The organism is Streptomyces caeni (genome assembly GCF_042678285.1).
Taxonomy (GTDB): domain Bacteria; phylum Actinomycetota; class Actinomycetes; order Streptomycetales; family Streptomycetaceae; genus Streptomyces; species Streptomyces caeni.
In genome coordinates this window covers 1-47,654 of sequence record NZ_JBHUDX010000079.1, presented here as the reverse complement: position 1 = coordinate 47,654, position 47,654 = coordinate 1, and the positions used below count along the sequence as shown (strand labels likewise).

Annotated in this window: 36 protein-coding genes and 6 pseudogenes; 26 read left to right on the top strand and 16 right to left on the bottom strand. The window is 72.2% G+C overall.

What is annotated here, in order from left to right; all coding sequences use genetic code 11:
* A pseudogene (locus ACFSL4_RS25900) lies at positions 1-382 on the top strand (arylsulfatase); the annotation flags it as partial.
* Between the two features lie 520 nt (positions 383-902).
* On the opposite strand, the gene gndA reads toward ACFSL4_RS25900, so the two are convergent.
* Positions 903-2,342, bottom strand: coding sequence for an NADP-dependent phosphogluconate dehydrogenase (gene gndA, locus ACFSL4_RS25895; RefSeq protein ID WP_381087596.1), 1,440 nt, complete (start codon positions 2,340-2,342; stop codon positions 903-905).
* Between the two features lie 338 nt (positions 2,343-2,680).
* Here gndA and ACFSL4_RS25890 point away from each other — a divergent pair, with 338 nt between their 5' ends.
* Entirely contained in the window at positions 2,681-3,847 is a 1,167-nt protein-coding gene (locus tag ACFSL4_RS25890; RefSeq protein ID WP_381087593.1) for a transglycosylase family protein, read from the top strand.
* Between the two features lie 22 nt (positions 3,848-3,869).
* On the opposite strand, the gene ACFSL4_RS25885 is transcribed toward ACFSL4_RS25890, so the two are convergent.
* Positions 3,870-4,994, bottom strand: coding sequence for a DMT family transporter (locus ACFSL4_RS25885; RefSeq protein WP_381087590.1), 1,125 nt, complete (start codon positions 4,992-4,994; stop codon positions 3,870-3,872).
* 229 nt (positions 4,995-5,223) lie between these two features.
* Here ACFSL4_RS25885 and ACFSL4_RS25880 point away from each other — a divergent pair, with 229 nt between their 5' ends.
* The 11 genes and pseudogenes from ACFSL4_RS25880 to ACFSL4_RS25825 all read left to right on the top strand — a co-directional run bounded on the left by ACFSL4_RS25880 (position 5,224) and on the right by ACFSL4_RS25825 (position 17,756).
* Entirely contained in the window at positions 5,224-6,036 is an 813-nt protein-coding gene (locus tag ACFSL4_RS25880; protein ID WP_381087587.1) for a (2Fe-2S)-binding protein, read from the top strand.
* Between the two features lie 142 nt (positions 6,037-6,178).
* A complete protein-coding gene (locus ACFSL4_RS25875) occupies positions 6,179-6,757 on the top strand; it encodes an IS607 family transposase (RefSeq protein WP_381087584.1) in 579 nt (192 codons plus the stop codon).
* On the top strand, positions 6,750-8,396 hold the full coding sequence (locus ACFSL4_RS25870) for an IS200/IS605 family accessory protein TnpB-related protein (RefSeq protein ID WP_381087581.1): 1,647 nt from the start codon (positions 6,750-6,752) through the stop codon (positions 8,394-8,396). Before ACFSL4_RS25875 ends, ACFSL4_RS25870 begins: the two co-directional genes overlap by 8 nt.
* Before the next feature lie 12 nt (positions 8,397-8,408).
* On the top strand, positions 8,409-9,398 hold the full coding sequence (glgA, locus tag ACFSL4_RS25865; RefSeq protein ID WP_381087578.1) for a glycogen synthase: 990 nt from the start codon (positions 8,409-8,411) through the stop codon (positions 9,396-9,398).
* Positions 9,399-9,731: pseudogene (locus ACFSL4_RS25860) on the top strand (glycoside hydrolase family 2); the annotation flags it as partial.
* A 54-nt stretch (positions 9,732-9,785) separates the two neighbouring features.
* Positions 9,786-12,116 carry a GH92 family glycosyl hydrolase gene (locus ACFSL4_RS25855; protein WP_381087575.1) on the top strand — a complete coding sequence of 777 codons (2,331 nt, stop codon included), beginning with the start codon at positions 9,786-9,788 and terminating at the stop codon, positions 12,114-12,116.
* A gap of 146 nt (positions 12,117-12,262) precedes the next feature.
* Entirely contained in the window at positions 12,263-13,624 is a 1,362-nt protein-coding gene (locus ACFSL4_RS25850; protein ID WP_381087572.1) for a wax ester/triacylglycerol synthase family O-acyltransferase, read from the top strand.
* Between the two features lie 349 nt (positions 13,625-13,973).
* On the top strand, positions 13,974-15,464 hold the full coding sequence (locus ACFSL4_RS25845) for an SDR family NAD(P)-dependent oxidoreductase (protein ID WP_381087569.1): 1,491 nt from the start codon (positions 13,974-13,976) through the stop codon (positions 15,462-15,464).
* 104 nt (positions 15,465-15,568) lie between these two features.
* Positions 15,569-15,802, top strand: coding sequence for a hypothetical protein (locus ACFSL4_RS25840; RefSeq protein WP_381087566.1), 234 nt, complete (start codon positions 15,569-15,571; stop codon positions 15,800-15,802).
* A 209-nt stretch (positions 15,803-16,011) separates the two neighbouring features.
* Positions 16,012-16,985 (top strand): annotated as a pseudogene (gene ku, locus ACFSL4_RS37710) (non-homologous end joining protein Ku).
* A 66-nt stretch (positions 16,986-17,051) separates the two neighbouring features.
* Complete coding sequence (locus ACFSL4_RS25825; RefSeq protein WP_381087557.1) at positions 17,052-17,756, top strand: nucleotidyltransferase domain-containing protein; 705 nt, start codon at positions 17,052-17,054, stop codon at positions 17,754-17,756.
* A 231-nt stretch (positions 17,757-17,987) separates the two neighbouring features.
* Here ACFSL4_RS25825 and ACFSL4_RS25820 read toward each other — a convergent pair whose 3' ends face one another.
* Positions 17,988-18,542, bottom strand: a complete 555-nt coding sequence (locus ACFSL4_RS25820; protein ID WP_381087554.1) for an HD domain-containing protein — start codon at positions 18,540-18,542, stop codon at positions 17,988-17,990.
* A 487-nt stretch (positions 18,543-19,029) separates the two neighbouring features.
* On the opposite strand from ACFSL4_RS25820, the gene ACFSL4_RS25815 reads away from it, so the two are divergent.
* The 3 genes and pseudogenes from ACFSL4_RS25815 (at position 19,030) to ACFSL4_RS25805 (ending at position 21,058) form a co-directional block, all read left to right on the top strand.
* On the top strand, positions 19,030-19,206 hold the full coding sequence (locus ACFSL4_RS25815; RefSeq protein WP_381087552.1) for a hypothetical protein: 177 nt from the start codon (positions 19,030-19,032) through the stop codon (positions 19,204-19,206).
* Between the two features lie 73 nt (positions 19,207-19,279).
* Complete coding sequence (locus ACFSL4_RS25810) at positions 19,280-19,762, top strand: GNAT family N-acetyltransferase (protein ID WP_381087549.1); 483 nt, start codon at positions 19,280-19,282, stop codon at positions 19,760-19,762.
* Positions 19,763-20,640: 878 nt separating this feature from the next.
* Positions 20,641-21,058 (top strand): annotated as a pseudogene (locus ACFSL4_RS25805) (CBS domain-containing protein).
* A 14-nt stretch (positions 21,059-21,072) separates the two neighbouring features.
* Here the strand turns inward: ACFSL4_RS25805 and ACFSL4_RS25800 are convergent.
* Complete coding sequence (locus ACFSL4_RS25800) at positions 21,073-22,416, bottom strand: amidase (RefSeq protein WP_381087546.1); 1,344 nt, start codon at positions 22,414-22,416, stop codon at positions 21,073-21,075.
* 209 nt (positions 22,417-22,625) lie between these two features.
* Here ACFSL4_RS25800 and ACFSL4_RS25795 point away from each other — a divergent pair.
* Both ACFSL4_RS25795 and ACFSL4_RS25790 read left to right on the top strand, forming a co-directional pair.
* Positions 22,626-22,808, top strand: a pseudogene (locus ACFSL4_RS25795) (hypothetical protein); the annotation flags it as partial.
* A 66-nt stretch (positions 22,809-22,874) separates the two neighbouring features.
* A complete protein-coding gene (locus ACFSL4_RS25790; protein WP_381087543.1) occupies positions 22,875-25,895 on the top strand; it encodes an alpha-mannosidase in 3,021 nt (1,006 codons plus the stop codon).
* A 41-nt stretch (positions 25,896-25,936) separates the two neighbouring features.
* Here ACFSL4_RS25790 and ACFSL4_RS25785 read toward each other — a convergent pair whose 3' ends face one another.
* Complete coding sequence (locus ACFSL4_RS25785; protein WP_381087540.1) at positions 25,937-27,361, bottom strand: lipase maturation factor family protein; 1,425 nt, start codon at positions 27,359-27,361, stop codon at positions 25,937-25,939.
* A 141-nt stretch (positions 27,362-27,502) separates the two neighbouring features.
* Here ACFSL4_RS25785 and ACFSL4_RS25780 point away from each other — a divergent pair, with 141 nt between their 5' ends.
* Both ACFSL4_RS25780 and ACFSL4_RS25775 read left to right on the top strand, forming a co-directional pair.
* Positions 27,503-29,587: a SpoIIE family protein phosphatase gene (locus tag ACFSL4_RS25780; protein ID WP_381087538.1), complete on the top strand. Its 2,085-nt coding sequence runs from the start codon at positions 27,503-27,505 to the stop codon at positions 29,585-29,587.
* Between the two features lie 49 nt (positions 29,588-29,636).
* Positions 29,637-30,497: an Fpg/Nei family DNA glycosylase gene (locus ACFSL4_RS25775; protein ID WP_381087535.1), complete on the top strand. Its 861-nt coding sequence runs from the start codon at positions 29,637-29,639 to the stop codon at positions 30,495-30,497.
* 32 nt (positions 30,498-30,529) lie between these two features.
* On the opposite strand, the gene ACFSL4_RS25770 is transcribed toward ACFSL4_RS25775, so the two are convergent.
* The 4 genes from ACFSL4_RS25770 to ACFSL4_RS25755 all read right to left on the bottom strand — a co-directional run bounded on the left by ACFSL4_RS25770 (position 30,530) and on the right by ACFSL4_RS25755 (position 33,367).
* Positions 30,530-31,186 (bottom strand): zf-HC2 domain-containing protein, encoded by a 657-nt coding sequence (locus tag ACFSL4_RS25770; RefSeq protein ID WP_381087532.1) that lies wholly within the window; start codon positions 31,184-31,186, stop codon positions 30,530-30,532.
* A gap of 139 nt (positions 31,187-31,325) precedes the next feature.
* Positions 31,326-31,841, bottom strand: a complete 516-nt coding sequence (locus tag ACFSL4_RS25765; RefSeq protein ID WP_381087529.1) for a hypothetical protein — start codon at positions 31,839-31,841, stop codon at positions 31,326-31,328.
* 134 nt (positions 31,842-31,975) lie between these two features.
* Positions 31,976-32,524, bottom strand: a complete 549-nt coding sequence (locus ACFSL4_RS25760) for a sigma-70 family RNA polymerase sigma factor (protein WP_381087526.1) — start codon at positions 32,522-32,524, stop codon at positions 31,976-31,978.
* Between the two features lie 381 nt (positions 32,525-32,905).
* Positions 32,906-33,367 (bottom strand): universal stress protein, encoded by a 462-nt coding sequence (locus ACFSL4_RS25755; protein ID WP_381087523.1) that lies wholly within the window; start codon positions 33,365-33,367, stop codon positions 32,906-32,908.
* Positions 33,368-33,570: 203 nt separating this feature from the next.
* Between ACFSL4_RS25755 and ACFSL4_RS25750 the strand changes: the two genes are divergently transcribed.
* The gene (locus ACFSL4_RS25750; RefSeq protein WP_381087520.1) at positions 33,571-34,413 is read left to right on the top strand and encodes a polysaccharide deacetylase family protein; all 843 of its coding nucleotides are present in this window, start codon (positions 33,571-33,573) and stop codon (positions 34,411-34,413) included.
* 20 nt (positions 34,414-34,433) lie between these two features.
* On the opposite strand, the gene ACFSL4_RS25745 is transcribed toward ACFSL4_RS25750, so the two are convergent.
* The 4 genes from ACFSL4_RS25745 to ACFSL4_RS25730 all read right to left on the bottom strand — a co-directional run bounded on the left by ACFSL4_RS25745 (position 34,434) and on the right by ACFSL4_RS25730 (position 37,279).
* Positions 34,434-35,099 (bottom strand): class F sortase, encoded by a 666-nt coding sequence (locus tag ACFSL4_RS25745; RefSeq protein ID WP_381087517.1) that lies wholly within the window; start codon positions 35,097-35,099, stop codon positions 34,434-34,436.
* Positions 35,100-35,232: 133 nt separating this feature from the next.
* On the bottom strand, positions 35,233-35,715 hold the full coding sequence (locus ACFSL4_RS25740; protein WP_381087514.1) for a hypothetical protein: 483 nt from the start codon (positions 35,713-35,715) through the stop codon (positions 35,233-35,235).
* A gap of 167 nt (positions 35,716-35,882) precedes the next feature.
* Positions 35,883-36,647, bottom strand: coding sequence for a bestrophin-like domain (locus ACFSL4_RS25735; protein WP_381087512.1), 765 nt, complete (start codon positions 36,645-36,647; stop codon positions 35,883-35,885).
* A gap of 23 nt (positions 36,648-36,670) precedes the next feature.
* Positions 36,671-37,279 (bottom strand): hypothetical protein, encoded by a 609-nt coding sequence (locus ACFSL4_RS25730; RefSeq protein ID WP_381087509.1) that lies wholly within the window; start codon positions 37,277-37,279, stop codon positions 36,671-36,673.
* A 298-nt stretch (positions 37,280-37,577) separates the two neighbouring features.
* Between ACFSL4_RS25730 and ACFSL4_RS25725 the strand changes: the two genes are divergently transcribed.
* From ACFSL4_RS25725 to ACFSL4_RS25715, 3 genes are all read left to right on the top strand, one after another.
* A complete protein-coding gene (locus ACFSL4_RS25725; protein ID WP_381087506.1) occupies positions 37,578-38,519 on the top strand; it encodes an SCO0930 family lipoprotein in 942 nt (313 codons plus the stop codon).
* Between the two features lie 335 nt (positions 38,520-38,854).
* Positions 38,855-39,667, top strand: coding sequence for an SAM-dependent methyltransferase (locus ACFSL4_RS25720; RefSeq protein ID WP_381087503.1), 813 nt, complete (start codon positions 38,855-38,857; stop codon positions 39,665-39,667).
* Positions 39,664-41,811, top strand: a complete 2,148-nt coding sequence (locus ACFSL4_RS25715) for a putative bifunctional diguanylate cyclase/phosphodiesterase (protein WP_381087502.1) — start codon at positions 39,664-39,666, stop codon at positions 41,809-41,811. The genes ACFSL4_RS25720 and ACFSL4_RS25715 overlap by 4 nt, the downstream gene beginning before the upstream one ends.
* Before the next feature lie 640 nt (positions 41,812-42,451).
* Here ACFSL4_RS25715 and ACFSL4_RS25710 read toward each other — a convergent pair.
* Together ACFSL4_RS25710 and ACFSL4_RS25705 are read right to left on the bottom strand one after the other, a co-directional pair.
* On the bottom strand, positions 42,452-43,180 hold the full coding sequence (locus tag ACFSL4_RS25710; RefSeq protein WP_381087499.1) for a response regulator: 729 nt from the start codon (positions 43,178-43,180) through the stop codon (positions 42,452-42,454).
* Positions 43,177-44,019: a sensor histidine kinase gene (locus tag ACFSL4_RS25705; RefSeq protein ID WP_381087496.1), complete on the bottom strand. Its 843-nt coding sequence runs from the start codon at positions 44,017-44,019 to the stop codon at positions 43,177-43,179. Before ACFSL4_RS25705 ends, ACFSL4_RS25710 begins: the two co-directional genes overlap by 4 nt.
* 117 nt (positions 44,020-44,136) lie before the next feature.
* On the opposite strand from ACFSL4_RS25705, the gene ACFSL4_RS25700 reads away from it, so the two are divergent.
* Both ACFSL4_RS25700 and ACFSL4_RS25695 read left to right on the top strand, forming a co-directional pair.
* Positions 44,137-44,862: an ABC transporter ATP-binding protein gene (locus ACFSL4_RS25700; RefSeq protein WP_381087493.1), complete on the top strand. Its 726-nt coding sequence runs from the start codon at positions 44,137-44,139 to the stop codon at positions 44,860-44,862.
* Positions 44,859-47,174, top strand: a complete 2,316-nt coding sequence (locus ACFSL4_RS25695) for an ABC transporter permease (protein ID WP_381087490.1) — start codon at positions 44,859-44,861, stop codon at positions 47,172-47,174. The genes ACFSL4_RS25700 and ACFSL4_RS25695 overlap by 4 nt, the downstream gene beginning before the upstream one ends.
* Positions 47,175-47,488: 314 nt before the next feature.
* Here the strand turns inward: ACFSL4_RS25695 and ACFSL4_RS25690 are convergent.
* Positions 47,489-47,654 (bottom strand): annotated as a pseudogene (locus ACFSL4_RS25690) (IS110 family transposase); the annotation flags it as partial.

Below are 47,654 nucleotides of genomic sequence, written 5' to 3'. Positions count from 1 at the left end.
CGTGGTGCTCGCCACCGTGGAGAGCACCCTGGGGCCGACGGCGGCGCTGATCCGGGAGGAGGCCGCCGGACGCCCGGCCGAGGTGCGCACCCTGCTGGTGGAGGGCGCGTGGGACCGGTTCCGGGCGGGGGACACGGAGGGCTGCGTCCGCGCGGTGGCCGACGTCGCCGACACCGTCACGGACGCCGATGCGATCGTGCCCGCCCAGGCGTCGATGGCGCCGGCGCAGCAGCTGACCACCGCCACCGTGCCGGTGCTGTCGAGCCCCCGGCCGGGACTGGCGGCGGCAGCCGCGGAAGTGGTGGCTCGCGGTGCCGCCCGCGGCGGTGGCCGTAGGAGGGCCGTGGCCCACCCGGTCCCGCCCCGTCCCGCGACGGGGTGAGTTTCCGTGGGCGGTCCGGGTACCCGGGGGAGGAGTCCAGGGCCGACGCAGCAACTGGCTGGAGGACACGATGACGCGTCCGCTCCCCGATCCCACGCAGCCGGGGCAGCCCCCCGGACCGGGACCGACTCCGGGCCCGGAGCCGGTCCCCGAACCGGGCCCCGCACCGCGACCGGAACCCGTGCCCCCGGCTCCGGGACCCACACCTCCCGGTCCGGCTCCCGTCCCCGGTCCGGGCCCTGATCACCCGGAGCCCGGTCCGGAACCGGTGCCGAACCCGGAGCCGCGGCCGACTCCGGAGCCGCCCCCCTCCCCGATCCCCGAACCGCCGGGCCCCGAGCCCGTTCCCGAACCCGAACCGGGACCGCCCCTGAAGTGAGGGCCGCTCACGCGGGCGGTGAAGGCGGCCCTTCCGGCCACCGGTACACGGCGACCGGGCCCGCGGCCGCAGCCCCGGACACGGGCGGCGCGGCGGGACCCCGCACGGGAAGGCCGCCGCGCCTGCGCCGTCGCGCGCTCCCTACGCCTCGACCTCCGACCGGTCCCCGCCCCACAGCGTGTGGAACGAGCCCTCGCGGTCCGTCCGCCGGTAGGTGTGCGCCCCGAAGAAGTCGCGCTGCCCCTGAGTGAGCGCAGCGGGCAGCCGGTCGGCGCGCAGGGCGTCGTAGTAGGCGAGCGCCGCGGCGAAACCGGGCGCCGGGACGCCCTGGCGGGTCGCCGCGACGAGCACCTCGCGCCAGTCGTCCTGGGCCGCCGCGATCTCCTGCGCGAACGTCTCGTCCGCCAGCAGGCTCGGCAGGTCCGCGCGGGCGTCGTACGCGGCGCGGATGCGGTCCAGGAACGCGGCGCGGATGATGCAGCCGCCGCGCCAGATGGAGGCCACCTTCCCGAGGTCGATGTCCCAGCCGTACTCCTCGCTGCCCGCCGCGATCTCGTGGAAGCCCTGGGTGTAGGACACGATCTTCGACGCGTACAGCGCCTGCTCCACGCGGTCCGCGAAGGCTGCCGCCTCGGCCTCGCCCAACGGCGACGCCTTCGGCCCGGCCAGTTCCCGCGAGGCCGCGCGCAGGGCCGCGTGCCCGGACAGCGAGCGGGCGAACACCGCCTCCGCGATGCCCGACACCGGCACCCCCAGGTCGAGCGCGATCTGGACGGTCCAGCGGCCCGTTCCCTTCTGCTCCGCCCGGTCCTGGACCACGTCCACGAACGGCTTGCCCGTCGCCGCGTCCACGTGGGAGAGCACCTCCGCCGTGATCTCGATCAGATACGAGTCCAGGCGGCCGGTGTTCCAGGTGCGGAAGATCTCCGCGATCTGCGCCGGGGAGTAGCCCGCGACGTCGCGCAGCAACTGGTACGCCTCGCCGATGAGCTGCATGTCGGCGTACTCGATGCCGTTGTGGACCATCTTCACGAAGTGCCCGGCGCCGTCGGGGCCCACGTGCGTCACACACGGCGCCCCGTCCTCGGCCTTGGCGGAGATCTTCTCCAGCATCGGTCCGAGGGACGCGTACGACTCGGCCGAGCCGCCCGGCATGATGCTCGGCCCGTGCAGCGCGCCCTCCTCGCCGCCGGAGATGCCCGTGCCGACGAAGTGGATGCCCTGCTCCCGCAGTTCCCTCTCCCGGCGGCGGGTGTCCGCGAAGTGGGCGTTGCCCCCGTCGATGATCATGTCGCCGGGCTCCAGGAGCGGGGCGAACTCCTGGATCACCGCGTCGGTCGGCCCGCCCGCCTTCACCATGATGATCAGACGCCGGGGGCGCTCCAGCGCCGCCACGAACTCCTCCGCGGTCTCGGTCGCCACGAAGTCGCCCTCGTGCCCGAAGTCCTTCACGAGGTCGTGCGTCCGTGCCACGGTGCGGTTGTGCAGGGCGACCGTGTAGCCGTTGCGCGCGAAGTTGCGGGCGAGATTGCGGCCCATGACCGCGAGACCGGTGACGCCGATCTGGGCTGAAGTGCTCATGGCGGTTGGCTCCTGAAGTCCTGGAATCGGCGGTGCCGGTTCGTCCTGACGACATCATCAACGGGGCTGGTGACGGTGGTGACCGTCAGTATCGCCCGGTGACCATCCTTACGTGCCGGTACACCCGCCGCACACCCGGACCTCCCGGCGCGGGGCACACACATCCGGTCGCGCCCGCGCAGGCCGTCCCGCGGCGTCCCCGCGAACGCCTTCCGGTCGCGCCAACAGGGGGCGGTTCCCGGCCGGTTGACGCGCCGGAGCGGCCGGTTGCCGCCTTGTCATGGCCTGTTCGCGACGGTTACTTTTGCCGCTCCTGACGCATTGTCGAGGGGGTTTCCATGGCCGTACGCGGCCGGCACCGCCGGTATCAGCCGACAAGGATCAACCGCGCCTCGCTCACCGTCACGGCGGGCGGCGCCGGCATGGCCATCCCGCTCCTCGGCACCGGCGTCGCGCACGCGGCCGACATCGGCACGTGGAACAAGGTCGCCGCCTGCGAGTCGAGTGGCGACTGGAGCATCAACACGGGCAACGGCTACTACGGGGGACTGCAGTTCACCCAGTCCACCTGGGAGGCGTACGGCGGCACGGCCTACGCCCGCCGCGCGGATCTGGCCACCAGGGACCAGCAGATCGCCGTGGCCGAGAAGGTCCTCCAGGGGCAGGGCCCCCACGCCTGGCCGGTCTGCTCCGAGCATGCCGGTCTCACCCGCTCCACCGGTGCCACCCCCGGCAACGCCCGGACGTCCGGGGCCTCCCCGCAGACCGCCAAGCGCTCGGTGCGTGATGTGAAACCGCAGACCACGCCCCAGTCGCAGGCGGGCGCCGCCGAGATGTACACCGTGGTGCGCGGCGACACCCTCACCGGCATCGCCGCCTCCCACCACGTCGAGGGCGGCTGGCAGCGGCTGTACGAGACCAACCGCACGACGGTCGGTACGGACCCGGACCTGATCCTGCCCGGCCAGCGGCTGCACCTGCGGGCCAAGGCCCCGGCCCGCCCGGAGCCGCACCCCGCACGGGGCCACGAGCCGCACAAGACCTCCACCCCGGCCAAGTCGCCCGCCCGGAAGTCCGCTTCGGGCCACGTGGCCGCCAAGCACTCCCTGGTCGCACCGGTGGCCGCCGCGATGGGTACGCCGTACCACGCCGAGGGTTCCTCCTGGTCGAAGGGCTACCACACCGGTGTCGACTTCCCCGTGCCCACCGGTACCTCCGTCAAGGCGGTGGCGGGCGGGCACGTCGTCAGCGCCGGCTGGGGCGGCTCGTTCGGCTACCAGGTCGTCATACGGCACGGTGACGGCCGCTACACGCAGTACGCCCATCTGTCGGCGATCTCCGTCAGGGACGGGCAGAGCGTGGTGGCCGGCCAGCGTATCGGGCGCTCCGGTTCCACGGGCAACAGCACGGGCCCGCATCTGCACTTCGAGGTGCGGACGGGGCCCGGATTCGGCAGCGACATCGATCCCGTCGCCTATCTGAGGGCGGGCGGCGTCAGGCTCTGACGCACGTCATGGGAGCCGGCGGTCAGGAACCGACACGGGTGCGGTGCCGGTCCAGCACGTGCACCGGCGCCAGCGGACCGCCGTAGAAGGGGCCGTACGAGAACGAGGACTCCCGGTGGACGTCCGGCTCCCAGTCCTCGTACGCACCCTGACGGACCGGTGCGGGTACGAGCACGTTCTCCCCGGCCGGCGCGATCACCGGCCGGGGCACCGAGGACAGCAGCTCCTGGACGGCGGGCTCCGGCCCGGTGACGGCCTCCTCCACGGTTTCGGAAGCGGTCTCGGAAACGGTCTCGGCGGCCACCGCGGTACGCCCCTCGTCACCGATCCGCTCGGTGGTCAGCAGGATCAGACCGCCCGCGGCGACGACACCGCACCCCAGGGCGAGGACGGTGCCCGTGGTGCCGTAACGGAACGTCTCGCCGAACATGGTGATGCCCACGGCGGCCGCGAGCACCGGGTTCACGACCGTCAGAGTGGCGAGCGGCGCCGCCAGGCCGGCGCCCCGGTAGGACGCCTGCGACAGCAGCATGCCGGCCGTCGCGAAGACGCCTATCACCGCCAGGCTCGGCAGGTCCCGGAGGGAGACACCGTCCGTCCAGTCGACCGCGACCGTCTTTGTGAACACCGAAGACATGCCGAACGCGACACCGGACGCCACCGCCAGCAGCACGCTGCGCACGGCAGGATGCCGGTGCGCGGCGCGGCCCGCGACCATCAGCGCCACGATCCCGCCGGCCGTGACGACCGCCACCAGCAGCCGCTGGGCGCCGCTCAGGGACCGGGCGTCGGCGGCGCCGACCAGGGACAGCAGTCCCGCCAGGCCCACGGTCGCCATGACGGCGCCGCGCCAGGCCGTCGCCCCGGCCCGGCGGCCCACGAACAGCGCCGCCATCGGCAGCGCGAACACGATGGTCAGCGCGCCCAGCGGCTGCACCAGACTCAGCGGACCGTAGGCGAGGGCCACCACGTGCAGCAGCCCGCCGAGACCGTTCAGCCCCACGGCCGCCCACCAGCCCAACCGGCGCAGCGGCGCGTACGCCCGGCACGGCGAGGACACGGCGACCTGCTCCTGCACGATCGCCCCGCCCGCGTAGGCGACGGCGGAGACGAACGACAGCAGCACGGACAACGCGAGGGCGCTCATGAGCGGCTCCTCTGCGGGCGGCCGGGATGCGGGCCCCGGCGCGGCGAACGGTCGGCTTCCATAGTCAACACGATGCCGCGAACGGCTGTTCCCCGTCGTCGTCCCTGAGCACCCATTGGGTCATACTGCCGATGGAGTACACCTGTGGTCCCCTCCTCCCCAAGAGGGGTGACAGGGCACGTATCCCCCCTGGTCGATGCCCCTAGGGGCCCTGGTACTACTGGCCTTCATGGACATGGACCCCGGCCTCGGCCCCGACGCCGACCGCCTTCCCGATCTCGCCGCGCTCGGCGAGATCGGTGGCTTCTTCGTCCTGCGCACCGGTCCGCCGCCGCGGGGCCCCCTGCCGGCCCTGGCGCAGGCGTATGCGCCCGGGCCACCCGGATCCCCCGGGCCGCCCGGATCCCCCGGGCCGCCCGGATCCCCCGGGCCGTCCCGGCCGTTCGACGGCGCCTTGGATGCCCACGCGGACCCGCTGACCTTCCGTGTCCGCAAGGTCGCGCGGAGCCTCCAGGTGCCGGAAGTACGCGTCGCCGCCTCCATCGCCCACCAGGGCCTGGTGGCCCGGCTCTGGTCCGTCGCCCTGGGCTGCGCCGCCCTCCACGGGTGGGTGCCCGATCTGGACCCCCGCCTGCTGCACTGGGACCCGGACGCCGCCGCGCCGGACGACCTGTGGCTGAGCGGCGTCCGCGCGCTGCCCGCCGAGTCCCTCGACACGGTGGTGCGCGAGGGGCACCTCGTCCCGCTGGCGGCCGCCCTGACCTCCCGCTACCGTCTCTCCGCGGGCCTGCTGCGGGGCAATGCCGGCTCCGCGCTCGCGGGCAGCGTGCGCATGCTCGCCCGGTGGGCGCGGGGGAGCGGCCGCACCGACGTGGAGGAGCGGGCGCCGGCCCTGGCCGCCGGGCCGTTCGCCCACCCCGGCCTGTCCCGCACCCTGGATCCCGCCACCGGACGCCGCCGCAGCTGCTGCCTCTACTACCGGCTGCCCGGGGGCGGCCTGTGCGGCGACTGCTGCTTCGACAGGCCGCCCGGTCGCCGCTGACCACGGGTGGTCTTCCCCAACCGCCCTATCTGGGTGACCATGTGGGAATCGGCCAGGCGCTGCGACAGGGGGTCAGAAACTGCTCTCGCGTAAGTGTCTATGAGTGTCCTTTAGGTGTCACGAGTGTTGTACGATCTTGCGCATGAACCTGACGGAATGGGCACGCGCGCAGGGGATCGCCCCGCGTACCGCGTATCGCTGGTTCCGTGAGGGCGCATTGCCGGTACCTGCGGAACGCGTGGGACCGCGCACGATCCTGGTGAACATCGACGCGAACACCTCACCCTCCGTGACCGGTGGTGTAGGTCTGTATGCCCGCGTCTCCTCACACGATCAGAAGCCGGACCTGGAGCGGCAGACCGCTCGCCTGTCGGCATGGGCGGCGAAGGCCGGGCAGAAGGTCGTGCGGATCGAATCCGAGATCGCCTCGGGCATGAACGGCTGCCGCGCGAAGGCGAGGCGGCTGCTGGCCGACCCGGCGGTGACCACGGTCGTGGTCGAGCACAAAGACCGCCTCGGCCGGATGAACGTGGAGCTGATCGAGGCCGCCCTGTCCGCGACCGGTCGCCGACTCGTCGTCCTCGATGACGGCGAAGTCGAAGACGACCTGGTCCGGGACATGGTGGAGGTGCTGACGTCGTTCTGCGCCCGCCTGTACGGCCGTCGGTCGGCGAGGAACCGGGCGAGGAAGGCTCTCGAAGCGGCGGCTGCCGATGAGTGAGCCGAAGAAGAAGCAGCTCCGCACCATCGACGCGCCGTTCGTCGCGCTCGGGCCGTCCGGGGTGGCGATACGCGACCGCCTCAAGCACCTCACCGACGTGGACGACAAGGTGTTGCGGCTGGTCGGTGAACACCTCGGACGCCTCGCCTCGCTGGACCTCAAGAACCGCTGCGCTGACGGCCTGGACCACAACAGCGACACGTGGGCCGCCCGGAAGCAGGGCCTGACGGCCGGCTCCTCGTCCCGGTGGGCCGGTTCGATCACGAAGGCCACTCACGATCAGTGGGCGCTGTCCCGCCGCTGTCAGCTCGCCCACATCCAAGGGCTTGAGGCCGGTGTGCGGACGCTGACGCACCGCCTCTCCCAGCCGATCGGGGAGAAGGGCACCAAGCGGGCACCCGGCGGATACCGCAGTCGGGGCGAGTGGTTCCGGAAGTCCCGCCGTCTGACGACCCTGGAACACCGCCTGGATGTGGCCCGCGCTGAGCGTGAGGCCGGTGTCGTGCACGTCGCGCGCGGCGGCCGGCGCCTCCTCAGCAACCGTCACAACCTCGAAGCCGCCCAGCTCACCGCCGGGCAGTGGCGTGAGCGGTGGGAAGCCGAACGGTGGTTCCTCGCCGCCGACGGCGAGTCCGGCAAACGCTTCGGCAACGAGACCATCCGCGTCACGCCGGATGGCGAGGTCAGCATCAAGCTGCCCGCCCCGCTCGCCCACCTGGCCAACAGCAAGCACGGCCGGTACGTCCTCGCCACCCGCGTGCAGTTCCAGCACCGGGGAGCCGAGTGGCGCGACCGGATCGAAGACAACCGGGCCGTGGCCTACCGTATCCACCTGGACGTGGAGCGGGGCCGCTGGTACCTGACAGCGTCGTGGACACGGCCCGCTGTCCGGACGGTCCCGCTTCAGACGGCGCGGTCCGAGGGCATGGTGGGCGTGGACACCAACGCCGACCACTTCGCCGCCTACCGGCTCGACCGGCACGGCAACCCGGTCGGCGACCCCAAACGGTTCTTCTACGACCTGTCCGGCAGCGCAGACCACCGTGACGCCCAGGTCCGGCACGCCATCAGCCGGTTGCTGCACTGGGCCGACCGGTGCGGCGCCAAAGCCATCGGCCTGGAGAACCTGGACTTCGCCGCCGAGAAGACCCGCGAGAAGCACGGCAGACGTAAGCACTTCCGGCAGCTCATCTCCGGCATCCCCACCGGCAAGCTCAAGGCCCGGCTCGTGTCCATGGCGTCCGAACACGGCCTGTCGATCGTTGCCGTGGACCCGGCGTACACGTCGATGTGGGGCGATCAGCACTGGAAGAAGCCCCTCACCTCGAAAAAACGAAAGATGTCCCGTCACGATGCCGCTGGCATCGCGATCGGGCGACGCGCCCTCGGGCACCCGATCCGGCGACGGACGGCACCGCCCCCGCAGCACCAGAGCGATGCTGCGGGGCATCGGACCGCCCAGGCCGGACCAGGCCCACGAGGGCGTGAGGGAACCCGCCCGCCCGTCACGGAGCGTGCACACGATGCACGCAGCCGGACGGGGACACAGCGAACGCGGGAGACCAGCGCATCCAACACCGTTCGGGATGCGCGCAGTTCCGGGAGTTGGCAGCAAATGTCACTCCTGGAAACTGTTTAGGAACGGTTGCGGGTGCGTGTGGGACTGCTGACCCGGGAGTACCCGCCGGACGTGTACGGCGGCGCGGGCGTCCACGTCGAGTTCCTCGCCCGGGAGTTGCGTTCCCTCATCGACCTGGACGTGCACTGCTGGGGCGAGGGCGGCGCGGGCGGCGTCATGCGCCACCGGCCGTGGCCGGCCCTCGACACCGCCAACGACGCCCTGCGCACCTTCTCCGTGGACCTGTCCATCGCCGCCGCCCTCCAGGGCCGCGAACTGGTCCACTCGCACACCTGGTACGCGAACCTGGCCGGTCACCTCGGCAAGCTGCTGTACGGCATACCGCACGTGGTGACCGCCCACTCGCTGGAGCCGCTGCGCCCCTGGAAGGCCGAGCAACTCGGCGGTGGATACGCCCTCTCCGGCTGGGCCGAGCGCACCGCGATCGAGGCCGCGGACGCCGTGATCGCCGTCTCCGGTGCCATGCGCGAGGACATCCTGGGCTGTTACCCGGCCCTCGACCCGGCCAGGGTCCACGTCGTGCACAACGGCATCGACACCACCCTCTACCGGCCGGACCACGGCACGGACGTCCTCTCCCGCTACGGTGTCGACGCCGGCCGGCCCTACGTCCTGTTCGTCGGCCGCATCACCCGTCAGAAGGGCGTGCCCCAGCTGCTGCGCGCGGTACGGGACATCGACCCGGCGGCGCAGGTCGTGCTGTGCGCGGGCGCCCCGGACACCCCCGAGATCGACCGTGAGTTCCGCGAGCTCTTCGAGGAGTTGAGCAGAAGCCGGGCTGGGGTCCACTGGATCCCGAAGATGCTGCCGCGCCCGGACGTGATCCAGCTCCTGACCCACGCAGCCGTGTTCGTCTGCCCGTCGGTGTACGAACCGCTCGGCATCGTCAACCTGGAGGCCATGGCCTGCGGCACGGCCGTCGTGGCCTCGCGCACCGGCGGCATCCCGGAGGTCGTGGACGACGGCCGTACCGGCCTGCTGGTCGACGTGGACGACGACTAGGGGAGACGGGCCCTGGCCAGTGGCGAGTACGGCGGTCCGGGGCTCGCGGTGCCCGGCCACGCCTGGTCGGTGCGGCAGCCGTACGCCGGCGTCGACCCGGCCGCCTACACCGACGACTGCCTCGCGAAGCTCGACGAGGCGCGCCGGCCGGTCTGCCAGGGAGGCGACGGCGCGGTCTACACGCAGATCACCGATGTCGAGGGCGAACTCAACGGGCTGCTCACCCACGGCCGCGCGGTCCTGAAGCCGGATGCCGCGCGGCTGCGGGCCGCGCACGAGGCGCTGATCCGCGACGCGTCACGGGCCGACCCGGCGGGTTGCCCGGGAAACTGACGTCCCGCCAGCACCATGTGCACAACGATGTCGATCCTCCGGAGGTCTTCCGAGATGAGATGGACCCGGCGCCTGCGCCTGTGCGCCGCGGGCGCGGTGGCGGCCTCGGCGCTGTTCTCCCCGCCGGCCGCGCACGCCGCCGAGCAGAACGACGGCGGGCTCACCGACCTGGTCAACCCCTTCATCGGCACCCAGAACGAAGGCAACACCTATCCCGGTGCCGCCGTGCCCTTCGGCATGGTGCAGTTCTCGCCGGACACCGGGCACAGCACCGGTTACGACTACACACAGCACCGGATCCGGGGCTTCTCCCTGGTCCACCTCTCCGGCGTCGGCTGCGCCATCGGAGGGGACCTGCCCGTGCTGCCGACCACCGGCGACGTCGACGAGACGGACTACGCCAGGTACGCGGCCACCTTCGACCACGCCGACGAGCAGGCGAGTCCCGGCTACTACCGGGTCGGACTGGACAGCGGCATCGAGGCCGAACTGACCGCGACCGAGCGCACCGGCGTGCAGCGCTACACGTTCCCGGCCACCGACAAGGCGAACGTGCTGCTCAACGCCGGCCAGTCGCTGCACAGGAACGTCTCTTCCAAGGTGGAGATCCTCGACGACCACACCGTGCGCACGCAGATCACGGGCAGTGGTTTCTGCCGCTCCACCCGGCCGTACACGGTGTACGCCCTCACCCGCTTCAACCGGCCGTTCACGGCGCACGGGACGTGGTACCAGGACTCGATCACCCGGGGCGCGACGAGATCGTCGGGCCCCGGGCGCAACGGCGCCTACGTCACGTTCGACACGACCAAGGACCGCACCGTCGAGGCGACCACCGCGTTGTCTTACGTCGACGCGCGTGGCGCCGAGGTCAATCTCCGTGCCACGCACGAGCGTTCGTTCACCCAGCTGCGGGAGGCCGCCCGCCGGGCGTGGCAGGACCGCCTCGACGACGTCCGCGTGCAGGGCGGCAGCGAGACCCGGCGCAGGACCTTCTATTCGTCCCTGTACCGGTCCTTCCTCGCGCCGAACATCGGCAGCGACGCGGACGGCCGCTACACCGGCTGGGACCAGAAGGTCCACCGCGCGGTCGGCTTCACCTACTACCAGAACTGGTCCCTGTGGGACACCTACCGCACCCAGGTCCAGCTGCTGTCCCTGCTCGCGCCGCGCCAGGCCCGCGACATGGCGATCTCCCTGCTCAAGGTCGACGAGCAGGGCGGCTGGCTGCCCAAGTGGGGCTACGGCACGGTCGAGACGAACATCATGAGCGGCGATCCGGTCACCCCGTTCCTCACCCACGCCTACCAGCAGGGACTGCTCAAGGGCTACGAGGAGCGGGTCTACCGCGCGCTCAGGAAGAACGCCGACGGCGTCCCGCCCGCCGACACCATGTACGTGGGCCGCGAGTCCAACCGCGAGTACATCGCCAACGGCTTCGCGCCGTACGTCAAGGGCCGCCCGTACCACAAGCCCGGTGACTCCGACTACCACCACGGCGGGTCGGTCACGCTGGAGTACGCGCTGTCCGACGCGATGCTCGCCCGGATGGCACGCGCCCTGGGACACGACGCCGACGCGGAGCGCTATGCCGCCCGGTCGCGCTCCTATCGTCACCTCTTCGACCCCTCGACCGGCTTCTTCCGCGCACGGGACGCCTCCGGAGCGTTCGCCGGACCGGCCGACCCGGCGAAGAGCGAGGGCTTCCACGAGGGCACGGCCTGGCAGTACCAGTGGCTCGTGCCGCAGGACCTGCCGGGCGTGGTCGGCCTCATCGGCGGCCGGCAGGCGGCGAACGACCGGCTCGACGCGTTCTTCGCCTACGAGCGGCTGCTCAAGGACCCGGCGCGGACCGCGCGCGAGACCTGGGTGAACGGACCATACGCCTACTACAACGCGGACAAGTACAACCCGCAGAACGAGCCCGATCTCATCGCCCCCTACACGTACCTCTCGACCGGGCAGCCGTGGAAGACGACGGACGTGGTGCACGCGGCGCTGACCCTCTTCACCGACGGCCCGACCGGCATGACCGGCAACGACGACCTCGGCACGATGTCCGCCTGGGACGTGCTCTCGTCCATCGGCATCTTCCCCGTGCAGCCCGGCTACCCCACCTGGGGGCTGACCACGCCCGTGTTCGACCGTGTCGACCTGGTCCTGGACCGGGCCTACTACCCGCGCGGCGGGCTGACCATCACCGCGCCGGGCACATCCGACGACGAGCGCTACATCCAGGGCGTACGCGTCGGGGGGAACGCCTACGAACAGACATACGTCACCACCGACGCACTGCGCCGTCTGGGAACACTGGAGTTCACGGTCGGCGCGCGGCCGTCCGAGTGGGGCACGGCGCCGGACGCCGCACCGCCCGTACTGACGTGACCTCGTGTGTCCCATGGGTCCCGCTCTTTTCCGAGGGGCGGGACTTCACGACATGTTAACTGTACGTAGCCTGATCGTACTTGACCGTAATCGTTGGTCGGAGGTTGACTTCTTGCTTCCCTGCACCGTCGACGCGAGGCAAGCCATTGACTTCTGACCTGCTCGCACCACTCGACCTGGCGTTCTGGAACATCGAGTCCGCCCGGCACCCGATGCACCTCGGTGCCCTCGGCGTGTTCTCGTGCCACTCGCCCACCGCCGGTGCGCACGCCGCCGACCTGCTCGCGGTCCGGGCCGCGGCGGTGCCCGGGCTGCGCATGCGCATCCGTGACGTCTGGCTGCCGGACGTACGCCTGCCGCGCGACCTCGCCGGTGTGCGCCTCCCGCTCGCCCTCGGCGGCGCCGCCCGCGAACCCGCGCCCGACTTCGACCCGCTCGACCACGTGCGGCTGCACGCCCCCACCGCCGACTTCCACGCCGTGGCCGGGCGGCTCATGGAACGGCCGCTGGAGCGCGGCCGGCCACCCTGGGAGGCGCACGTGATGCCGGGGGAGTCCGGCACCTCCTTCGCGGTGCTCTTCAAGTTCCACCACGCGCTCGCCGACGGACTGCGCGCCCTGACACTCGCGGCTGCCGTGATGGACCCGACGGACCTGCCCGAACCCCGCCGGCGCCGCCCGGAACCCGCCCGCGGCCGCCTTCCCGGCATGCGGCGGCTCTCCGGGCTGCTGCGCGGCACGCTCGCCGACGTGGGGCGCGCCTTCGACATCGGCGCCTCGGTCGCCCTGTCCACCCTCGGCATGCGCTCCTCCTCGGCGTTCACGTCCGAGCCCAGCGGCACCCGGCGCACGGCCGGAGTCGTCGTCGACCTCGACGATGTGCACCGGGTGCGCAAGGCGGAGGGCGGCACGGTCAACGACGTGCTCATCGCCGTCGTCGCGGGAGCCCTGCGCCGCTGGCTGGACGAACGCGGCGACGGCAGCGCGGGCGTCGCGCCGCGCGCCCTGATCCCCGTCTCCAACCGTCGCCCGCGTACCGCCCACCCACAGGGCAACCGGCTCTCCGGCTACCTGATACGGCTCCCGGTCGGCGACCCGGACCCGCTGGAGCGGCTGCGGACGGTGCGCACGGCCATGGACCGCAACAAGGACGCCGGGCCGAACCGGGGCGCGGGCGCCGTGGCGCTGCTCGCCGACCACGTTCCGGCGCTGGGGCACCGGCTGGGCGGACCGCTGGTCAGCCAGGCCGCCCGGCTGTGGTTCGACATCCTGGTCACCAGCGTGCCGCTGCCGAGCCTTGGCCTCAGGCTCGGCGGCAACCCGCTCGTCGAGGTCTATCCACTGGCCCCGCTGGCCCGCGGGCAGTCCCTGGCGGTGGCGATCTCGACGTACCGCGGGCGTGTGCACTTCGGGTTCGTCGCCGACGGCCGGGCGGTGCCGGACCTCGGCCTGCTGGCACGCGCGGTGTCGGAGGAGGTGCAGACTCTGCTGGCGGCCTGCCGCGCCTAGGCGGCCAACCGGCCCCGGCCTGCCGGGCACGGCCCTCGCCCGCCGTGCCCGGCGGCCGGCCGCTCCTGTGGTGGGGTCGCTCCTGTGGTGGGGTCGTTGCCGCAGTGGGGCGTTCGCATGGCGGGCCGTCCCGGTGGCGCGGTTGCCTCGCGGCCCGGTTGCCTCGCGGCCCGGTCGGCCCGCGGCTCGTTCCGGCCGGCGATCGGCCGTCATCCGCGCCCTGTGCCGGTCACCACCACCGTCCCTGATCACCGTGGGTTTGGTGACCGGGTCCGGTGCTCCGTAAGATTCCCCGTTCGAAAGCGGGCGCGGTGGAGCGCTGCGCGGGAGAGCGAGGAACGGCAGCGCGATGACGGTGACAGAGGACGGTCCGGCGGGCGGCGGGTCGGCGGCCACGGACGAGATGTCGTACGGGCCCGGCATCGATCCGGAGCGCCTGGCCGTCTGTCTCAGCGTGCTGGAGGAGCTCGACCGGCTGGACGTCGACCACCCCGACGCGGTCACGGTGCGGCGGGCCACCTCGCACATCTACCGCACGGTCAAGCAGCGCCGCCGCCAGGAGCGCAGGGCCGCCAAGACCGCCCACGACAAGGCGGTCACCGAGGCCACGGCGACCGGGTCCGCGCAGCGCATCGACGACGAGACCGAGGGCATCCTGCCGTCGTCGGCCACCGAGGCCGGCCGGATCGCCGGAATACTGCAGCGCCCGCGCTCCTGCTATGTGTGCAAGACCCGCTACAACGAGGTGGACTACTTCTACCACCAGCTCTGCCCGGCGTGTGCCGCCGAGAACCGGGCCCGCCGCGACGCCCGCGCCGACCTCACCGGCAAGCGCGCGCTGCTCACCGGCGGCCGCGCCAAGATCGGCATGTACATCGCGCTGCGCCTGCTGCGGGACGGCGCCCACACCACGATCACCACGCGCTTCCCGAACGACGCGATCCGCCGTTTCAAGGCACAGCCCGACAGCGACGAGTGGATCCACCGGCTGAAGATCGTCGGGATCGACCTGCGCGATCCCGCCCAGGTCGTGGCGCTCGCCGACTCGGTGGCCGCCGAGGGCTCGCTGGACATCCTGGTGAACAACGCCGCCCAGACCGTGCGCCGCTCCGCGCAGGCGTACAGCGAACTGGTGGCCGCCGAGTCGGCACCGCTGCCGGCGGGCGAGCTGCCGTCCGCCGAGGTCATCGGCGCCTTCGGCTCCGGGGCCGTGGCGGCGCTGCCGGTGGCCGGCGGCGGTACGCTCAGCGCTCAGGACGTCACCGGTCTCGCGCTGGTCTCCGGTTCGGCCTCCCTGGCGCGGATCGAGGCCGGCACGGCGATCGACGCCGGGGGGCTCGTCCCCGACCTGCACGACACCAACAGCTGGGTGCAGGCGGTGGAGGAGGTGACACCGGTGGAGCTGCTGGAGGTCCAGCTCTGCAACTCCACGGCGCCGTTCATCCTGATCAGCCGCCTGCGGACGGCGCTGGCCGCCTCCCCGGCCCGGCGCACGTACATCGTGAACGTCTCCGCGATGGAGGGTGTCTTCGGCCGCGGCTACAAGGGCGCCGGCCATCCGCACACCAACATGGCCAAGGCCGCCCTGAACATGCTCACCCGGACCAGCGCGGAGGAGATGTTCCAGAAGGACGGCATCCTGATGACCGCCGTCGACACCGGGTGGATCACCGACGAGCGCCCGCACCCGGACAAGATCCGGCTGGCGGACGCGGGCTTCCACGCTCCGCTCGACCTCGTCGACGGCGCGGCACGGGTATACGATCCGATTGTGCGCGGTGAACAGGGAGAAGACCTGTACGGCGTCTTCCTGAAGGACTACGCGCCCGGCAAGTGGTGAGCCGGGAAGCGGTCCGGAGGCGGTGACGCGCCGGCCCTGGCGCGTGACCTGGCGTCGACTGGGAACCCGGACCCTGGTGAGTGCCGCGCAAGGAGGTCCGTCTCATGGCCACTGAACACGACATCGATCCGCGTGCCGCCGACGATCCCCGCAACGTGTACCCGACCGACGAGCAGTTCTACTCGGCCGACCGTCCGGAGCACCCGGTCCTGCCCGAGGACCGGCCGCGCGGGGGTGGCCCCGCCGCTCCGGTGAAGCACCGCGGGACCTGGGCCACCGTGGCAATGGTCGCCGGCATCATCCTGCTGATCCTCGTCGGAATCGCGCTGTTCCCGTGAGAGGACGCAGCAGCAGCGCATGACCACGTCTCGCAATGAGTGATCGCGTCCGGTCCCGGACCGCCCGGGAACGGGCGCGATCAGCGTGTCCGGCGCCTCCGCCGGCACACCGTGGACGGGCCGGCCCCGGTCCCGTGGGCGCGGCCGGCTCCCCGGGCACCCGCCCGACCATAGGCTGATCCTGTTCGGGGCTTGCGCGGAGGTGTGTCATGCCCCGGAACATCTGGGCGGGTGCCATCAGCTTCGGCCTGGTCACCATCCCGGTCAACGTCGTCGCCGCGACCGAGGACCACAGCGTCCGCTTCCACCAGTACCACCTTCAGGACATGGGCCGGGTGCGCGTGCGCAAGTTCTGCGAGAGCGAGGACCGGGAGGTCTCGCAGGACGAGATCGGCAAGGGCTACGAGATCGCCAAGGGCCAGGTCGTCACCGTCCTCGACGAGGAACTGCGCGGGCTTCCCCTGCCGACGGCCCGGGCCATCGAGATCGCCGCCTTCGCGCCGGTCGAGTCGATCGATCCCATCCGCATCGGGGAGGGCTACTACCTGCAGGCGTCCGGGGAGGTCGCGGCGAAGCCGTACGCGCTGCTGCGCAAGGCGCTGGAGCGGACGTCGAAGGCCGCGGTGGCCAAGTTCGCCTGGCACGGCAGGGAGCGGCTCGGTCTGCTCCGCGTCCGCGACGAGGCGATCGTGCTGCACGCGATGCGGTGGCCGGACGAGATCCGCGACCCCCCCCCGGGCTGGCGCCCGCGGCGGTGAGGACGTCGGACCGGGAGATCGCCGAAGCCGGGCACCTCATCGACGGCATGACCCGCGAGGACCTCGAAGGGCCCGATTGCGTCGACCACTGCACCGAGGCTCTGGAAGAGATCATCGGGGCGAAGCGCGAAGGCCATGCCCCGCCCGCCCCGGAGCCGGGCAGGGTGCTGGATCTGATGTCCGCGCTCCATGAGTCCGTGCGCAGGGCCCAGGAGTCCAGGGGCGGGACCGGTACCGCGGACGTGCACGAGCTGCCGGCGAAGGAAGGTGCCGGGACGAGCGCGGGGAAGAGGAAGCCGGCCCCGCAGTGCCCGACCGGCCGCGGGCGGGACACCCGCACCACGCCGGCGCGCGTGCGGCACGCCGGGGAGCGGTCACGGACGGGAAATCCCGGTGACCGCGGTCCCTCCCCGGGACCACAATGAGCAGTCGTGCACCAGTTCGACAATGGTGCGTGTCGACCATCGCTCGACCCGAGGAAGGCGCCGACCGTGACCGTCCCCAACGTCCTGCTGTCCGGCATCGTCGGCTCGACCGCGTACGGGCTCGCCCACGCGGGCTCCGACGTGGACCGGCTCGGCGTGTTCGCGGCGCCCACCGAGGCGCTGCACGGTCTGCACCGGCCGAAGGAGTCCCACGTCAGCACGGCCCCGGACCGCACGCTGCACGAGGCCGCGAAATGGTGTCGGCTCGCGCTCGGAGGCAACCCGACCGCCATGGAACTCGTCTGGCTGCCCCCGGAGTTGTACGAAGCGCGGACGCCGCTCGGCGACGAGCTGATCGGCATCCGTACGTCGTTCCTGTGCGCCGCGCGCGTCCGCGACGCCTATCTCGGCTATGCCACCCAGCAGTTCAGGCGCCTCGAAGCCCGCGGTGACGGCTCCTTCTCCGCGGACACCCGCAGACGTATCGCCAAGCACGCCCGCCACCTCAAGCGGCTGTGCCACCAGGGCCTGGAACTGTACGCCACCGGGCGGCTGACGATCCGCGTGGAGAACCCGCAGGAGTTCCACGACTTCGGGGAGCGCGTGGCCGCCGACCCCGCGGTCGCGCTGCCCCTGCTGCGGTTCTGCGAGAACGCCTTCGCCGAGACGCGCGGCGCACTCCCGGAACGGCCCGACGAGGCCCCGGTCGAGGCGTGGCTGCGCCGTGTTCGGGCCCACTTCTATGCGCCCGGGGGTGCGCGGGCGAGCTGATCGCCCGCCGCCCGCCGGAGCGTCGGCGGGCGGCTAGTAGGGGGTGTTTCGAAAGTCCCGCACAGCACCCACGGCGCCCGGCACGCTCCCCCAGGCTCTTCGAGTAGGGGGCACCCCCACTCGCCGCACCGGCCGAGACCTCAAGTATGTCCAGTACGAGGGCTTTCGTCCGGCACGCCGAGAGCGCGCACCGGGCACCGCGGGCACCGCACGGGACTTTCGAAACACCCCCTAGCCCGCGGCGCCCGGCCGGGCATGCCGGGCCGCCACCAGTTCCAGCACCGGGCGCCAGTCCTCCATCACACCGGGGTCGAGGCCGGCCGCGGTGGCCGCCTCGTCCGCCTGCCGCAGGGTGATGGCGTCGTCGGCCAGCGGATCGCGTTCGAACGCGTCCGCCTCCACGGGCGTCATCGCTCCGCCCTGCCGGTTCAGGGCCGGTGCGCTCCAGGGAGACGGCCCGCGGCCCGGTGCCATCGCGGCCAGATAGCGCTGGGCGGCCACGTGCAGGCGCACCAGACGGGAGACGCGTTCGCCGAGCAACGGCCGTAGGGCGTCGGCCGCGTGGTCGGCGTGCCCGGCGGTTTCGCCCGGCCGCAGCAGATGCCCGATGTCGTGCACCAGGCCCGCGACCTGGAGTTCCTTGTCCGCCGGCCGGCTTCGGCGCAGCAGCGCCGCGGTCTGCAGGGCGTGGTCGTGCAGATCGACCCGACCGCCGACCGGGGTCTCCCGCCTGCCCCGGCAGGCGTGCAGCAGATCCATCAGCTCCTCGACGCTGCGCAGCTCCATGCGTCAGTCCTCCCGCGAGAACAGCCGTTGCCCGCGGCCAGCAGATCAGGGAGAGCTTGCGACTCGGCCAACGGGACCTGAACTGAGTACCGTCCGTGTCCGTTCGCGACTCCGGTGGTATGGCGACGGATTCGAGTGCTGCTCCGAACGGGTGGGTGTATAAGCGGATATAAGGCATCAAATCTGCCGAGAACGGGGCCTGGTGTGCGGAAGATGACTCTGGACAGTTACCTGGTTGTTTCAGCCCCATCGAGCGGACGCCCGCTCATTTGGTTAATCTGGAGGGGGACGGACAGCCTTTCGGGGTTACACCCACACCCACGGTCCGTCCCGGGACAAGCCGGCCACCACGGCATGCTCCCGCACGAGTTGCCGGCGCCACCGCGTCCGACCTGTATTTCGACTCAGACCCGACAGGACGCCCGGGGCGCAGCGGCAGCCGGGCCGGTGCAGTCCCGAGGGTTGCCCGACACAAGAGGAGTGTGCGGTGACACCGGAGAAGACGAACAGCGATCAGGGCCCCAAGGAACGCATGGAGCGCGGGGGCCGCCGGACGGAGAAGGAGCTCGGGAGCCTGGAAGTGTGGGCCAGGTCCGCCCCGATCCGGCTGGCCGGCTACGAGGACGACCTCGCCGAGCCCCACATCCTGCCGAGCGTCGACTGACCTCGCGGGACCCCTGTGATCGCTGACGGCATGGGCGTGCCAGTGACGGCATGGGCGTGCCAGACTCGCGCACATGCCGATCAGACAAGCCGCGGCCGACGACTGGCCGCGGATCTGGCCTTTCTGGCACCGGATCGTCGCCGCCGGTGAGACCTACTCCTGGGACCCGGAGACCACCGAGGAGGCGGCCCGCGCCCTGTGGATGGCCCCGGCCAAGCGTGTGTACGTGGCCGAGGACGACACCGGGGCGATCGTCGGCTCGGCCTACACCACCCCCAACTACGGTGGCCCCGCGGCCCGTATCGCCAACGCGGGCTTCATGGTCGACCCGGACCGCGCGGGCCGCGGCATCGGCCGCGCCCTCGCCGAGCACGTGCTGGCCGCGGCGAAGGCCGAGGGGTACCGCGGCATGGTCTTCAACGCGGTCGTCGAGACCAATCCCGCGGTGACGCTGTGGGCCTCCCTGGGCTTCACCATCCTGGGCACGGTTCCGGAGGCGTACGACCACCCCCGGTTCGGGAGGGTGGGGCTGCACGTCATGTACCGGGCGCTCTAGGGGGTGTTTCGTAAGTCCCGCACAGCACCCACGGCGCCCGGCACGCTCCTCCAAGCTCTTCGAGCAGGGGGCACCCCCACTCGCCGCACCGGCCGAGACCTCAAGTATGTCCAGTACGAGGGCTTTCGTCCGGCACGCCGAGAGCACGCACCGGACACCGCGGGCACCGCACAGGGCTTTCGAAACACCCCCTGGACCCCGTCGTCGGGGGGCGTCGGCGGGGGCCCGGGCCATATCCGGTCGTACTGGCGTTCGGGCTAGTGTCATCGCCCCGCTCCCGCCGCGCTTCGCGGCTCCCGCCCAGCGGATTCGGCCCCCGTGAGCGAGCACACCGGCACCCGGTTCTCGTGCATGGGCTTGCAGCCTTCCGTAGGACACCGCGTGATCGCGTTCGCTTGCGTCCGCCCGGGTACCTGCGCCCCCTGCCGCGAAGCGCGTACCGGCCATCCGAGTCCGGAAAACCCAGACCGCGGGCGGGACACGGTCCGCGGGCGGGGCACAGTCCGTGGGCAGGGCTCAGTCGTCACCCCTGACGATGTTCCACTCCGGACCACGGCACGCACGGGGGTTCCTCCGGTCCTCGACGGCCGGGACACAGGTCCGCACTTCATCCTCCCGCGGACGGTTGCGTGCCTGCGCCCACCCCGACTCGGGCGGGCGGACGGCCGGTTTCTCTCTTGCCTGTGTGGTCACGGCACTCCAACTTCCTTCTGCCACTCGACGGCGGCCGGGCCTCCTCGCCCGGGCCTCGCGCCGCCTGGTGACCGGGTCCCCACCAGGCGCACGGCGAAACGCCGCCCCGTGCGGAGCCCGGTTCGCCGGGTACCCGCCGGGCGAACGCGGTGACCGGCACCGCACCATCCGCGAAGGGACAGGAGATGGCCCAGCACGTACGCGACATCATGACCGCCGCACCCGTGGCGGTGCAGCCGCAGACGTCGGTGACGACGGTGGCCCGGCTGATGCGCGATCGGAACACCGGAGCCCTCTGGTTACGGAGGGGGCCGGCTGCGCGGACTGGCCGGCGACCGCGACCCCGTGGTGCGCGCGCTCGCGGAGGGAGAGGACCCCGCCCGGACCACCGTGGCCGGTGTGTGCAGCGGGGATCTCGTCACCGTGGAGGCCGAGGAGGAGCTCGACCACGCGGTGGAGCTGATGCGTGAGCACTCCGCCCGCCGCGTCCCGGTCGTCGAGGACGGCCGGCCGGTGGGCATCGTCCCGCTGGGCGGCCCGGCCATCGAACGCGACCCGGAGCCGGCGCTCGGCGACATCAGCGCCGCGAGGTCCGACCGGTAGGGCCTCCGTCTCCCCTACTCCAGAGGCGCCGTACGCCGCCACGGCCGCAGCGCCTCCAACTGCGCCGCCACGGCCAGCAGTTCCGGCTCGGAGCCCGGGCGGCCCACGAGCTGCACCGCGCAGGGCGCCCCGTTGGGGAGGGTGCCGAACGGGATCGACATCGCCGGCCAGCCCGTGAGGTTCCATGGTGGGGTCATCGGCGAGTACGCCGTGTTGGCCAGCAGGTTGCGCAGCCAGCCGCGCTCGTGCCAGGGCGCGGCGGCCGGGCCACGGCGTGCCAGGGCCGGGGTGAGCAGCACATCGTGCTCGGCGAAGAACGGCTCCAGCCGGCGGCGCAGCTGCTCACGGCGGTCACCGGACCGCACGCTGTTCACGAACCGGCGGCCCACCGCGGCGTGGACGCGGGTGCGCCGGGTCAGCCGCCGCTTGTCCAGGCCCTCGGCGTCGACCGCCGTGCCCGCTGTCCAGTGCGCCAGTGAGGCCGTGCCCAGCCACCACGGGTACGGCGGCTCGGCCGGGCGGACCTCGTGGCCCGCCTGCCCGAGCAGCGCGGCCGCCTCGCGCGCGGCGTTCGCGTACGGGCGGCTCACGTGCACTCCGGGCAGGGGACTGTGGAGCGAGAGCGCGATCCTGTGTGTGGCCGGCTCCGGCGCGGGGGTGCCCGGCAGGTCCGCCAGGACCGCGAACATCAGGCTCGTGTCCTCGACGGTCGTGGCGAGCGGGCCGTTCTCCGACATACCGAACCAGTCGCCGTTGCCGATACCGGCCGGGACCGTGCCGTAGCCCGGCTTGATGGTGACGAGACCGCAGTTGGCGGCCGGGATGCGCAGCGAGCCCATCCCGTCGTTGCCGAGGGCGATCGGCACCATCCCGGCGGCCACCGCGGCGGCGCTGCCGCCCGAGGAGCCGCCCGCCGTGCGGGAGGTGTCCCACGGGTTGCGGGCGATCCCGTGCACCCCGTCCGTGGTACCGAAGACACACAGTTCGGGCACGTTCGTCAGACCGACCACGATCGCACCGGCCGCGCGCAGCCGGGCCACCGTGACGTGATCGTGGCCGGCGGGGGCGTCAGGGGTCGCTGCGGAACCGACGCGCGTGGACTCACCGCGCACGGGCAGGTTGTCCTTGACGGCCACCGGGACACCGGCGAGGGGGAGCCGGGCCAGATCCGCGCGGGCCGCGACCTCCTCCGCCTCGGCCAGTGCGGCGTCCGTGCGCACGTGGCGGAACGCGCCTACGCGGGCGTCGAGCCGTTCGATCCGTGCGAGGTGCTCGGCCACCACCTCGTGGGGCGTGGCCCGCTTCTCACGTACGGCGGCGGCAATCTCGGCGGCGGTCCGGCCGACCCAGCTGGTCACGGGCGCTCCCTGTCGGTGCTCTGCACGGTTGAGGCATGAGCGTACTGGCGAGTACGAGGAGCACTGTGCCCTGCCGGCGGCGCCACGTCGAGAGTCCGGCGGCGGTGAACCATGAGAGCGCGGACAGTCATGCGTCGACTTGTGCCGAAACCGCCGGGCAAGGTCGCCGCAGGGCCGAACCGGCCGGACCTGCCCCGACGGACCGCCGTGCCGACGGGGCCCGCCCCACCACCGTTCTCGCGAGCCGCGTCGACGACCGGCACCATCCCGCGGCCCGAGGCATCACCGAGGTCGTCACCCCCGATCAGGTCATCGAGCAGCCCGCCCCGGACGGGACGGGGGCGTCGCACGGTTCGACGTGCCCGCGGTCGGGGAGCTGTACAACGTCGTGACTCCCGCCGCGACCACCCACCGCGGCACCGCCCGGCACCCCGCATCCTCACCCCACGGAGCACCGCATGCATGACGACCGCACCCTGGCCGAGGCCCGTCTCCGGCGCGTCCTCGACGAGCGCGTCCGCCCCGCCGTGTACCCCGAGTCCGTATCGCTGGAGGTGGCGGTGTGGCACGCGCCCGGCGAGCCCGTGCCGGTCGCCGAGGGTCTGGCCGCCCCGGCCGAACCCATCGCGGTGGGCACGCGCTGGGGTGCCCCGTGGGGCACGAGCTGGTTCCGGGTGACCGGGACCGTTCCCGAGGCGTGGGCCGGCCGGACCGTCGAGGCGCTGCTGGACCTCGGCTTCGACGAGAACATGCCCGGCTTCCAGTGCGAGGGACTCGTCTACCGCCCCGACGGGACCCCGGTGAAGGGCCTCAACCCACGCAACCAGTGGGTGCGGATCGGCTCTCCCGTCGAGGGCGGCGAGCAGGTCGACCTGCGCATCGAGGCCGCCTCCAATCCGGTCATCCTGGGTTACCGCCCCTTCGCGCCCACGCCGTTGGGCGACAAGGAGACCGCGGGCGGTGAACCCCAGTACCGGCTCGCGCGCATGGACCTCGCCGTCTTCGACGAGACCGTGTGGCACCTCGTCCTCGACCTGGAGGTGCTGGGCGAGCTGATGGCCGAGCTGCCGGTCGAGTCCGCGCGGCGCTGGGAGATCCTGCGCGCGGTGGAGCAGGCGGTCGACGCGGTGGACCTGCAGGACGTGGGCGCCACCGCGGCGGCGGCCCGGGAACGGCTCACCGATGTCCTGGCCAGGCCCGCCGCCCCCTCCGCCCACCGCATCAGCGCCGTCGGGCACGCGCACATCGACTCCGCGTGGCTGTGGCCGCTGCGTGAGACGGTGCGCAAGGTGGCCCGTACGACGGCCAGCATGACCGCGCTCGTCGACGACGAGCCGGAGTTCGTCTTCGCCATGTCGCAGGCACAGCAGTGGGCCTGGGTGAAGGAGCACCGGCCCGAGGTGTGGGCGCGGGTGAAGAAGGCGGTGGCCGGGGGTCGGTTCGTGCCGGCGGGCGGCATGTGGGTGGAGTCCGACACCAACATGCCCGGCTCGGAGGCGATGGCCCGTCAGTTCGTCCACGGCAAGCGGTTCTTCCTCGACGAGTTCGGCATCGAGAACGACGAGGCCTGGCTGCCCGACACGTTCGGCTTCGCCGCCGGGCTGCCGCAGATCATCAAGGCGGCGGGCTCCCACCGGCTGCTGACGCAGAAGATCTCGTGGTCGAAGACGAACACGTTCCCGCATCACACCTTCCTGTGGGAGGGCATCGACGGGACACGGATCTTCACCCACTTCCCGCCCGTCGACACCTACAACTGCTCGATGAGGGGCGGCGAAATCGCCCACGCGGCACGAAACTTCAGGGAGAAGGGGGCGGCCGGGCACTCGCTCGCGCCGACCGGCTGGGGCGACGGCGGCGGCGGCACCACTCGCGAGATGGTCGCCAAGGCGGCACGGCTGCGCAGCCTGGAGGGCTCGGCCACGGTGGTGTGGGAGACGCCGCGGGAGTTCTTCACCAAGGCGCAGGAGGAGTATCCCGACCCACCCGTCTGGGTGGGCGAGCTGTATCTGGAACTGCACCGGGCCACACTGACCAGCCAGGCGAAGACGAAACAGGGCAACCGGCGCAGCGAACACCTGCTGCGGGAGGCGGAGCTGTGGGCGGCCACGGCGGCCGTACGGAACGGATTCCCCTACCCCTACGAGGACCTGGACCGCATCTGGAAGACGGTGCTGCTCCACCAGTTCCACGACATCCTGCCCGGTTCGTCCATCGCCTGGGTGCACCGCGAGGCCCGGGCCACCTACGAGCGGATCGCAGGGGAGCTGAACGGGATCATCGAGGCGGCGCAGCGGTCGCTGGCCGGCGAGGGAGACGTTCCGCTGGTGTTCAACGCGGCGCCGCACGCCCGCGACGGCATCCCGGCGGGCGGCGCGGGCAGGCCCGCCGCCGCACGCGAGGTGTCGCCGACGGCGCGGCCGCAGGGCGGCTTCGTGCTGCACAACGGGCTGCTGCGGGTGGAGATCGACGCCCGCGGACTGGTCGTCTCGGCCTACGACCTGGAGGCCGGACGCGAGACGATCGCACCGGGAGGAGCCGCCAACCTGCTCCAACTGCATCCCGACTTCCCGAACATGTGGGACGCGTGGGACGTGGACGCGTTCTACCGGAACACCGTCACCGACCTGGTGGAGGCGGACGGGGTCGCCGCGGGTGAGGACGGCGTCTCGGTCCGGGTCGTGCGGTCCTTCGGCGCGTCGCGCGTCACCCAGGTGCTGTCGCTGGCGCCGGGGGAGCGGCGGCTGGAGATCGACACGGAGGTCGACTGGCACGAGACGGAGAAGTTCCTGAAGCTGGCGTTCCCGCTGGACGTGCACGCCGAACGGTACGCGTCCGAGACGCAGTTCGGGCACTTCCACCGGCCGACGCACACCAACACGTCATGGGAGAGGGCCAAGTTCGAGGCGTGCAACCACCGCTTCGTGCACCTGGAGGAGCCGGGCTGGGGCGTGGCGGTGGTGAACGACTCGACGTACGGCCACGATGTGACGCGCACGGTGCGCCGGGAGGACCGCGGCACGACCACCACGGTCCGGGCCTCCCTGCTGCGCGCGCCCCGCTTCCCCGACCCGGAGACCGACCAGGGCGTCCACCGCTTCCGGCACGCGCTGGTGCCGGGCGCCACGGTCGGGGACGCGGTACGCGAAGGCTGGCGGATCAACCTGCCGCAGCGGCGGCTGACCGGCGCGCACGCGGTGACGCCGCTGGTGACCGTGGCGGAGGACGCGGTGGTGGTGACGGCGGTCAAGCTGGCCGACGACGGCAGCGGTGACGTGGTCGTACGCTTCCACGAGTCGCGCGGCGGCCGTACGCCGGCCACGCTCACGGCGGACTTCGAGGTCGTGGAGGCGGTGGCGACGGACCTCCTGGAGCGACCGTTCGCCGATGCGCCCGCACCGCACCGCGAGGGCGACCGGATCACCCTGAAGCTGCGCCCGTTCGAGCTGATGACGCTGAGGCTGCAGCGGCGGCCCTAGAGTCCGGGCAGCCGCCCTGCCGACGGCACCACCGCCCGCGTCTACCGCCTGTGGGCGGCAGGGGCGGCCAGCCGGGTCGGCGGCATGTACTCCCGCACATAGGTGCGCTCCCAGCACGCGCCGCTCTCCTTCAGTTCGCGCCACGTGGTGAACCGGTAGCGGAACAGGCGGGCCCGTACGTAGCGCGGCGGCGCGTCGGCGGGGAAGGGGGAGCGGCGCAGCAGCCGCAGCGTGTCGCGGTCGTTCTCCAGGAGCCGTTCGACCAGGCCGCCGAACCAGGCGGCCGCGTACGCGGGGGAGAGGGCGGCGAACCACATCAGCCAGTCGAGCCGCAGATGGTACGGCGCGAACTGGCGCGGCCAGCGCCGAGGGTCGCCCGGCTTGCCCTTGAACTCGTACTCCCGCCAGTCGGAGTCCTCCCGCGGTACCTCGTCGGCCGTGCCCTCGATCACCACCTCGTACCGGGTCCGGCTGACGCTGCCGAACGCCCCGTAGGTGTTGACGAGGCGCAGCGGGTCGAACGAGCGGTTCATGACCTGGCGGCGGGAGAGCAGATTGCGCACGGGACGGTAGCTGAGGGCGAGCAGGCCCGCGCCGACCGCCAGGACCACCGCCTCGTACCACGCCGGCGCGGCCGCCGTCGCCGGGGGCGCGGCGGGGAATCCGACCGCCGACAGGGCCAGCACGATCGTGATCCAGTTCAGCCAGGAGAAGTTGCCGGACAGGACCAGCCACAGCTGGGTCACGATCATCACCGAGGCGGCGGCCGTCGCGATCGGCTGCGGCGTGAACAGCAGCACCGGCACGATCAGTTGCGTGACGTGGTTGGCCGCCACCTCCACACGGTGCAGCGGCTTCGGCAGACGGTGGAAGAACCAGCTCAGCGGGCCAGGCATCGGCTGCGTCTCGTGGTGGTGGTCCAGGCAGGTCAGCTTCCGCCAGCAGGCGTCCCCGCGGATCTTGATCAGTCCCGCGCCGAACTCGACGCGGAACAGGAGCCAGCGCAGCAGGAACAGCACGACGACCGGCGGAGCGACCGCGTCGTTGCCCAGGAACACCGCCAGGAATCCGGCCTCCAGCAACAGCGACTCCCAGCCGAAGGAGTACCAGGTCTGCCCGACGTTGACGATCGACAGATACATCGCCCAGGGGAGCAGCCACAGCAGCATCCCGGCCCACAGCGGCACACGGGAGTCCAGCCCCGCGATCAGCGCCGCCGACACCGCGCACCCCGCCCATGACCAAGCGGCGAAGAAGCGGTCCGAGTAGCGCAGGTGGAAGACGCTCGGCGCCTGGGCGAAACGCACCCGGGCGACGAACCGCGGCACCGGCAGCATTCCCCGCTCACCGATCAGCGCGCGGAACTGCAGCGCCGCGGCCAGGAAGGCGACCAGGTACACGGCGGCCAGAGCCCGTTGGAAGACCAGCCGGCTCAGCCAGTACTCCGGCGCGACGAACCAGTCCACGGTGACCGCTCCTCTCCTCCCAGTGTGACCCCGGACGCGCCCGGGCAGGCCCGTGACTCTGTGTGCACCGCTTCCACGGTTGCGTAACGCGCCCCGCGGGCAGAAGTCGAAGATCGGGGCAAACCCTGGCATGGTGGGCCCATGGCTGATCGGGGAGCGAGCGCCCTGTCACTCCCGGACGACTGGCCCGCCCACCCGGATCCGATCCTGGCGCTCAACCGCATGGGCAGTTTCGACTGGGACCTGGACACCGGACTCTTCCACATGGATGCCCGGGCCCACGAGATCTTCGACCTGCGCCCCGACGAATACGACGGCCACCCCGAGAGCCTGGCGGTCCGGGTCCCCACGGCCGAGAACCGCCGCCTCGACGCGCTGATCGCCCAGGCGATCAAGGACGGCAGCGAGAACTTCGGCGCCTACTTCCGCGTCCGCCGCCGCGACGGCACCCTGCGCTGGACCCACACCCAGGGGTACATCCGGCGTGACGAGTCGAGCCGGCCGCGCAGGATCATCGGCATCGTCCGCGACGCGACGCAGGAACTGCACGAGATCCAGGCCCGCAGCGACCAGTCACTCCAGGACGAGGCCCTGCGCCGCCAGACCGACATCGTCCAGAGCACGACCGCGGCGCTGGCCCACGCCCGCACCGTCAAGGACGTCATCGAGGTCATCAGGGACAGCCACGGCCTCACCCCTCTCGGCGCCGCCAGCCTCGTCGTGGGCCTGGTGGAGGCGGGCCGCATCCGGCTCGTCGTCGAAGGACCCAGGGAAGGGGTCGTTCCCCGCGCCGTGGTCACACGCGTCGACGACCCGTACCCGATGAGCGAGGTCGTGCGCACCCTCAGCCCGCGGTTCATCGAGTCGCCGGAGGAGTTCGCCGAGCGCTACCCGCTCCTGTGGCCGCGCCTGGCGGGCCTGCACATCACCTCGGCCGCCTATCTGCCGCTGATCGTGCAGGCCCGCCCCATCGGCGTCGTGGGACTGCTCTACGACGACCGGCGCGGCTTCACCCCCGAGGAGCGCAACGTCCTGCTCGCGCTGGGCAGCGGCATCGCCCAGAGCCTGCAGCGCGCCATGTTCTACGAGCAGGAGAAGGACCTCGCCGAGGGCCTCCAGCAGGCGATGCTGCCCCGCTCCATCCCCAGTGTGCCCGGCGCCGACGTCGCCGTCCGCTACCGCGCCGGCGGGGCCGGGCGCTCCCTCGGCCGGGACATCGGCGGCGACTGGTACGACCTGGTCCCGCTGCCCGGCGGCCGCGTCGGCGCGGTCATCGGCGACGTCCAGGGCCACGACACGCACGCGGCCGCCGTCATGGGCCAGCTGCGGATCGTCCTGCGCGCGTACGCCGCCGAGGGGCACACGCCCGCCACCGTGATGGCCCGCGCATCGGTCTTCCTGCGGGAACTCGAGACCGAACGGTTCGCGACCTGTCTGTATGCCGAGGCCGACCTGTCCACGGGCGTGGTGCAACTGGTCCGGGCCGGGCACATCGACCCGCTGGTGCGGCTGGCCGACGGAAGCTGCCGGACCCTGCCGGTCGAGGGCGGCCTGCCGCTCGGGCTGTCGGCCGAGTTCGACCGCCTCGAATATCCGGTCACCACCCACGAAATGGACGCCGGCCAGACCCTGCTGCTGTGCACCGACGGGCTGGTCGAACAGCCCGGGGCGGATCTCGACGAGGGCATGCAGGCCCTGCTGGAGCTCATCGGCACCGGCCCCGACGACGTCCACGACCTCGCCGACCGGCTCATCGAGGTGGCGAGGGAGCGCAACGGCGACGACGACGTGGCCCTGCTGCTCCTGCAGCGCCGGGGCCTGGCCCAGCGGACCGGCGGCCGGCTCCAGCAGCATGTCGCGCTCGGCGACCCCGAAGCGCTCATCGGGGCCCGGCACATGATCCGCGCCGCGGTGCGCACCTGGGGCGCCGGCGAGCGTTCCGACGAGATCGAACTCGTCGCCGACGAGCTGATCACCAACGTCCTCATGCACACCGAGGGCCCCGCGAACGTCACCCTCCGGGTCCTCACCGGTCACGACCGCAGGCTTCGTGTCGAGGTGGAGGACTCCTCCAGCGCCCTGCCCCGGCGCCGCGAGGCGGGCGAGTCCGGCCTCTCGGGCCGTGGCCTGCTGCTCGTCGACCGGCTCGCGGACGTGTGGGGCGTCGAGGCGCGCGGTGGCGGCAAGGTCGTGTGGTGCGAGTTCATGGTCCGGCCGCGCGGCTGAGGGATGCGCCGCACCCGCGCCCACGGGCGGCGGATGGCACCCTGGACACATGCCGGAACTGCCCGAGGTCGAAGCGCTCAAGGACTTCCTGGCCGACCGTCTCGTGGGCCACGAGGTGGTAAGGGTGCTGCCCGTTGCGATCAGCGTTCTGAAGACGTACGACCCTCCGGTCACCGCCGTCGAGGGGCACGAGGTCACGGCCGTGCGCCGGTACGGCAAGTTCCTCGCCCTGGAGGCCGGCGGACTGCACTTCGTCATGCACCTGGCCCGCGCGGGCTGGCTCCAGTGGCGGGACCGCCTGCCCGACGGTGTCCCCCGCCCCGGCAAGGGCCCGCTCGCCCTGCGGGTCGCCCTGGAGACGGGGGAGGGCTTCGACCTGACGGAGGCCGGCACCCAGAAGCGGCTCGCGGTGTATGTCGTACACGATCCGCAGGAGGTCTTGGGGGTGGCGCGCCTGGGCCCGGACCCGCTGGCCGCCGACTTCGACGAGCGGCGCCTCGCGCGGCTTCTCGGAGGGGAGCGCCGCCAGATCAAGGGGGCGCTGCGCGACCAGGGCCTGATCGCCGGCGTCGGGAACGCCTACAGCGACGAGATCCTGCATGCGGCGAACATGTCCCCCTTCAAGCTGGCGTCCTCGCTGTCGCCCGAGGAGACACGGCGCCTGTACGAGGCGCTGCGTGCCACGCTCGCGGAGGCGGTCGAACGCTCGCGCGGTCTGGCCGCCGGACGCCTGAAGGCGGAGAAGAAGAGCGGACTGCGGGTCCACGGCCGCACGGGACAGCCCTGCCCCGTGTGCGGCGACACGGTCCGCGAGGTGTCCTTCAGCGACTCCTCGCTGCAGTACTGCCCGACGTGCCAGACGGGCGGCAAGCCGCTGGCGGACCGCAGGATGTCGCGGCTGCTCAAGTAGAGCGGCGCACGGGGAGCGGCCCGCGCACCCGGTCAGCGCGACTTCAGGGTGATCAGGTGCCGCCCGTCCTCGGTGAGCACCTCGTAGCGGTCGATCTCCCTGGCCTGCAGTGCCGCACCGCCCTGCACGTTCGCCGCCCCGCCGTCGCCCCCGGGCATCATCCAGCTCGTCACCGTCTGCTCCGACCCGTCCTTGCCGACTGCGACGAGCCGGCAGGGGCGCGGCCCCGACGTGTCCTTGACCTTCACATCGATCTGGCTGCCCCAGACGCGGTCCTGCGTGGTGAGCTCGGCCCACACGCCCGTGTCCGGGTCCGTCCCGCTCATGGCCGTCGTGGGGGAGGACGTGCCGTGGCCGGAGAGGACCGCGACTGTCGGCCCGCCCACCGCGAACACCACGGCGGCCGCGACCGCGTACAGCCGGTGTCTGCGCCTGCCGCGGTGCTTGGCCGACACCTCGTCGAGCAGCCGCTCCAGCAGCCGGGGCCCGGGGGCCGCGAAGGGGTGCACGGACCGGGGCGTCGCCTGCCGGTACAGCAGCAGTTGCCGTGCGGCGGGGCGGAACTCGCTCACGTGCGCCGTACAGCTCGGACACTCCATGAGGTGGTCCTCGAAGCGGAAGGATTCCGCCTCGTCCAGCACGCCCAGCGCGTAGGCGCCGACGTCGCGATGCCGTTCCAGGGACCTCATACCAAATCCTCATGCCGGTGAGCGGGGTGGGGGTGGTGCTGCTGTTGCCCACCGGTACGGACCAGACCGCCGAATCACTCAAGGCGTGAGAGAAGAAGGCGGATATTCGGAGCGGTCGGCCCCGCGGATTGGTCCCGGTTCAAAAAAGATGGATCGCGAGGTGGCCGAGGGGGAGCCCGAGCTGCCAGGCGGGCGTCCAGACCTGAGGGCCGTCGTCCTCGCCGGTCACGGGGCCGCCGCCGGGCACCGCGTCCAGGTCAGGGGCGAGGAGCTCGGTCTCCTCCAGCCAGCGCCAGGCCGCCGAGGCGAGCTCCAGGTCCGGGGTGGGGCCGTCCGCCTCGGCCGCCTCGGCGCTCAGCTGCGCCATCCGCTCGCCCACCCAGTCCTGCCACGGCTGGTCGTACGCCGTCAGCGAAAGCCAGGTCTCGAGCTGCGAGACGACCCGGATGCCGGAGAGTTCGCCACTGGTGTCGGACAGGAAGATGGTCAGTGCCAGGGCATCGCGCCCGGCGCGGAACTCGAAGGACGTGGGCGGCATGAGGTCGCCGGTGCGCAGCAGTTCGTCGGCGATGTACTCGGCGTACAGCCACGCCATGGGGACGGTCAGTTCACCGTCGCCGGTGCCGTCCGTGCTCTCTTGGCCTCTGTGCAGCATCCCTTCCTGCCTTCCTCCGGTCGTGCGCGTCGCCCGAACCCGGGCCCCAGTCGGGAACACGGATGAAGCAAGCTGATTGCTCAACCATGGTCCGCAGCAAGGCGCTTTACGGAGGTTTGACTCGGCCGTCGGTTTCAGTGCAGGTCGGCCGCGTATCCCGGGAGGACCCGGCGCAGGGCGCGCAACGCGTAGTGCGCGCGAGACTTCACGGTACCGGGCGGAATCCCCAGGGCCTCGGCGGCCTCCGCCACGCTCGCCCCGTGGAAGTACACCTGCATCAGGACCTCGCGGTGCTCGGGAGTGAGAGTCTTCACAGCCCTGCGCACATCGAGCATCGCGGTGGACCGCTCGGTGTGATCGGCGATCACCCGCGCGTTCTCCAGGATGGCGTCGCCGACCTCGGCGGGACGCGCCTGGCGGGCCCGCCGCGCGTCGATGGCGAGCCGCCGCCCGACCGTCAGCAGCCAGGGGCGCACGGATTCGAAGTCATGGGCGCGGAGCGCCTCGGGGTGTTGCCAGGCACGCACGAGCGTCTCCTGCAGTAGATCCTCGGCGCGCTGGCGGTCGCCGTCGCAGAGCCTGAGCAGCAGGGCGAAGAGGGGGCGGCCGTGCTCGCGCTGCAGCTCGGCCAGCTCGTGCTCGGCGGTCGTCCCGTGGGGTGGGGTGGTGGTTCCGGCCGTCATGGGCGTTATGGCAACGCGCCCGGCGCCGCCGGGACAGTGCGGCGGCACGGCTGTGCGGTGGGCGGTCGCTGTTCGTCGGTGAACGGTGCGGTGAGCGGTCGACCGGGAGGTGTGCGGTCGTTCCCGGGGCGGGCGGGCGTCCGGGCGACGGCGGGATTTCACCGTTACCATCGGTTGCGGCGGGTCTGTATGTCGACATGTCTCCGCCGTGCCCCCATCCGGATGCCTGCACCTGCATACCAATGCCAACATTGACATGGGTATGCAGGCATGGGCTTTGCGCCTCACAGCGGGTGTGATCGCGGCTCGACCCCACCGGCCGGCCTCGGTCGCTTGTGCGAGTAGTCGAAGTGGGCGATCCGGCCGGGGAGAGCCCGGACGTCACGGCACGACCGTCACCGGCCAGCGTCCCGCCTTCACGAGCCGGACGGCCACGGAGCCGATGATGCGGTGGCCGGCCTGCTCGGACGCTCCGACCACCACCGCGTCCGCCTTCAGTTCGTCGGCCGCCTTGACCAGACCGCTGTAGGGGTCCCCACGGAAGGTGTGGAACTCCCAGCGCACCTCGAATATGTCCTTCACCCGCTCCGTGGCCTCGCGGATGTGGGTGAGCAGTTCCTCCGCGATCGTGTCGGTGGTCTCGGCCACGGGCGCCCCGAGTGCCGCACCCGCCGCCATCACCGGCTGCACGTACACCACCGCGAGCAGCGCGCGCTGCCTCCTGGCGAGACCGCCGGCGTAGGCCGCCGCGCGGAGCGAGGAGTCCGAGCCGTCCACCCCGACGACGATGACCTTGGGCCCGTCCGTACCCAGCTCGAATCGATGCGAGTGCTGTTCCGTCACGGCTGCGAGGCTATCGGAAGCCGCAGGTCCAAAGGCCCCCGCGGGGAGCGGGGAGGGCCTTCTCCGCGGCCCGGACCGCGCGGCCGGGCAAGGGGCGGGGGCCGCGCTCCGCGGGGCAACCGCCGCCGCGTCGGCGGTGGTACGCCCCGTCCGTCCGGTACATTCGGCACGGTTGCTCCCCAAGGGGGCGGAACTGGTACGTCATGAAAAAGGATCAACTGTTCACACGACGCCGGCTCTTGCTGGCCGGTGCCGCACTCATGGGTGCCGCGGGGACGGCGGGTGCGGCCCGGCTGCGCGGTGCCGACGGCCCGGCGCGGCCCGGAGGGCGGGCCACCGCGGCCGTGGGTCCGCAGGCGCCCGCCCCGCCGTCGTCCGTCTTCCGGCTGGAGCCCATGGCCGGCTACGGCCCCTCGCGCCCCGCGCCCGCCCGGATCCCCGTACCCCGCGAGCCGGTGCAGCGCCTGCCGGAACACGGCAGAGGCATGGTGCTGACCTTCGACGACGGCCCCGACCCCCGCTACACCCCCGGCATCCTGCGCACGCTGCGGGAGTACGACGTACGCGCGGTGTTCTTCGTGTGCGGGCGCATGGCCGTCGAGAACAAGGACCTGCTGCGCGAGATGGCCGACGACGGCCACCTCGTCGGCAACCACACCTGGACGCACCGGTTGCTCACCCGGCTGTCCCGGGCGGAGATCCGAGCGGAGATGGAGAGCACCTGCGCGACCATCCAGGACGCCTACGGCGAGGCACCGCTGTGGTTCCGCGCGCCGTACGGGGCCTGGAACCGGGCCGTCTTCCAACTCGGCGCCGAACTGGGCATGGAGCCGCTCGCCTGGACGGTGGACTCGCTCGACTGGACGGAACCGGGCAGCCGCAGGATCGCCGAGCAGGTGGCGGACGGTGCCGCCCCCGGCGTCATCGTGCTGTCCCACGACGCCGGAGGGGACCGCTCACAGACCGTCGAAGCGCTGGGCCGGTACCTGCCGCGGCTGCTGGACCGTGGCTACCACCTCACCGTGCCCCGGCGGAGGTTCGCCTGAGCGCATCCCGGCGGGCCGGCTCAGCGCACCTCGACCAGGCGGGCGAACACCACCACGTTGCCCTCGTACCCCTCGTCCTCGGAGAAGGCGCCCCCACAGGTGATGACGCGCAGTTCCGGAACCCCCTTGTTCCCGTAGACGGTGTCGCCGGGGAAGTTCTTCTTGTCGAAGACCTTGACACCGTAGACCCCGAACACGGCGGTCCTGCCGTCCTGGCGCTGGACCTCGACGCGGTGTCCCTTCCTGAGGCCGCCGAGCCCGTAGAAGACGGCCGGGCCCTGACTGTTGTCGACATGCCCCACGATCACGGCCGTGCCCCGCTCGCCCGGCGAGACCGCGCCGGTGAACCAGCCGGCGAGGTTCGTGTTCCCGGGCGGCGGCGCGTCCACCCAGCCGGACGGGTCCAGGGCGACCGGCACGACAGGGGCGTTGACCCCGAGTGCGGGGATGCGGACCCGGGAGACCAGCGAGAACCGCAGGGCCGCGGGCGTCCTGCCGAGGGCGGGGCCCGCGGTGCTGCGGCTGTCCGGGGCCGCCGCCGAGGCCGGCTGCGGCGGGCCCGCGCCGAACTCGCCGGAACCGTTGCGCACCAGGGCGAGGCCCGTCAGCAGAACAAGCGCGATCACCCCCCACGGGGTGCGCGTGGTGCGCCGCACCTCCGCCTCGGCCGGACCGGACGCGGACATTCACCCTCCCTTCTCGACACCGCCGTCGGCACGTCCGCCGCGCGGGTCGGCACGCCGTCGGCGGCGGCATCCGTGAGAGACGGCACTCGGCCGGACGGGTGGCGCGCGGGCTGTCGGCGCCGCGCCATGACCTTCAGGACGGTTCGCACACGGCGGGGCGCCGCCGCCACAGGTACCAGGCCGCGCCGATCGAGCCGGAGACGAGCGCCGCTCCCAGGCCGATCCGCTCGATGTCGAAGCCGCCGATGCTGCCGCCGAGGCCGGCGTGCACGCCGTGGCGCCGGTAGCGTCTGCCGGAGTCGCCGAAGAAGCCCTCGCCGTCGTCGTTGCCGCGGCCGGTGGTGACGGCGAGATGCCGCCGGCCGGACTCGGTGCCGCACGGGAACGTCGCCTCGTACGCGGAGCCGCGTTTGGCGTCGTAGGCGTTGGAGTCGGTGCCGCACTCCCCCACCGGCAGGGTGCTCCGGACACCGGGGGCGATCGTCCCCGGCCCGGCGGCGTGGGCGAACGACGCGGCGGCGTGGGCGCCGCCGCCTCCGGCAACGGCCGCGGGAGCGGTGAGCGTCAGGGCGGTGACGCCCAGCAGTGCGGCCGAAGCGACGCGTATCGCGCGCATGGTGAGCCTCCAGGTCTCCGAGGAGCCGTGCCGCGGACCGTTTCCGCCTGCGTCGGACATGCACCTCGATGAGCGAAACGCTAGGAAGGCCGGTGCCGTGGCGCGATCGCTGTCGTGCGAACGGGGCATGCGTTGCGCCGTGCGGGGGACGGCCGCGCCCCTGCCCGCTACCGGTGAAGCCCCGGGAACAGCGCCAGGAACGGCTGCGCGGAGGCGGTGAAGCCGCGGCCGTAGGGCGCGTCGAAGTCCCAGATCAGGAAGAGCAGGAAGGCGATCAGCGCGGAGAAGAGCCCGGCCAGGACCAGTTCGCGGGCCGAGCGCCGGATCTGCAGGGCGAAGACCATGCCGATGGTGACCACCGCGCCCGCGATCAGGCCGAACCACACCACCGGCGGCATGGTCGAGCCCGCCGAGTCGGCCCGGGCGGCCCGCGCCGCGTCCGCGGCCGCGACCTGGTCGAGGAGCGGCTGGTACGCCTGCGCCTGGAAGTCGGTCGCCGGTTCGTGGTCGGTGACGTCCTGACGGATCCGCTGGAGCAGTTCCCGGCCGCGGACGGTCAGCGTGCCGTGAGCGGCCATGGTCTTCCACTCGGTGGTGACGACGTGTCCGGCATACGCGTTGACGTCGGCGCGGATGCGGTCGCGGACGTCCGCCGGATAGACCCGTACCCGCTCCGAGATCTCGTGCAGCGCCTGGGCCTCGGCCTGGACATGGTCCTGGGCGGCGCCGCGGGCCTCCCAGACCCCGGCGATGGCCAGGCCCAGCACGATGGCGTACACCACGCCGATCCACATGGTCATGTATTCGATCACGTCCGGTGTCTCGGACGGATCGTCGTCCTCACCGGCCGTGCGATGGCGTAGCAGGGTCACCGCGATCACGACGGCGCAGGCGGCCGCAATCGCGAGGGTGAGAACAAGCCATTCCGACAACAGATGCCTCCAGGGATCAGCGCTCAGCGCGGACGCAGCGCGGCGACGGCGAACACCGCGGGCACGACGATGAGCAGGGTGAATGTGAGCGGCGACGGACCGTGGCGCGGTGGCCGCGGGCGTGGCATCAGGCGATGCGGCGGATAGCGCACCGGGTGGGCCGCGGGCCGTGGCCCGGGCGTGTGCGAGGGGACCGGGAGCGGGGTGCGGGCGGCGTGCCGTGCCGGCACCGGCCGGGGGCGGGGTGCCGTGGCCGGCGGCGGTGGGGGCGGCGGCGCAGGTGTCCGGGCCGGCTCCGGCCTCGGGTCCGGCGTGGGGCGGGCCGGTGGCTCGGGTGCCGGTGGGGGCGTGGGAACGGGCGGGGGCGTGGGAACGGGTGTCGGGGCCGGGCTCTGTGACGGGCACACCGGCGGCAGGGAGAGGGCGCCGCCGTCCACGAGCACGTCCGAGCCTGCCCCTGTGCCTGCGCCCGCGACCGCCACCGCCTGCGTGCCGTCCGGGCCGGTCGAGGCGGACGCGCAGGCGTCGGCCCGTGCCGTGCCGCCCGGGGCGCCCACGAGGATCCAGACGAGCGTCACCAGGGCCGGCACCCTGGTGACGAGGCCGGACCGGTTCCGTTGGGGTCGATGCACGACGGAGATCATGGGCTCGTCCGTGTCCACGCACGCGGCCGGGCCCGCGAATTGCCCCGAAGGAGGGAGATGCGCGTCCGCGAGGTTTGCCCCTGCGGGCTGCGGGCTGCGGGCTGCGGGGAGCCGGCCGCCACCACGTGAGGGCTTCGGGCCGCGGGGCGGATGGCCGAGACGCGTCACAGGGTCAGGAAAGAAATGCCCGGCCGGATTGAACACATCGGGCGCCCCCGCTCGTACCTAGTGCCGACGCGGCGCACAAAGGTCGCTGCAACCCCAATGTTGACAGCGGGAGTTGGACATGAAGACATCCTGGCGGAGCGCCTCCCTCGTGGCGACAGCTGCGGCCGTGCTGGCGCTCACGACGGCGTGCGGTCAGGAGAGCGGCCCCCAGTCGCCGGGCAGCCAGAACGTGGGGGCCACCGCTGCCCCGGGCGGTTACGGCTCCGTCACCGACCCCGGGAACGGCTATGGGGCGGACTCCACCAGTGCGCCGAGTGCCTCCCCGAACGGGCAGCGCGCGGGCCAGCTGGCCGTCGTCGACAACGCGAAGCTCGGCAAGATCATCACCGATGGCACGGGCCTCACCCTCTACCGCTTCGACCAGGACACGGCCGAACCGCCGAAGTCCACCTGCGACGGCGACTGCGCGAAGACGTGGCCGCCCGTTCCCGCGGAGGGTGCCACGGCCGCCTCCGGCATCGACACGTCCCTGCTCGGCGAGGTCACCCGCACCGACGGCACCAAGCAACTGACCGTCGCCGGCTGGCCGATGTACCGCTACGCCAAGGACACCAAGGCCGGCGACACCAACGGCCAGGGAGCCAAGGGCACCTGGTTCGCCACCGCGCCCACCGGCAAGAAGGCCGGCGCGGCCCTGCCGGGCCTGTCCGTCCGCAACGACCCCGAGCTCGGCCCGATCGTCGTCGACAAGAACGGCATGACGGTCTACCGCTTCATGAAGGACGAGGCATGGCCGAAGCCGGTGTCGCGGTGCACGGGCGCCTGCCTGGAGAAGTGGCCGGTCGTGGCACCGGTCCCGGCCGGGGACACCAAGGGTGTCAAGAAGAAGGGCCTCATGGGCTTCACCCGCCCCGACGGTCAGAAGCAGATGACCGTCAACTGCTGGCCCATCTACACCTTCTCCGGTGACACGGCCCCCGGAGAGACCAACGGTCAGGGCGTGGGCGGCACCTGGTACGCCGTCTCGCCCGACGGAAAGCCGGTCGGCGCGCCCAAGTAGAGATCACCTTCCCCAGGGTCGATCGATCGTCTCGCCCAGTCAGCCACGGAACGCGAAGGGAGTGGACTGAGAAGCAGGAGTGCCGGACGCACGCAACACAGGCGCGCACGACCCGGTCCGCTCCCTCCGCACCGCACGGGGGGAGCGGACCGCTTCGGCATGTCCGGGACACGACGCGGACGCAGGGGCGCGGTCGTGAGTCGTGGCACGTGCCGCAGGCAGTGACCGGGAACGGATGGTCAATTTCCGTTTCCGGTCGCTCGGTTGGCGGACGATCAGTAGCCTCTGCTCGAACACCGGATCGCCATACCGCCGCCTACGCCTTGGAGAACTACATGGAGCGCCCCGCCTGGGCCCCACGGAACATCGACATCTCCGTGCCGAGCGTGTCCCGCATGTACGACTTCTACCTGGGCGGATCGCACAACTTCGAGGTCGACCGGGAGGCCGCGCGCCAGGCCATGGAGTTCATGCCGGGACTCCCCAAGATCATGCAGGCGAACCGGGCGTTCATGCGCCGCGCGGTGCGTTTCGCCGCCGGGGAGGGCATCACCCAGTTCCTCGACATCGGTTCGGGCATCCCGACCTTCGGCAACGTCCACGAAGTGGCGCGGGGGGCACGGCCCGGCGCGCGCGTCGTGTACGTCGACCACGACCCGGTGGCGGTCGCGCACAGCCAGGCCGTCCTGGAGGGCGACGAGGACGCCGACGTCGTCGCGGCCGATCTCCTCATGCCCCAGGACATCCTGGCGAGCCCTCAGGTGGAGCGCCTGATCGACCTGAACCGCCCGGTAGCACTCCTTCTGGTTGCCATACTGCACTTCGTGGAGGACGCGGACGACCCGTACGGCGCGGTGGCCGAGTTGCGCGACGCGCTCGCGCCGGGCAGCCTGCTGGTCCTCACGCACGCCTCGTACGAGGGAGTCCCGCTCGCGCAGGAGCAGGCCGAGGGCGCTGTCGACGTGTACAAGAACATCCGCAATCCGCTGATCATGCGCTCGCGCGAGGAGATCGCGCGGTTCTTCGAGGGGTACGACATGGTGGAACCCGGGCTGGTGCCGATGCCGATCTGGCGGCCCGACACGGCGCCCGAGGACGAGGATCCGTATTCCTTCTCGGGGTTCGCCGGCGTGGGGCGCTCGGCGTGACCGCGGAGCCGGGCGGGCCGGAGGACAGACTGCGCAGGTTCGCGACGATCTGGAGCCGGGCGGTCTTCCCGGCGACCTCGACGTCGCTGACCCGGCCCGAGTTCGAGGAGCAGCTGCTGCCGCTGGCCCGGCGTCTGCGCGACGCGCTGCGGGCGAGGGCGTTCGACGCCCCCGCGGCCAGGAGGATCGGCGCGGCGCTCATCGAGGCGCACTGCACCGACCCCGAGACGCTCAGCCGCACGCTCGACTGCGTCGACGCCTACCTGGTGCTCTACTGCGGCGACCCGGATGCCCCGGCGGAGGCGCAGGAGGCCCTGCGGACCCGCTGCTCGCGGTTGCAGCACGCGATGGCCGCCGGGTTCGCCGAGGCCCTGCGGGAGCGGACACTGGCCGAACAAGAGGCGATCTCACGGGCCGCCCTCACCGCCCAGGGCGTGGTGGCGCAGGCCCTGCACACCAGTGAGGCCCGCTTCCGCGCGGTCTTCGAGGGCGCGGCCATAGGGATCGCCATCGCGGACCTCGACGGCAACATGCTGGAGTTCAACGGCGCGCTGCTGCGCATGTTCGGCGGCTCGGAGAACCTGATGCGCGGCCGCAACGTCACCGAGTGGACCCATCCGGAGGACGCGCCGCAGGTCTGGCGCCTGTACGAGGAACTCGTCCGGGGCGAGCGCGAGCACTACCACGTCGAAAAGGCCTTCTACCGGCCCGACGGAACGGTTCTGTGGACCAACCTCACGGTGTCCCTGCTGCGCGACGCCGACGGGTGCCCCCAGTACCAGCTCGCCCTCATGGAGGACACCACCGAGCGGCGGCTGCTCAACCTCCGGCTGCGCTACGAGGCCACGCACGACGCGCTCACCGGGCTGCCCAACCGCACCCTCTTCTTCGAGCGCCTGGAGAAGGCCCTCGCGGCGGGCGGGGGACAGCGGTTCGGCCTGTGCTACCTCGACCTCGACGGTTTCAAGACCATCAACGACAGCCTCGGGCACGCGGCCGGCGACCGGCTGCTCGTCGAGGTCGCCGACCGGCTGCAGGCGTGCGCCACCGCGCCCGGCGAGATGGTGGCGCGCCTGGGCGGGGACGAGTTCGTGGCGCTGACCACCGGGCCCGACACCGAGCGCGGGGTCGACGAGCTCGCCGCACGCATCATGAACGCGCTGGTCACCCCGATCGGCATCGACGGGCGCGAGCTGACTGTGCGGGGCAGCATCGGCATCGTGGAGGGCCCGGTGGGGGAGCGCGGCCCGGCCGAGGTGCTGCGCAGCGCCGACATCACCATGTACCGGGCCAAGTCCGCGGGCGGCAACCGCTTCGAACTCGCCGACCCCGAGGCCGACGCGCGCGCCATCACACGGCACGGGCTGACCACGGCGCTGCCCACCGCGCTGGACCGGGGCGAGTTCTTCATCGAGTACCAGCCGCTGGTGCACCTCGGCGACGGCACCGTGCGCGGCGCGGAGGCCCTGGTGCGCTGGTTGCATCCGCAGCACGGCGTGCTCGGTCCCGACCGCTTCATCCCGCTGGCCGAGCGTACCGGGCTGATCGTGCCGCTGGGCCGCTGGGTCCTCGAAGAGGCGGTACGGCAGGCCCGGGCATGGCAGGAGAGACACGAGCGGACGGGCCCGTTGCGCATCAACGTCAACCTCTCACCGTGCCAGCTCACCCATCCCGGACTGGTCTCCGACACCGTCGACATCCTGGAGCAGTCCGGCCTCGAACCGGACGCGCTGTGTTTGGAGGTGACGGAGTCGGCGCTCATCGGCGCGGACGACGACCTGCTCAAGCCGCTGCGGCGACTGGCCGAGATGGGCGTGGACATCGCCCTCGACGACTTCGGCACGGGCTACTCGAACCTCGCCAACCTGCGCAGGCTGCCGGTGCGGATCCTGAAGCTGGACCGTTCCTTCACCCAGGGCATGCAGCAGTACCCGGCCGACCCCGTCGACCTCAAGATCGTCGAAGGGATCGTCTCCCTCGCCCACAGCCTGGACCTCGCCGTCACCGTGGAGGGCGTGGAGACCGGCGCCCAGGCCGAGCAGCTGCGGATACTGGGCTGCGACACGGCCCAGGGCTGGTACTACGCCCGCCCCGGCCCACCGGACCGGCTGCACGAACTGGCGCTGGTGGACGCGACGGGCTGAGCGGGCCCGCCCCACGGACGCGCGGTGCCGGCGGCGTCCGCGCGGTGGGCCTGCCGCGCACCGACGCGCCCCTCGTGCACGGCGGCCCGCCGGCGGTCACCGGCCCGTGGTGTCCCTGATGGCGTCCCGCCGGGTGCAGCGCCGTTGCCTTCGGAGCGCGCGCCCTGTCAAGGGGCGGGACCCCTGGTGGTCCCCTTGGTGCCGAAGCCTGGGGACGAGCGATCCGGGGGCCGCGTTGTCACAGGAGTCCGTCAGTGTCCGGTCCGGGGCACCATCGTCGGACGTGTACGCGCCCGGCCGGCCGGGCGAGTTGACGCACGTCATCGACCCCGACCCGGTCGATGCGGTGCTCGATGGCACCGGTGCCCGCGAGCACAGGGTTCGGGGTCCGGGTAGGAACGGAACAGGAAACCGGCATAGCTGTCAGAATTCTTGACGTCCGGTGTTCGGTGCACTCGCTGGAGGTGCCACCTGTTGGCGGAGCTTGCCATGATCGTCGGCGCGCGGCAGGTCAGGCGGCGCAGGTTGCCGCCCGTGGCGAAGCACGTCCGTTGGGACGACGATGCCGAGGTCTCGATCGTCCGTGACTGATGTGGAACGACGGTGGCTCAGGACGCTTCTGAGCGGAACCTGGCCCGGGTCACCGTCCGCCCACCGGGCGCTGCTGCCTCCCACCCGGCGAGACCAGGCCCGTCTCGTACGCGAGAACCACCGCCTGGGCGCGGTCGCGGAGGTTGAGCTTGGCGAAGATCCGCGCCACGTGCGTCTTCACCGTCGACTCGGTGAGCGTCAGCTCGCTCGCCAGCTCGCTGTTGGAGAAGCCATGCCCCAGCAGTGTCAGCACCTCCCGCTCGCGCGGCGTCAGCGGGGCCAAGTCGCGGTGCGGCGCCGGGGCTTGGGTGGAGGTGGCCGGGGTGGGGGCGCCGGTCGCGAAGCGTTCGACGAGCCGCCGCGTGATCGAGGGCGCGAGTAGCGCGTCCCCTGTGTCCACCAGGCGTACGGCGGCGGCGAGATGGGCCGATGTGACGTCCTTGAGCAGGAAGCCGCTGGCGCCTGCGGCGAGGGCGGCGTACACGTAGTGGTCGAGGTCGAAGGTGGTCAGCATGATCACCCGGCACCGGGGGACCTGGACGAGGATCCGGCGGGCGGCCTCCAGGCCGTCCATTCCGGGCATCCGGATGTCCAACAGCGCGACGTCCGGACGGTGTTCGAGCACCTTGGCGACCGCCTCGGCGCCGTCGGAGGCCTCGCCCACCACGTCGATCCCGCGGGCGGTCAGGATCATCCGGAACCCGGTGCGGACCAGCTCTTGGTCGTCGGCGATCACGACCCGGGGCCCGAGCCGGCCGGTTGAGGGCGCGTCCGTCACGGCCGGTCCAGCGGGATGCGCGCGCGGATGCGGAAGCCGCCGCCGATGCGGCGCCGGGCGTCGAGGTCGCCGCCGTAGACGGCGACCCGCTCGCTCAGGCCGAGCAGCCCGCGCCCCGTCCCGTCGGCCCGCCGCTCGGGACCAGCCGCGTCCCCGGTAAGCACGCTCGGCCCGCTGTTCAGCACCTCCACCCGCAGATAGTGGTCCGCGTAGCGCACCGTCACCTCCGCCTTCACCCCGTTCCCGTGCTTGAGCGCGTTGGTCAGCGCCTCCTGGATGATCCGGTACGCCGTCACGTCGATTCCGCCCGGCAGCGGCCGCGGCTCGCCGGAGATCCGCACCTGGACCGGCAGGCCGGCGAAGGCGAACCGGTCGATCAGCGGGCTGAGCCGACCAAGGCTCGGCTGCGGCGCGAAGCCGTCCTGGTCCGGCTCGTCGGCGCCGTCCGGCGCGGGGGCGAGCAGGCCTAGCAGGTGTCGCAGTTCGGTCATCGCGTTCCGCCCGGCGGTCTCAACGGCCGTCATCGCGGCCGTTGCCTCCTCCGGCATGGTGGCCAGCACCTCACGGGCCGCACCGGCCTGCACAACCATCAGGCTCACGTTGTGACTGACGATGTCGTGCAGCTCCGTGGCGATCCTGGCCCGCTCGGCGTCGACGGCCGTGCGCGCCGCGCTCTGCCGCTCCCGCTCCAGCAGCCAGCCGCGCTCGCCTATTGCCGCCCGGTACGCGCGCCGCGCCCGGGCGAGCGCCACGGCCAGCCAGCCGGCCGCGCCTGCTGCCACCAGGGCGGCGATCCAGCCCGCATTCGTTCCCCACACGCCGCCAGCTTCCCAGCTCACGGCGTGGTCCACATCATTCGGGGGTGCCGCCTGTGTACATCCCCGGTACTACGGGCCCGGACAGTTACATCCCGGGTGGGACGCATGGTCGGGCCCGCCGCTTCTAACGTCACGGCCATGAGCAATGATCACGATGGGACCACCCGGCCGGGCGACACGCAGATCGTCGTCGAACTGTCCGAGGTCCACAAGGAGTTCGGAGACACCAAGGCTCTGGACGGCATCGACCTGCGGATCCGCGCCGGCGAGGCGGTCGCCGTGATGGGCCCGTCCGGCTGCGGCAAGTCCACCCTGCTCAACATGGTCGCCGGCCTGGACCGGCCCACCTGCGGCACGGTCCGGGTGCACGGCCAGGATCTGGGGCAGTTGAACGAGACCGGACTGGCACTGTTCCGCCGCCGGCACATCGGCATGATCTTCCAGTTCTTCAACCTCATCGACGACCTGCCGGCACTCGACAACGTGGCCATTGCCGCCCAGCTGACCGGCACCCCGGCGCGCCTGGCGCGCCGGCGGGCGCTGGAGCTGCTGGACGAACTCGGAGTCGCCCACCGCAAGGACACCTACCCGGCCGCCCTCAGCGGCGGCGAGCGCCAACGAGTGTCCGTCGCCCGGGCGCTGATGAACCGTCCGGCGCTGCTGCTGGCGGATGAGCCGACCGGCGCCTTGGACAGCCTTTCTGGCGAGCAGGTGATGGACCTGCTGATCGACCTCAACCAGATCGGGCAGACGCTGCTGATCGTCACCCACGACCCGCACCTGGCCACCCGCTGTGCCAGTCGGCTGGTGGAGGTCGCGGACGGCAGGGTCGCCCGCGAGCGTTCCCTGGAGCAGGCCGCATGACCGGGGCCGTGTGGCGGGCCTCGCGCGCGGCGGTCAAGCGGCGCAGGCTCCAGACGATCGTGATCGGCCTGGTCGTCTTCTGCTCGACCACGACCATCCTGCTCGCTCTCGCCGTCATGGGCGCCGCGCGGGCGCCTTTCGACGTGGCCTTCGGCCAGCAGCGCGGCGCCCACGTGGTCGCGACGTTCGACACCGCCAAGGCCCCGGCGGAGCGGTTGGCCGCCACCGCCAAGCGGCCGGGCGTCGAGGCCGCCGCCGGGCCCTTCGCCCAGGTGACCCTGGACATCCCGACCGACTGGCTGGGCAACGCGCCCGGGCCGATCACCCTGGTGGGCCGGGCCGACCCGGCGGGCCCGGTGGACCGCGTCACGCTGCTCGCGGGCCGCTGGGCCACCCAGCCGGGCGAGGTCGTCGTCCAGACGAGCTTCCGGGGCACCGGCTGGGATGTTCTGCTGGATCGGACGATCGCACCCGCCGGCGCCCCGCCGCTCACCGTGGTCGGCGTCGCCACCAGCATGAGCAAGTCGGCGGGCGGCTGGATCACGCCCGAGCAGGTGGCTGCCCTGCATCCCGTCTCCGCGCAGATGCTCTACCGCTTCACCGACGCCTCGACCGAGGACAGGGTGAAGGCGGACCTTGCCAGGGCCACCAAGGGTCTGCCCGGGGACGCGCTGACCAGCGCGCAGTCCTACTTGACCCTCAAGCAGGCGTTCTCCGCCCCGGCCGACTCCTACCTGCCGTTCATGTCGGTCTTCGGCGGGCTCGGCCTGGTGGTGGCCGTCCTGATCGTCGGGAACGTGGTGAGCGGTGCGGTGGTGTCCGGCTACCGGCACATCGGCGTTCTCAAGGCGCTCGGCTTCACCCCGCGTCAAGTCGTCACCGTCTACGTCACGATGGTCTCGGTGCCCGCGGTCGTCGGCAGCGTCCTCGGTACTGTGGTCGGCTGGGCGCTGGCCCGGCCGATCATCGACACCGCCTTCTCCGGGGTCGGGACCGGCACCGCCGCGCTCGACCCCCCGCTCTGGCTGCCGTTCGCCTGCCTGGTCGGCGTGCCGCTGCTGGTCGCCGTCGCCGCCTTCCTCCCGGCCTCGCGCGCCCACCGGATCTCCGCCGCCGAGGCGATCACCGCCGGCAGCGCGCCGCGGACCGGGCGCGGCCTGCGGATCCAGCGCTGGCTGAGCGGCACCCGGCTGCCGCGCGCGGTCAGCCTCGGCCTGGGCCAGCCCTTCGCCCGCCCGGCCCGGACGGCGCTCACCATGTCGTCCATCGTCCTGGGCGTGGTCACGGTGACCTTCGCCACCGGTCTAAGCGCCACGCTGCTCGCCTCGCTTGAGCCGCCGGAGGCGGACAACGGCCGCACCTTCGTCCACGTGCAGGTGGGCTCGGCCGATGCTCACCAGAGGGTGCCGAAGCTGACCGACGGCCAGATCGAGGCTGAGCTGCGTTCCACCCCCGGAGCCGACCAGGTGACCTCGCGAGCGTTCGAACAGGCCGCTGTGGTCGGTTACACCCAGCCTGTGTTCGTCGACTTCTACGGTGGTGACGCCGTCGAGCGGCCACTGCACGTGGTCAAGGGACGCCCGGCGACCGGGCCGGGCGAGGCGATCGCCGGGCCCGCGTTCCTGGACCAGCACGGACTCAAGCTCGGCGACCGGATCACCTTGGACCTCGGTGGCCGACTGCTGCCCCTGACCATCGTCGGCGAACCTCTCCAGGGCAACGCGCGGTCGGTGCAGTCCAACGCGGCGACCCTGGCCAGGCTCGGCATGAAGCTGCACGTGGTCGAGTACTCCGTGCGGCTCGCTCCCGGCGCGGACGCCGACGCCTGCATCAAGGCGATCAAGGAGGCCGATCCAGGGCTCTACCCAAACGTGGTGACGCACCAGGCGCCCGGCCCCATCGCGTCGGTCATCAGCTTCTCGACGATCTTCACCATCCTGCTGTGCGTGGTCGCCTCACTCGGCGTCTTCAACACCGTGCTGCTGAACATACGGGAACGCCGCAGGGACATCGGCATGCTGAAGTCGATCGGCATGACGCCGCGCCAGGTCGTCGCGATGACGGTGACCTCGGTCTCTGGGCTGGGCGTGGTCAGCGGAATCATCGGCGTCCCGGTCGGGATGGTCGCCCATCGGCTGATTGTCGAGCACATCAAGATCCTGGTGTTCCCGGAGTCGATGATCAATGTCTGGCACGCCCCGGTGCTGGTCGCCGTCGCCCTGGCGGGCGTCTTCATCGCCGTCCTCGGCGCGCTGCTCCCGTCCCGCAGGGCGGCACAGCTGCCCATCGCCGAGGTACTGCACAACGAGTGACGCACGTTCTGCCGGGCCGAGCGACGAGCGGGGGGTGTCGCCCGGCCCGGTCGCGCGGGTGGAAATGCCCCGCGTGCAGTCAGCGCGAGCTGACGCTGTCTGTTGCTGCGGCCGGGCGGGGGGTGCCCCTATCTGTTTCGTCAACCCTGGCAGGGCTGGTTCGTAGGGGTTGGTGCTGGTTTTCGGGAACGTCACGCGAAGCGTGATGTTCCCGGCGGATCGGGCGCCGTGCGGGCAGGCCGGTGGCCGGCCTGGCGGGGGTGGCCGTGCCGGCGCGCGGGTGTGACGGGCGGGAAGGGTAGGCGGTGGGGCGTTCAGGCGGCGAGGTCGAGGCTGCGGGGTTCGTAGAAAGCCCCGGTGCGGATCATCGCGTGGATGACGTTCACCCGTTGCCGCGCCAGGCGGAGGATGGCCTGGGTGTGGGTCTTGCCGCGGGCGCGCTGACGGTCGTAGTAGACCCGCGAGGACAGGTCGCTCTTG

What these genes read in the sequence shown, in the direction of transcription:
- gndA (WP_381087596.1), bottom strand. Translation starts at nt 2,342, where the DNA reads ATGAGCACTTCAGCCCAGATCGGCGTCACCGGTCTCGCGGTCATGGGC.
- ACFSL4_RS25890 (WP_381087593.1), top strand. Translation starts at nt 2,681, where the DNA reads ATGGCCGTACGCGGCCGGCACCGCCGGTATCAGCCGACAAGGATCAAC.
- ACFSL4_RS25885 (WP_381087590.1), bottom strand. Translation starts at nt 4,994, where the DNA reads ATGAGCGCCCTCGCGTTGTCCGTGCTGCTGTCGTTCGTCTCCGCCGTC.
- ACFSL4_RS25880 (WP_381087587.1), top strand. Translation starts at nt 5,224, where the DNA reads ATGGACATGGACCCCGGCCTCGGCCCCGACGCCGACCGCCTTCCCGAT.
- ACFSL4_RS25875 (WP_381087584.1), top strand. Translation starts at nt 6,179, where the DNA reads ATGAACCTGACGGAATGGGCACGCGCGCAGGGGATCGCCCCGCGTACC.
- ACFSL4_RS25870 (WP_381087581.1), top strand. Translation starts at nt 6,750, where the DNA reads ATGAGTGAGCCGAAGAAGAAGCAGCTCCGCACCATCGACGCGCCGTTC.
- ACFSL4_RS25855 (WP_381087575.1), top strand. Translation starts at nt 9,786, where the DNA reads ATGAGATGGACCCGGCGCCTGCGCCTGTGCGCCGCGGGCGCGGTGGCG.
- ACFSL4_RS25845 (WP_381087569.1), top strand. Translation starts at nt 13,974, where the DNA reads ATGACGGTGACAGAGGACGGTCCGGCGGGCGGCGGGTCGGCGGCCACG.
- ACFSL4_RS25840 (WP_381087566.1), top strand. Translation starts at nt 15,569, where the DNA reads ATGGCCACTGAACACGACATCGATCCGCGTGCCGCCGACGATCCCCGC.
- ACFSL4_RS25820 (WP_381087554.1), bottom strand. Translation starts at nt 18,542, where the DNA reads ATGGAGCTGCGCAGCGTCGAGGAGCTGATGGATCTGCTGCACGCCTGC.
- ACFSL4_RS25810 (WP_381087549.1), top strand. Translation starts at nt 19,280, where the DNA reads ATGCCGATCAGACAAGCCGCGGCCGACGACTGGCCGCGGATCTGGCCT.
- ACFSL4_RS25790 (WP_381087543.1), top strand. Translation starts at nt 22,875, where the DNA reads ATGCATGACGACCGCACCCTGGCCGAGGCCCGTCTCCGGCGCGTCCTC.
- ACFSL4_RS25780 (WP_381087538.1), top strand. Translation starts at nt 27,503, where the DNA reads ATGGCTGATCGGGGAGCGAGCGCCCTGTCACTCCCGGACGACTGGCCC.
- ACFSL4_RS25775 (WP_381087535.1), top strand. Translation starts at nt 29,637, where the DNA reads ATGCCGGAACTGCCCGAGGTCGAAGCGCTCAAGGACTTCCTGGCCGAC.
- ACFSL4_RS25770 (WP_381087532.1), bottom strand. Translation starts at nt 31,186, where the DNA reads ATGAGGTCCCTGGAACGGCATCGCGACGTCGGCGCCTACGCGCTGGGC.
- ACFSL4_RS25765 (WP_381087529.1), bottom strand. Translation starts at nt 31,841, where the DNA reads ATGCTGCACAGAGGCCAAGAGAGCACGGACGGCACCGGCGACGGTGAA.
- ACFSL4_RS25760 (WP_381087526.1), bottom strand. Translation starts at nt 32,524, where the DNA reads ATGACGGCCGGAACCACCACCCCACCCCACGGGACGACCGCCGAGCAC.
- ACFSL4_RS25750 (WP_381087520.1), top strand. Translation starts at nt 33,571, where the DNA reads ATGAAAAAGGATCAACTGTTCACACGACGCCGGCTCTTGCTGGCCGGT.
- ACFSL4_RS25745 (WP_381087517.1), bottom strand. Translation starts at nt 35,099, where the DNA reads ATGTCCGCGTCCGGTCCGGCCGAGGCGGAGGTGCGGCGCACCACGCGC.
- ACFSL4_RS25740 (WP_381087514.1), bottom strand. Translation starts at nt 35,715, where the DNA reads ATGCGCGCGATACGCGTCGCTTCGGCCGCACTGCTGGGCGTCACCGCC.
- ACFSL4_RS25725 (WP_381087506.1), top strand. Translation starts at nt 37,578, where the DNA reads ATGAAGACATCCTGGCGGAGCGCCTCCCTCGTGGCGACAGCTGCGGCC.
- ACFSL4_RS25720 (WP_381087503.1), top strand. Translation starts at nt 38,855, where the DNA reads ATGGAGCGCCCCGCCTGGGCCCCACGGAACATCGACATCTCCGTGCCG.
- ACFSL4_RS25700 (WP_381087493.1), top strand. Translation starts at nt 44,137, where the DNA reads ATGAGCAATGATCACGATGGGACCACCCGGCCGGGCGACACGCAGATC.
- ACFSL4_RS25695 (WP_381087490.1), top strand. Translation starts at nt 44,859, where the DNA reads ATGACCGGGGCCGTGTGGCGGGCCTCGCGCGCGGCGGTCAAGCGGCGC.